Origin of the sequence: Bacillus sp. 220_BSPC (genome assembly GCF_001054655.1) — a bacterium.
Classification (GTDB): domain Bacteria; phylum Bacillota; class Bacilli; order Bacillales; family DSM-1321; genus Peribacillus; species Peribacillus frigoritolerans.
The window spans coordinates 1-56552 of the sequence record NZ_JVPL01000005.1 but is presented as its reverse complement, the minus strand read 5'-3'; the positions used below and the strand labels follow the sequence as shown (position 1 = coordinate 56552).

69 protein-coding genes, 1 pseudogene and 2 other annotated features (1 of these 72 running past the window's edge) are annotated in these 56552 nt (G+C 41.5%); of the genes and pseudogenes, 1 reads left to right on the top strand and 69 read right to left on the bottom strand.

The features are described from left to right. Positions 1-420, bottom strand: the 5' portion of a protein-coding gene (locus ADA55_RS00530) for an ECF transporter S component (protein WP_048677925.1). The gene continues 111 nt to the left of window position 1, outside the view; the window shows 420 of its 531 coding nt (coding positions 1-420); its start codon is at positions 418-420; its stop codon lies beyond the left edge, outside the window. A 265-nt stretch (positions 421-685) separates the two neighbouring features. Beyond that, entirely contained in the window at positions 686-1234 is a 549-nt protein-coding gene (locus ADA55_RS00525) for a TetR/AcrR family transcriptional regulator (RefSeq protein ID WP_048677924.1), read from the bottom strand. A gap of 170 nt (positions 1235-1404) precedes the next feature. On the opposite strand from ADA55_RS00525, the gene ADA55_RS00520 reads away from it, so the two are divergent. After that, the gene (locus ADA55_RS00520; protein WP_048677923.1) at positions 1405-2853 is read left to right on the top strand and encodes a DHA2 family efflux MFS transporter permease subunit; all 1449 of its coding nucleotides are present in this window, start codon (positions 1405-1407) and stop codon (positions 2851-2853) included. Between the two features lie 127 nt (positions 2854-2980). On the opposite strand, the gene rpsI is transcribed toward ADA55_RS00520, so the two are convergent. The 67 genes and pseudogenes from rpsI to ADA55_RS00195 all read right to left on the bottom strand — a co-directional run bounded on the left by rpsI (position 2981) and on the right by ADA55_RS00195 (position 56165). Next, entirely contained in the window at positions 2981-3373 is a 393-nt protein-coding gene (gene rpsI / locus ADA55_RS00515) for a 30S ribosomal protein S9 (RefSeq protein WP_034304957.1), read from the bottom strand. A 20-nt stretch (positions 3374-3393) separates the two neighbouring features. Next, entirely contained in the window at positions 3394-3831 is a 438-nt protein-coding gene (rplM, locus tag ADA55_RS00510) for a 50S ribosomal protein L13 (protein ID WP_034304960.1), read from the bottom strand. A gap of 267 nt (positions 3832-4098) precedes the next feature. Beyond that, positions 4099-4839: a tRNA pseudouridine(38-40) synthase TruA gene (gene truA, locus ADA55_RS00505; protein WP_048677922.1), complete on the bottom strand. Its 741-nt coding sequence runs from the start codon at positions 4837-4839 to the stop codon at positions 4099-4101. Between the two features lie 14 nt (positions 4840-4853). After that, complete coding sequence (locus ADA55_RS00500; protein WP_048677921.1) at positions 4854-5651, bottom strand: energy-coupling factor transporter transmembrane component T family protein; 798 nt, start codon at positions 5649-5651, stop codon at positions 4854-4856. Further along, positions 5651-6517 carry an energy-coupling factor ABC transporter ATP-binding protein gene (locus ADA55_RS00495; RefSeq protein ID WP_048677920.1) on the bottom strand — a complete coding sequence of 289 codons (867 nt, stop codon included), beginning with the start codon at positions 6515-6517 and terminating at the stop codon, positions 5651-5653. The genes ADA55_RS00500 and ADA55_RS00495 overlap by 1 nt, the downstream gene beginning before the upstream one ends. Next, entirely contained in the window at positions 6493-7332 is an 840-nt protein-coding gene (locus ADA55_RS00490; RefSeq protein WP_034304970.1) for an energy-coupling factor ABC transporter ATP-binding protein, read from the bottom strand. Before ADA55_RS00490 ends, ADA55_RS00495 begins: the two co-directional genes overlap by 25 nt. Positions 7333-7697: 365 nt before the next feature. Next, positions 7698-8060 (bottom strand): 50S ribosomal protein L17, encoded by a 363-nt coding sequence (rplQ, locus tag ADA55_RS00485; RefSeq protein WP_034304973.1) that lies wholly within the window; start codon positions 8058-8060, stop codon positions 7698-7700. A gap of 83 nt (positions 8061-8143) precedes the next feature. Next, complete coding sequence (locus ADA55_RS00480) at positions 8144-9088, bottom strand: DNA-directed RNA polymerase subunit alpha (protein WP_034304976.1); 945 nt, start codon at positions 9086-9088, stop codon at positions 8144-8146. A 177-nt stretch (positions 9089-9265) separates the two neighbouring features. Further along, positions 9266-9655, bottom strand: coding sequence for a 30S ribosomal protein S11 (gene rpsK, locus ADA55_RS00475; protein ID WP_028390438.1), 390 nt, complete (start codon positions 9653-9655; stop codon positions 9266-9268). A 22-nt stretch (positions 9656-9677) separates the two neighbouring features. Beyond that, complete coding sequence (gene rpsM / locus ADA55_RS00470) at positions 9678-10043, bottom strand: 30S ribosomal protein S13 (protein ID WP_034304978.1); 366 nt, start codon at positions 10041-10043, stop codon at positions 9678-9680. 22 nt (positions 10044-10065) lie between these two features. Next, a complete protein-coding gene (gene rpmJ, locus ADA55_RS00465; protein WP_003156543.1) occupies positions 10066-10179 on the bottom strand; it encodes a 50S ribosomal protein L36 in 114 nt (37 codons plus the stop codon). 40 nt (positions 10180-10219) lie between these two features. Then, positions 10220-10438, bottom strand: a complete 219-nt coding sequence (gene infA / locus ADA55_RS00460) for a translation initiation factor IF-1 (protein WP_028390440.1) — start codon at positions 10436-10438, stop codon at positions 10220-10222. A gap of 42 nt (positions 10439-10480) precedes the next feature. Continuing rightward, a pseudogene (locus tag ADA55_RS30195) lies at positions 10481-10932 on the bottom strand (M24 family metallopeptidase); the annotation flags it as partial. A 71-nt stretch (positions 10933-11003) separates the two neighbouring features. After that, positions 11004-11657, bottom strand: a complete 654-nt coding sequence (locus tag ADA55_RS00455) for an adenylate kinase (RefSeq protein WP_048677894.1) — start codon at positions 11655-11657, stop codon at positions 11004-11006. 58 nt (positions 11658-11715) lie between these two features. Beyond that, complete coding sequence (secY, locus tag ADA55_RS00450) at positions 11716-13011, bottom strand: preprotein translocase subunit SecY (protein ID WP_034304981.1); 1296 nt, start codon at positions 13009-13011, stop codon at positions 11716-11718. After that, on the bottom strand, positions 13011-13451 hold the full coding sequence (rplO, locus tag ADA55_RS00445; RefSeq protein ID WP_034304982.1) for a 50S ribosomal protein L15: 441 nt from the start codon (positions 13449-13451) through the stop codon (positions 13011-13013). The genes secY and rplO overlap by 1 nt, the downstream gene beginning before the upstream one ends. A 32-nt stretch (positions 13452-13483) precedes the next feature. Continuing rightward, entirely contained in the window at positions 13484-13666 is a 183-nt protein-coding gene (gene rpmD, locus ADA55_RS00440) for a 50S ribosomal protein L30 (RefSeq protein ID WP_034304984.1), read from the bottom strand. A gap of 16 nt (positions 13667-13682) precedes the next feature. Beyond that, complete coding sequence (gene rpsE, locus ADA55_RS00435; protein WP_034304987.1) at positions 13683-14183, bottom strand: 30S ribosomal protein S5; 501 nt, start codon at positions 14181-14183, stop codon at positions 13683-13685. A gap of 22 nt (positions 14184-14205) precedes the next feature. Continuing rightward, complete coding sequence (rplR, locus tag ADA55_RS00430) at positions 14206-14568, bottom strand: 50S ribosomal protein L18 (RefSeq protein WP_034304989.1); 363 nt, start codon at positions 14566-14568, stop codon at positions 14206-14208. 32 nt (positions 14569-14600) lie between these two features. Then, positions 14601-15137, bottom strand: coding sequence for a 50S ribosomal protein L6 (gene rplF / locus ADA55_RS00425; protein WP_048677892.1), 537 nt, complete (start codon positions 15135-15137; stop codon positions 14601-14603). A 30-nt stretch (positions 15138-15167) separates the two neighbouring features. Continuing rightward, complete coding sequence (gene rpsH, locus ADA55_RS00420) at positions 15168-15566, bottom strand: 30S ribosomal protein S8 (protein ID WP_034304995.1); 399 nt, start codon at positions 15564-15566, stop codon at positions 15168-15170. Positions 15567-15596: 30 nt separating this feature from the next. Beyond that, positions 15597-15782 (bottom strand): type Z 30S ribosomal protein S14, encoded by a 186-nt coding sequence (locus tag ADA55_RS00415; RefSeq protein ID WP_034304998.1) that lies wholly within the window; start codon positions 15780-15782, stop codon positions 15597-15599. 25 nt (positions 15783-15807) lie between these two features. Then, a complete protein-coding gene (gene rplE, locus ADA55_RS00410; protein WP_048677889.1) occupies positions 15808-16347 on the bottom strand; it encodes a 50S ribosomal protein L5 in 540 nt (179 codons plus the stop codon). Between the two features lie 29 nt (positions 16348-16376). Then, entirely contained in the window at positions 16377-16688 is a 312-nt protein-coding gene (gene rplX / locus ADA55_RS00405; RefSeq protein ID WP_034305002.1) for a 50S ribosomal protein L24, read from the bottom strand. A gap of 43 nt (positions 16689-16731) precedes the next feature. Further along, positions 16732-17100, bottom strand: coding sequence for a 50S ribosomal protein L14 (rplN, locus tag ADA55_RS00400; RefSeq protein ID WP_034305005.1), 369 nt, complete (start codon positions 17098-17100; stop codon positions 16732-16734). 41 nt (positions 17101-17141) lie between these two features. Further along, entirely contained in the window at positions 17142-17405 is a 264-nt protein-coding gene (rpsQ, locus tag ADA55_RS00395) for a 30S ribosomal protein S17 (RefSeq protein ID WP_048677887.1), read from the bottom strand. 18 nt (positions 17406-17423) lie between these two features. Then, entirely contained in the window at positions 17424-17627 is a 204-nt protein-coding gene (rpmC, locus tag ADA55_RS00390) for a 50S ribosomal protein L29 (RefSeq protein ID WP_034305010.1), read from the bottom strand. Then, positions 17617-18051: a 50S ribosomal protein L16 gene (gene rplP, locus ADA55_RS00385; protein ID WP_034305012.1), complete on the bottom strand. Its 435-nt coding sequence runs from the start codon at positions 18049-18051 to the stop codon at positions 17617-17619. Before rplP ends, rpmC begins: the two co-directional genes overlap by 11 nt. 1 nt (position 18052) lies before the next feature. After that, entirely contained in the window at positions 18053-18709 is a 657-nt protein-coding gene (gene rpsC, locus ADA55_RS00380; RefSeq protein ID WP_034305014.1) for a 30S ribosomal protein S3, read from the bottom strand. A gap of 3 nt (positions 18710-18712) precedes the next feature. Next, complete coding sequence (gene rplV, locus ADA55_RS00375; RefSeq protein ID WP_034305017.1) at positions 18713-19054, bottom strand: 50S ribosomal protein L22; 342 nt, start codon at positions 19052-19054, stop codon at positions 18713-18715. A 17-nt stretch (positions 19055-19071) separates the two neighbouring features. Continuing rightward, positions 19072-19350, bottom strand: a complete 279-nt coding sequence (rpsS, locus tag ADA55_RS00370) for a 30S ribosomal protein S19 (RefSeq protein ID WP_034305018.1) — start codon at positions 19348-19350, stop codon at positions 19072-19074. Between the two features lie 60 nt (positions 19351-19410). Continuing rightward, positions 19411-20241 carry a 50S ribosomal protein L2 gene (gene rplB, locus ADA55_RS00365; protein WP_034305021.1) on the bottom strand — a complete coding sequence of 277 codons (831 nt, stop codon included), beginning with the start codon at positions 20239-20241 and terminating at the stop codon, positions 19411-19413. Positions 20242-20267: 26 nt separating this feature from the next. After that, positions 20268-20555: a 50S ribosomal protein L23 gene (rplW, locus tag ADA55_RS00360; RefSeq protein WP_170946989.1), complete on the bottom strand. Its 288-nt coding sequence runs from the start codon at positions 20553-20555 to the stop codon at positions 20268-20270. Then, the gene (gene rplD, locus ADA55_RS00355; RefSeq protein WP_034305025.1) at positions 20552-21175 is read right to left on the bottom strand and encodes a 50S ribosomal protein L4; all 624 of its coding nucleotides are present in this window, start codon (positions 21173-21175) and stop codon (positions 20552-20554) included. Before rplD ends, rplW begins: the two co-directional genes overlap by 4 nt. A gap of 25 nt (positions 21176-21200) precedes the next feature. Then, positions 21201-21830, bottom strand: a complete 630-nt coding sequence (gene rplC, locus ADA55_RS00350) for a 50S ribosomal protein L3 (protein ID WP_048677885.1) — start codon at positions 21828-21830, stop codon at positions 21201-21203. Positions 21831-21870: 40 nt separating this feature from the next. Continuing rightward, entirely contained in the window at positions 21871-22179 is a 309-nt protein-coding gene (rpsJ, locus tag ADA55_RS00345) for a 30S ribosomal protein S10 (protein ID WP_019244375.1), read from the bottom strand. Positions 22180-22588: 409 nt separating this feature from the next. Then, positions 22589-23776, bottom strand: a complete 1188-nt coding sequence (gene tuf / locus ADA55_RS00340) for an elongation factor Tu (protein ID WP_048677883.1) — start codon at positions 23774-23776, stop codon at positions 22589-22591. Positions 23777-23897: 121 nt separating this feature from the next. Continuing rightward, the gene (gene fusA, locus ADA55_RS00335) at positions 23898-25976 is read right to left on the bottom strand and encodes an elongation factor G (protein ID WP_048677880.1); all 2079 of its coding nucleotides are present in this window, start codon (positions 25974-25976) and stop codon (positions 23898-23900) included. Positions 25977-26020: 44 nt separating this feature from the next. Beyond that, complete coding sequence (rpsG, locus tag ADA55_RS00330) at positions 26021-26491, bottom strand: 30S ribosomal protein S7 (protein WP_048677878.1); 471 nt, start codon at positions 26489-26491, stop codon at positions 26021-26023. A gap of 41 nt (positions 26492-26532) precedes the next feature. Then, the gene (gene rpsL / locus ADA55_RS00325) at positions 26533-26955 is read right to left on the bottom strand and encodes a 30S ribosomal protein S12 (RefSeq protein WP_034305038.1); all 423 of its coding nucleotides are present in this window, start codon (positions 26953-26955) and stop codon (positions 26533-26535) included. A gap of 104 nt (positions 26956-27059) precedes the next feature. Next, the gene (locus tag ADA55_RS00320; RefSeq protein WP_034305040.1) at positions 27060-27308 is read right to left on the bottom strand and encodes a 50S ribosomal protein L7ae-like protein; all 249 of its coding nucleotides are present in this window, start codon (positions 27306-27308) and stop codon (positions 27060-27062) included. A 295-nt stretch (positions 27309-27603) separates the two neighbouring features. Further along, on the bottom strand, positions 27604-31200 hold the full coding sequence (gene rpoC, locus ADA55_RS00315) for a DNA-directed RNA polymerase subunit beta' (protein WP_048677876.1): 3597 nt from the start codon (positions 31198-31200) through the stop codon (positions 27604-27606). Positions 31201-31385: 185 nt separating this feature from the next. Continuing rightward, positions 31386-34955, bottom strand: coding sequence for a DNA-directed RNA polymerase subunit beta (rpoB, locus tag ADA55_RS00310; protein WP_048677874.1), 3570 nt, complete (start codon positions 34953-34955; stop codon positions 31386-31388). Between the two features lie 238 nt (positions 34956-35193). Continuing rightward, entirely contained in the window at positions 35194-35799 is a 606-nt protein-coding gene (locus tag ADA55_RS00305) for a class I SAM-dependent methyltransferase (RefSeq protein WP_048677932.1), read from the bottom strand. Positions 35800-35994: 195 nt separating this feature from the next. Further along, complete coding sequence (gene rplL, locus ADA55_RS00300) at positions 35995-36354, bottom strand: 50S ribosomal protein L7/L12 (protein WP_048677872.1); 360 nt, start codon at positions 36352-36354, stop codon at positions 35995-35997. Positions 36355-36416: 62 nt separating this feature from the next. Then, positions 36417-36917 (bottom strand): 50S ribosomal protein L10, encoded by a 501-nt coding sequence (rplJ, locus tag ADA55_RS00295; protein ID WP_048677870.1) that lies wholly within the window; start codon positions 36915-36917, stop codon positions 36417-36419. A 39-nt stretch (positions 36918-36956) separates the two neighbouring features. Further along, positions 36957-37107: a sequence feature (ribosomal protein L10 leader region), on the bottom strand. Between the two features lie 50 nt (positions 37108-37157). Continuing rightward, complete coding sequence (gene rplA / locus ADA55_RS00290; protein WP_048677868.1) at positions 37158-37850, bottom strand: 50S ribosomal protein L1; 693 nt, start codon at positions 37848-37850, stop codon at positions 37158-37160. Between the two features lie 104 nt (positions 37851-37954). Next, positions 37955-38380, bottom strand: a complete 426-nt coding sequence (gene rplK / locus ADA55_RS00285) for a 50S ribosomal protein L11 (RefSeq protein ID WP_034305057.1) — start codon at positions 38378-38380, stop codon at positions 37955-37957. A gap of 174 nt (positions 38381-38554) precedes the next feature. Then, on the bottom strand, positions 38555-39088 hold the full coding sequence (gene nusG, locus ADA55_RS00280; protein ID WP_048677866.1) for a transcription termination/antitermination protein NusG: 534 nt from the start codon (positions 39086-39088) through the stop codon (positions 38555-38557). 258 nt (positions 39089-39346) lie between these two features. After that, positions 39347-39529, bottom strand: coding sequence for a preprotein translocase subunit SecE (secE, locus tag ADA55_RS00275; RefSeq protein WP_034305062.1), 183 nt, complete (start codon positions 39527-39529; stop codon positions 39347-39349). 50 nt (positions 39530-39579) lie between these two features. Next, positions 39580-39729, bottom strand: coding sequence for a 50S ribosomal protein L33 (gene rpmG, locus ADA55_RS28085; protein WP_072273931.1), 150 nt, complete (start codon positions 39727-39729; stop codon positions 39580-39582). Positions 39730-39923: 194 nt separating this feature from the next. Beyond that, positions 39924-40556 (bottom strand): RNA polymerase sporulation sigma factor SigH, encoded by a 633-nt coding sequence (gene sigH, locus ADA55_RS00270; protein ID WP_094246690.1) that lies wholly within the window; start codon positions 40554-40556, stop codon positions 39924-39926. Between the two features lie 85 nt (positions 40557-40641). Continuing rightward, positions 40642-41151 (bottom strand): NYN domain-containing protein, encoded by a 510-nt coding sequence (locus ADA55_RS00265; protein ID WP_048677863.1) that lies wholly within the window; start codon positions 41149-41151, stop codon positions 40642-40644. A 4-nt stretch (positions 41152-41155) separates the two neighbouring features. Next, entirely contained in the window at positions 41156-41899 is a 744-nt protein-coding gene (gene rlmB, locus ADA55_RS00260) for a 23S rRNA (guanosine(2251)-2'-O)-methyltransferase RlmB (RefSeq protein ID WP_034305069.1), read from the bottom strand. Further along, a complete protein-coding gene (locus ADA55_RS00255; RefSeq protein WP_034305071.1) occupies positions 41896-42318 on the bottom strand; it encodes a Mini-ribonuclease 3 in 423 nt (140 codons plus the stop codon). Before ADA55_RS00255 ends, rlmB begins: the two co-directional genes overlap by 4 nt. A gap of 3 nt (positions 42319-42321) precedes the next feature. After that, positions 42322-43719: a cysteine--tRNA ligase gene (gene cysS, locus ADA55_RS00250; protein WP_048677861.1), complete on the bottom strand. Its 1398-nt coding sequence runs from the start codon at positions 43717-43719 to the stop codon at positions 42322-42324. A 1-nt stretch (position 43720) separates the two neighbouring features. Next, positions 43721-44362, bottom strand: a complete 642-nt coding sequence (cysE, locus tag ADA55_RS00245) for a serine O-acetyltransferase (RefSeq protein WP_194719511.1) — start codon at positions 44360-44362, stop codon at positions 43721-43723. Between the two features lie 94 nt (positions 44363-44456). Beyond that, positions 44457-44705, bottom strand: a binding site (T-box leader). Between the two features lie 42 nt (positions 44706-44747). Beyond that, positions 44748-46205, bottom strand: a complete 1458-nt coding sequence (gene gltX / locus ADA55_RS00240) for a glutamate--tRNA ligase (RefSeq protein WP_048677859.1) — start codon at positions 46203-46205, stop codon at positions 44748-44750. Between the two features lie 89 nt (positions 46206-46294). Then, entirely contained in the window at positions 46295-46774 is a 480-nt protein-coding gene (gene ispF / locus ADA55_RS00235; RefSeq protein ID WP_048677857.1) for a 2-C-methyl-D-erythritol 2,4-cyclodiphosphate synthase, read from the bottom strand. A gap of 14 nt (positions 46775-46788) precedes the next feature. Further along, positions 46789-47478 (bottom strand): 2-C-methyl-D-erythritol 4-phosphate cytidylyltransferase, encoded by a 690-nt coding sequence (gene ispD / locus ADA55_RS00230; protein ID WP_048677855.1) that lies wholly within the window; start codon positions 47476-47478, stop codon positions 46789-46791. A gap of 21 nt (positions 47479-47499) precedes the next feature. Beyond that, complete coding sequence (locus tag ADA55_RS00225; protein ID WP_048677852.1) at positions 47500-48597, bottom strand: PIN/TRAM domain-containing protein; 1098 nt, start codon at positions 48595-48597, stop codon at positions 47500-47502. A 226-nt stretch (positions 48598-48823) separates the two neighbouring features. Next, the gene (gene disA / locus ADA55_RS00220) at positions 48824-49897 is read right to left on the bottom strand and encodes a DNA integrity scanning diadenylate cyclase DisA (protein WP_048677850.1); all 1074 of its coding nucleotides are present in this window, start codon (positions 49895-49897) and stop codon (positions 48824-48826) included. A gap of 2 nt (positions 49898-49899) precedes the next feature. Next, positions 49900-51288 carry a DNA repair protein RadA gene (radA, locus tag ADA55_RS00215; protein ID WP_048677848.1) on the bottom strand — a complete coding sequence of 463 codons (1389 nt, stop codon included), beginning with the start codon at positions 51286-51288 and terminating at the stop codon, positions 49900-49902. Between the two features lie 198 nt (positions 51289-51486). Then, a complete protein-coding gene (gene clpC / locus ADA55_RS00210) occupies positions 51487-53928 on the bottom strand; it encodes an ATP-dependent protease ATP-binding subunit ClpC (RefSeq protein WP_034305090.1) in 2442 nt (813 codons plus the stop codon). A gap of 129 nt (positions 53929-54057) precedes the next feature. Further along, a complete protein-coding gene (locus ADA55_RS00205; RefSeq protein ID WP_048677846.1) occupies positions 54058-55134 on the bottom strand; it encodes a protein arginine kinase in 1077 nt (358 codons plus the stop codon). Next, complete coding sequence (locus tag ADA55_RS00200) at positions 55131-55682, bottom strand: UvrB/UvrC motif-containing protein (RefSeq protein ID WP_048677844.1); 552 nt, start codon at positions 55680-55682, stop codon at positions 55131-55133. The genes ADA55_RS00205 and ADA55_RS00200 overlap by 4 nt, the downstream gene beginning before the upstream one ends. Positions 55683-55703: 21 nt before the next feature. Further along, positions 55704-56165, bottom strand: coding sequence for a CtsR family transcriptional regulator (locus ADA55_RS00195; RefSeq protein WP_048677843.1), 462 nt, complete (start codon positions 56163-56165; stop codon positions 55704-55706). Between the last annotated feature and the right edge of the window lie 387 nt (positions 56166-56552).

Sequence of the window (56552 nt, the reverse complement as noted above, 5' to 3'; positions counted from 1 at the left end):
GTTACCGTAAAGGATAACTTCAGTAAAATAATAGCCCACGATTTTTATGATCAATGCAACGGCAACGGCCAAAGTGTATACAAGTTCTCTTTTGCCCGGTACCTTTTCAGATATAAGGCCGGCTAGAAAGCCCATTGCTCCGACGATGACGAATGTAAACGGTGCCCATGCTGCCCAGCCGGAGAAAAGATCGAAGAAGGCCATACCGAAGGCACCTGCTATCGCCCCTGTTTTTTTTCCATATACCAATGCCGCTATAAAAAGGGGGACGTTGCCCAGGTGGATCAGGCCGCCGTTACCCATTATCGGGAGCTTGATGTTGATGAACATTGTCGCTACAAGGGTTAATGCAATGAATAGCGCATTGATGACCAAAGCTTTTGTTTTAGTTGTTTCAATCGGTGAGTATGTTGAATTCATATGAAGTCCTCTTTCTTTTTTTAAGTATTATCATACTCCTAAACAGAGACTTAATAAATATCGATTTTACAAATAATTCTGTATTCCACAAATAAACTCATGTGTAATAAATGGGACCTATCATCCCCAACATCCGAAGCACCCTCCCTACGGCGTTAAATCGCATTGTGGCTGGGGACTGGGAAGGATTTATATCATGACGCAGAAGGGTTCATGGAGCATGATGTGGCCAATGAAATTCAAATTCATTCTAACGGTTTAAGAATCATTGCACTCTGTACATTAAATAAATTTGATTGGCAATATAATCCGAACTAAAATAAAGCCCCTTTCTTAACCACCATATAATAATGCCTACCAACGAGGCTGTTTTAATGTCAATGTCAACATAGTCAGCAGGTAGATCCTTTTCAGTATTCTTCCTTCTAATTTCCACCAATTGCTTTAACAATGAAAACAACTGGTCCTCAAACTGATTCGTTTTAAATAAAATATGTAAATAATTCCGATGGATATATAAATAATCAAGCAATTGTGTTAGCTGTTGTTTTTCCGATAAGTCTTTTGCATGTATTAAAGCAAATATTTTCTCAGATAGCTCATTTAGAATCTCATCGGTGATTTGCGTTAATAAATCTTGAATATCCTGATAATGCAGGTAAAATGTTGTCCGATTCAGCCCTGCTTTGGCTGCTATTTCCCGAACCGTTAAATTTGAAATAATGGGGTCCTCGCATAAGAGTGCAATGACAGCATTTTTAAACATTTCCCTTGAACGAATTGTACGAGGATCTTCTTTTTTAAGTATAGACATTTCATTCTCCTTTATAGATATTCTTTAACTTTCTCAACAGCATAAATTTCTATGTCGATTAGTGAACACTTTCAAGAAAACTGTTCATGGTAAGTAACATATATTTTTGTTACCATCGATTTTATCGACACGGTGTTGATAATACAAGTCAAAAATGAAGGAGTTTACGAATGGACATTACTGAAAGAAATAAAAAAGTTTTATTAATTGTACTGATTGCCGGTTGTTTTTTATCAACATTAAATCAGACTTTATTAAATGTTGCATTGAGTGGTTTAATGGAAGTATTTGATGTAACGGCTGCAACTGTACAATGGTTATCTACAGGGTTTATGCTAGTGAACGGTGTTTTAGTGCCAATCACTGCCTTTTTAATGCAACGGTTTACAACAAGGCAGCTATTTATTAGCTCGATGTTCTTTTTGCTCATCGGCTCTGTACTTTGCGCATGTGCGGGGAATTTTGGCGTGCTGTTAACGGGCAGAATGATACAAGCAATCGGTGCCGGGATTATTATACCTCTAATGATGACGGTTATTTTATATTTATATCCTAGCGAAAAGCGCGGAAGCATCATGGGGACAATCGGCTTTGCGATAATTTTTGCCCCTGCCATAGCCCCGACCTTATCTGGTTTTATCATTGAATATGTTTCATGGAGATGGCTATTCATTGGGTTAATCCCATTCTTACTAATCGTCATCGTTCTAGCGTTCAAATATTTAATGAATGTTGCAGAGACAACAAAAGCAAAATTGGATATCACAAGTGTCATTTTATCAACGATTGGTTTCGGCTGTATATTATTTGGGTTTAGTAGCGCAGGAAGCAAGGGATGGGATGATCCCGGTGTCATCACTGCAATAATCGTCGGAATGATCGTGTCGACTCTATTCTGTTTACGTCAAATGAAATCGAGCGACCCACTATTAAATTTAACTGTATTCAAGTATAAAGTTTTCACGCTTACATCCTTCATCAATGTACTAATTACGATGATCATGTATGCGGATTTAATCCTTTTGCCAATCTACTTGCAGAATGGACGAGGTTTTACAGCATTTGAAGCAGGTTTACTGCTATTACCCGGAGCTGTGATTAATGCCTTCTTATCCCCTGTCACAGGTAAAATGTTTGATAAATATGGTGCTAAACCACTCTTTATTACAGGTTTGGTATTCATCATTGTTTCGATGTGGGGAGTCATAGATATAAGCGATTCAACGACGTATATCTATATCATGGTTCGTACCATAATATTACGAATTGGTTTGAGCTTCATTACCATGCCATTAAATACAGCAGGGTTGAATGCTTTACCAAGAGAATTGGGTTCCCATGGTTCAGCTGTAAATAATACCATTCGCCAATTGTCAGGTGCCATCGGAACAGCAGTTGTCATCACAGTATATACAATGCAGGCAACTTCACATGCCTCTGAGCTAACAATGGAAAATGAAAACATTACGGCTATAGAACCAGAGGCATTAGCTTCCATCCTTGGCTCAAGTGATGCCTATGTTTTCATGCTAGCCTTATCTTTTGTGGCGTTAATAATAGCATGCTTCATGCCGAAAAAAGCCGCAATCAATAAAGGTGAAGGTGAATCTCAAAACTAAGATTGTTAACTGAAGTATTTAAAATAAAGCATATCCGGGAGATCACGGATATGCTTTATTATTATTTCCGGTCAAAAAAAAAGACCCCCAACCATATGGTTGAGAGCCTTTCGAAACGGTAATAGAATTAACGTTTTGAGAACTGAGGTGCACGACGTGCGCCTTTAAGACCGTATTTTTTACGTTCTTTCATACGTGGGTCACGAGTTAGTAAACCAGCAGTTTTAAGAGATGGACGGTATTCTGGATCAACTTGTAGCAATGCACGAGCGATACCGTGACGGATTGCTCCAGCTTGACCAGTATATCCACCACCGCTAACGTTTACTAGAACGTCGTAATTTCCAGTAGTTTCTGTTGCAACTAGTGGTTGGTTAACAACTTCACGTAATGCTGCAAAAGGAATATATTCATTGATGTCACGACCGTTAATAACGATGCGACCTTCGCCTGGTACTAAACGTACACGAGCTACTGAGCTCTTACGGCGACCAGTACCATAATATTGAACTTGTGCCAAGATAGTAACCTCCTTAGTAATTATCCGCGTAATTCGTATACTTCTGGTTGTTGAGCAGCGTGTGGGTGCTCAGCTCCAGCGTATACGTGTAATTTTTTGTAGATTTGACGACCAAGAGAATTCTTTGGAAGCATACCTTTGATAGCAAGTTCAAGCATTCTCTCAGGGTAGTTTGTACGCATTTCAAGAGCAGTTCTAGTTTTAAGACCGCCTGGATGCATAGTGTGACGGTAATAAATTTTGTCAGTCAATTTTTTACCAGTCAAATGGATTTTTTCAACATTGATAAGAATTACATGATCACCAGTGTCAATGTTCGGTGTAAAAGTTGGTTTATGTTTACCACGTAAGATGGATGCTACTTCAGTAGAAAGGCGACCCAAAGTTTTGCCTTCAGCGTCAATCACATACCATTTACGTTCTACTTCATTAGCTTTCGCCATAAATGTCGTACGCATGGTTAACCTCCTAAAAAACTTTTTAATTTTTTATATTTATTTTCAATCACAATAAACTTCCGGGGCTTATCGTGGGATTAAAATACATACCATATTATATTAACTTCTCCCAGATTCATTGTCAAGGGAATGTTACACTAGGATAAGTTGTCTATAAAACACTCTCTGCAACTCCATGAAAAGCTCAGTATAGCATCAAACCGCTCCATTACTGATTTCAGCCCATTACCCATTTGTAAAAAAACTGGTATCACTTTGAAAATATTTTTATTTGTAAAATACTTTCCATAAATACAAGCCTTGGGCAGGTGCTGTTTTCCCTGCAAAGCTGCGGTCCTTCTTGTCCAAAATTCCGCTCATATCATGGGGTGACATCTTGCCGCTGCCGACATCCAGGAGCGTCCCAACCAAGATACGCACCATATTATATAAAAAGCCTTCGCCAACGAAGCGGAAAACCATGAAATCATCGCTCTCTTCAAAATCCATTTCTTTTATGGTTCGAACTTTATCGACCACTTCCGTTTTTGCCGAACAAAAACTTGTAAAGTCATGTGTCCCTATCAAATAGGAGATTGCTTCCCTCATCGCCTCCACATTTAACGGGTATGGATAATGATAGGCGTAATTCCGCTTAAACGGATCCCGCAGTTTCGAACGGGCTACGATATAACGGTACTCTTTCCCAGTAGTATGGAACCTCGCATGAAAATCGTCAGGCACGATATCGACTTCCAGAACGATGATATCGGTCGGAAGAAGCGCGCTGAACGCCTTTATCCAATTTTCAGTAGGGAATGTAAGGGGGGACTCAAAGTGAAGTACCTGCCCCTTTGCATGGACCCCTGAGTCTGTCCTGCCTGAAGCAGTCACTTTTATAATTGTGCCTTTATGCATTTGGGCCAAGACTGCCTCGAATTCACTTTGTATGGTGCGTTTCTCAGGCTGCACCTGATAGCCAGCAAAATCCGTGCCGTCATAAGCGATCACACATTTATATTTTGGCATAGTTCTCTTCCTTATTATGAACGTAATAAAAATAACATGACCGTTAGAACACCTATTGAGACCATCAAAAGACTATCACTCGTCTTCCAGTTCAATTGGCGATATTTCGTGCGGCCTTCCCCGCCACGGTATCCTCTTGATTCCATGGCAGTTGCCAATTCCTCCGCCCGTTTGAACGAACTAACAAATAAAGGAACCAGCAGAGGTACAATCGATTTAACCCTGTCCTTTATCGGGCCAGATGAAAAGTCAACGCCCCTTGCAGTTTGGGCCTTCATGATTTTTTCCGTTTCCTCCATTAGCGTTGGGATGAATCGAAGGGCAATGGACATCATCAATGCCAGTTCATGTACAGGCATCTTCCACTTTTTCAAAGGTCCCAACAGCTCTTCCATCCCATCTGTAATGGATATCGGGGATGTCGTCAAAGTTAAAAGTGACGTTACAAGGATTAGTAAAGTAAATCTAATGGATATGAAAAAACCTTGAATCAAACCGCCTTCATAGATTTCAAACCAACCGTATTCAAAAAGCAATTCCCCTTCCTTCGTAAACAATATATGGAGAAGGAATGTAAATACGATCAAGAAAAAGATTGGCTTCAACCCATTATAAAGATAGCGAAGCGGTATTTTGGAAAGACTGATCAAAAGGATGGTGAATACAGCAAGCAAACCGTAAGAAACGACATTATTCGCCAAAAAGACGACACAAACAAACAGGAACACGAGGAGCAGTTTAGCCCTTGGGTCCATCTTGTGCATCAATGAATTTGCAGGGACATAACGCCCGATAATCATTTTATCCAGCATCAGCGGTTCCCCCGTTTCATGGCTTTATCTATTTCTATCGCTAAATCACCGATATTAAGACATGGATGATCAAAGCGAACACCAAGTTCCTTCTGGAGCTTTAGCTGAAAGCGGACCGTATCAGGAACATCCAGGCCTAGCTCCATTAATTGTTCCGGCTCTGAGAAAATTTCCTGGGGGGTTCCTTTTTTGAACACCGTACCCTTATGCATGATAATGATGTCATCCGCGTACTTGGCTGCATCCTCCATGCTATGGGTCACCAGAATCGTTGAAATGCCCCTTGCTTTATGCAGATCATAAAACATATCCATGATTTCTTTGCGTCCTCGCGGATCCAGTCCCGCTGTAGGCTCATCAAGGACCAATACTTCCGGTTCCATGGCAAGTACCCCAGCGATGGCCACCCGTCGCATTTGTCCGCCGGATAAGTCGAATGGAGATTTTTCAAGAACTTCCTCATTCAATCCGACTTGCGCGAGGGCTTTCCTGGCCAGTTTCTTTGCATCGATTTCAGAAACGCCAAAATTCATAGGACCGAAACATATATCCTTTTCAACCGTTTCATCAAATAACTGATGTTCCGGGAACTGAAAAACAATTCCGACCTTTTGTCTTATTGGCCGCAAAGCCTTTTCTTTTCTTCCGGCTTCAATCGTCCGATCCCCAATGAAAACCCGACCCTTCGTCGGTTTTAAAAGAGCATTCAAATGCTGCAGTAGCGTGGATTTCCCGGACCCTGTATGCCCGATGATTGCGGTATAGGTTCCCGGCTCCATTGAAATATTGACATCATGAAGGGCTAGATGTTCAAAAGGAGTATTCACCTGATAGCGGTATTCTACATCATCGAGTGTAATTCGCATAAATCCTTCACCAACTCTTCCTCTGTCAAATGCCCATCAACTACACGAACACCATTTTTTTGTAACTCCTTGGTTAGTTTCACTGAAAAGGGAATATCCAGTCCAAGAGCAATCAATTCTTCCTCTAACTCAAAAATATCCTGAGGCGATCCTTCACGATATAACCGACCTTGGTTCATGACTATCATTCGATCGGCTTTCGCAGCTTCCTCAAGATCATGGGTGATTGATATGACAGTGATCTCGTTTTCCTGTTTTAATTCCCTAACTGTTTCAAGCACTTCTTCACGGCCTCTTGGGTCAAGCATGGAGGTTGCTTCATCTAAGATGATTATGTCTGGCTGCAAGGCTATTACACCTGCAATGGCCACTCTTTGCTTTTGACCGCCGGATAGATGGTGCGGCTCTTGATTAAGAAAGGCATTCATCTTAACCTTATTTAACGCACCATGAACACGCTCCACCATAACCTGCTGAGAAACACCGGCGTTTTCTAAACCAAAAGCCACATCATCCTGAACTGTAGTGCCTACAAATTGATTATCTGGGTTTTGAAAAACCATGCCAATTTTCTGGCGTACATCCCAAACGGATTCTTCTGTCAAAAGTTGATCATTAATGGTAATGGTACCTGAGTTAGCGAACTGAAGGCCATTCAATAACTTCGCTAATGTCGACTTGCCAGAACCATTATGTCCGACAATCGCTAGCCACTCCCCTTGATGAATATCAAAAGAAACATCATCCAAGGCGTTTCGAGACTGACCCTCATATTTAAAAACAATATTATTTAAAGAAACCAGCTTCTTCACCATGTGGCCCTCCTCATCTCGACTGCACTCGCCTAAACTAAGCTCTGCTCACTCAATATAAATATAGTAGTTTTTCCTTCTGAAAATATAAAAAAACGCTGCACCCCTTCCACCGAAAGAATTTTCGGTAAATTAAGAGCAGCTAACAGCGGGCCTGTTACGAAAAACAGGTTATCTTATAATCGCTTTTCAAAAGCGGGAAGGGATGCTTGAGCTAGACGTGAAGGCTCCCTGCATGATACAGGTTCCGCCAGCCATCGTAACACTCAATGCGAATTTCTAAAGTACAGAATTTCTATTTAAAAAAAGAAAAAGGGCATAGAACAAGTGAGTATATTCATTTGTCCCGCCCTTTTTCATCGTTGTTATTAAACTAATTCAATAACCACGACTGGTGCACCGTCACCGCGGCGTGGACCAACTTTCATGATACGAGTGTATCCACCTTGACGTTCTTCATAACGTGGAGCCACGTCACTGAATAATTTTTGAAGGGCATCTGTGCCATTCTCAGCGTCAGCGATTTCGTTACGGATGAAAGATGCAGCTTGACGGCGTGCATGCAAGTCACCACGTTTACCAAGAGTGATCATTTTATCTACTACAGAACGTAATTCTTTTGCACGTGCTTCAGTAGTTTCAATGCGCTCATGGATAATAAGATCCGTAGCTAAATCACGAAGTAATGCTTTACGTTGTGCGCTAGTGCGTCCTAACTTTCTGTAACCCATTAGAGATTCCCTCCTTTGTTGAAGTTCTATATTGTGTGTCAATAACAAGGCTCACAACATAATGGATTGATTCCGCCATGTTATCAGTCGTCTTTACGAAGACCTAAGCCTAATTCTTCTAGTTTCGCTTTCACTTCTTCAAGTGATTTACGACCTAGATTACGTACTTTCATCATATCTTCTTCCGTTTTATGAGCTAGCTCTTGAACGGTATTGATTCCAGCACGTTTCAAGCAGTTGTAAGAACGAACAGAAAGGTCTAATTCTTCGATCGTCATCTCAAGAACTTTTTCTTTTTGATCTTCTTCTTTTTCAACCATGATTTCAGCATTTTGAGCTTCATCGGTTAAACCAACAAAGATATTTAAATGCTCTGTTAAAATCTTAGCTCCAAGTGCTACCGCTTCTTGCGGACCAGTACTGCCATCAGTCCAAACATCAAACGTTAACTTGTCAAAGTTAGACAACTGTCCAACACGTGTATTTTCAACTTGGAAAGATACGCGTGAAACCGGAGTGTAAAGAGCATCGATTGGAATTACACCAATTGGCTGGTCTTCTCTCTTGTTTTGAACAGCAGGAGTGTAGCCGCGGCCGCGACGTGCAGATAAACGCATACGCATATGACCGTTTTTACCAATTGTAGCAATATATAAATCCGGATTAAGAATTTCTACATCACTATCATGAGTGATATCAGCAGCCGTGATGACTCCGTCACCCTGAACGTCAATTTCCAGCGTCTTCTCTTCATCAGAGTAAATCTTAAGAGCTAGTTTTTTCACATTAAGAATGATAGATGTTACATCTTCCACGACGCCTTCAATTGTTGAGAACTCATGTAGCACTCCATCAATTTGTATAGCTGTGACAGCAGCACCTGGGAGTGAGGATAAAAGAATACGACGTAAGGAGTTACCCAATGTAGTACCATACCCACGCTCTAGTGGCTCTACGACGAATTTACCGTACTTGGTATCGTCGTTGATTTCAACCGTTTCGATTTTTGGTTTTTCTATTTCGATCATCAATAAACCCTCCTTCAAAACGTCAAAACCCCGGCAAGTAAACGAAGTCACTTAAACCGAAATTCCCCATGTATACGTTCCCGCTGTGCGCAACAACTGAAAATTAATCCTCTGTAAGAACGCAAACTCAGTATTATATCCCATTATTGACAGGAATACAAAATCTATACAGAAAAATTAAACACGGCGACGTTTTGGTGGACGGCATCCGTTATGTGGAACTGGAGTTACATCTTTAATTGCAGTTACTTCTAGGCCAGCAGCTTGAAGTGCACGAATGGCAGCCTCACGTCCAGCACCAGGTCCTTTAACTGTAACTTCAAGAGTTTTCATACCATGTTCAATTGATGTTTTAGCAGCTGTTTCAGCAGCCATTTGTGCAGCAAATGGAGTGGATTTACGAGATCCACGGAATCCTAGAGCTCCAGCACTTGACCAAGAAATAGCATTACCATGAGAGTCAGTGATCGTAACGATAGTGTTATTGAATGTTGAACGAATATGTGCAATACCAGTTTCTATATTCTTTTTCACACGACGTTTACGTGTATTAGTTTTACGTGCCATGAAAAGTAACCTCCTTTACTAATTATTTTTTCTTGTTAGCTACAGTACGACGAGGTCCTTTACGCGTACGAGCATTGTTTTTTGTATTTTGACCGCGAACAGGAAGACCACGACGGTGACGTAAACCACGGTAAGAACCGATTTCCATTAAACGTTTGATGTTTAGGGAGATTTCACGACGAAGGTCGCCTTCTACTTTAAGCTTGTCAATGATATCACGAATTTTGTTCAATTCGTCTTCCGTTAAGTCACGAACGCGAGTTTCTTCAGAAACGCCTGCTTCTGCAAGAATCTTGATCGCTGTTTGTTTTCCAATACCATATATATATGTTAATGAGATAACAATACGTTTGTCACGGGGAATATCTACTCCAGCAATACGTGCCATGCTTGAGTGCACCTCCTTCTATTTAGCCTTGTTTTTGTTTATGTTTAGGGTTTTCGCAAATAACCATTACTTTACCTTTTCTGCGGATAACTTTACACTTTTCGCAGATTGGTTTGACTGATGGTCTGACTTTCATTGCTATCTAACCTCCTTATACAGATCGGAGCGTAACCGGATTATTTGAACCGGTATGTGATTCTGCCGCGAGTTAGATCATACGGGGAAAGCTCAACCGTAACTTTATCTCCAGGCAAAATGCGAATAAAGTGCATACGAATTTTACCGGATACATGAGCTAAAACAGTATGACCATTTTCTAATTCTACCTTAAACATTGCATTTGGCAAAGTCTCTTGTACTGTGCCTTCTACTTCAATTACATCATCTTTCGCCATTAAAGTGATTCTCCCTTCTCTATGCGTGAACCTATTAAAGGTGCACATCTTTCCGTCAACATTACTACAGTCCAATTATCCTCATAAGTCTTACAATTCTGCATCAAGTATTCACCATTTTGTAGAACCAGGCTTTAACTGAGGACCTTTATCAGTTGGACCGAAATGAGGATTTTATGGGTCCTCATGTAAGTCTTGACCGATTCCGTGACCGACATACTCTCGAAATAGAGAAGCAATTAGTCTCGACATAGGTTTGAATAGCATGGGAGATGTTTGAAAGGCGCACGCCTGACATAGCTTCTTTCAACCCTCTATATCACGACTCTTTAGGAATCCCAATAGAGTCACTGCATTTCTTCATCAATTTTGCCGACCGGATATGTCCATGAAGATCACTTAAAAAGTAATCGCCCAATTCAGGGAATACCAAGTACAAGAACCTGATTAATAAATGTGCGAATGCTCTCGCGAAATCCATTATACCCTTTGTATTATAGGAATGCACCAAGTTTAACTAGTAAGTTATAAAAATGGTATGAATTTCATAAATCAATACATATGATTAATTTTGTAAAGCACCAAGCAACACATCAATATCTTCAAATACCTTATTAATATCTTGCTGTCCGTTAATGTTGACCAAGTAACCTTTGTCTCCGTAGAAATCAAGAAGTGGCTTTGTTTGTTTCAAATTCACATCTAAGCGATTTTGAACCGTTTCAGCATTATCGTCGGCACGTTGATATAATTCTCCGCCGCAGCGGTCGCATACATCATCTTTAGCAGGAGGATTGAATACAAGATGGTATGTCGCACCACATGATTTGCAAATACGACGCCCTGTCAATCTTTCCATTAAGATGCTTTTATCAACATCGATATTAATGACAAAATTCATATTGCGATCTAAATCAGTTAGAATGCTTTCAAGTGCCTCTGCCTGTGCCACAGTACGTGGAAATCCATCAAGCAAAAATCCTCTTAGGCAGTCTTCCTTGCTTAAACGCTCACGTACGATGCCAATGGTAACTTCATCAGGTACCAATTCGCCTTTGTCCATGAATGATTTCGCCTTTAGACCTAAGTCTGTTCCATCTTTGATAGCTGTTCGGAACATATCTCCAGTAGAGATATGAGGGATATTATATTTTTCTACGATTTGTTCAGCTTGAGTGCCTTTACCAGCACCCGGCAGACCCATTAACACTAGATTCAATTTTCTTCCCCCTCAAACTCTATAATGGGTAAAGGGAACAAGCCGTTCCCAAAACTCATTACTTTATAAAGCCTTTATAGTGTCTCTTCACAAGTTGTGATTCCAGCTGCTTCATCGTATCAAGGGCAACCCCGACTACGATCAGCAAACTGGTACCACCAATCTGTGCAGATTGAGGTAGATCAGCAAGCTTAATGAAAAATACCGGTAAAACGGCAATGATGGCCAAGAATATCGAGCCTACAAACGTCAAACGGTATAAAACACGTGTTAAATATTCTTGTGTACTCTTACCTGGACGAATCCCCGGCACATAGCCACCTTGCTTTTTCAAATTCTCAGCCATTTGTTCAGGATTAACCTGAATGAAAGCATAAAAATACGCAAAAGCAATGATAAGAGCAACATATATGATCATACCAATTGGTTTGGTGTAATCAAGATTTGTTGATATCCAGCTAGTCACGCTGTTCTTTCCAAAGAAAGAAGCGATTGTAGTGGGAGTAATAATAAATGCCATTGCAAAGATTACCGGAATAACCCCCGCAGCATTTACTTTCAATGGTAAATGAGTAGACTGGCCACCCATTTGCGTACGACCTACCGCAGCACGTTTCGCATACTGAATAGGAATTTTACGTAATGCCTGCTGAATGAAGATAACAGCAACCACGATTGCTAATACTGCTAAAACTATGAGGATAATCGTTATGATTCGTAAGAATAATTGATCACCGGCATTCTCAAATTGCTGTGCGTAAATCTGATTTGCCGTAGTAGGCAAACTAGCTACGATACCAGCAAAGATAATGATGGAAATCCCATTACCCACACCCTTAGCAGTGATCAGCTCCCCTAACCACAAAAGAAAAGCTGTTCCTGCCGTTAAGACAGTCGCAATAAGCAAGTATGTTGCAATTCCAGGATTTTCAATCAACTGTCCACCTGACATATTATTGAACCCATAGGACATTCCAACTGCTTGGATAAACCCTAGGATAATAGTGAAGTAACGAGTGAATTGCGCTAATTTACGGCGCCCTGCTTCCCCTTGTTTAGACCATTCAGTGAACTTAGGAACAACATCCATCTGTAGCAGCTGAACGATGATGGATGCCGTGATGTACGGCATGATACCCATCGCTAAAATGGAAAAATTTTGCAGCGCCCCGCCGCCAAAGGTATTTAAAAGCCCGATGACGCTCAGCTGGTCCTGTTCAGCGAGAAAATCGGCATTCACATGCGGTACAGGTATAAATGTACCGATGCGATAGACGATTAACATTAGAAGGGTAAAAATAATCTTATTCCTTATTTCACCCACGCGCATAAAATTGGAGATCGTGCGAAACATTAGATCACCTCTGTATTACCGCCAGCAGCTTCGATAGCTTCTTTAGCAGTAGACGAGAATTTGTGAGCTTTAACAGTAAGCTTTTTCTCAATGCTTCCTTTGGCAAGAATCTTGATTCCTGCTTTTTCTTTACTTACAACGCCAGTCTCAAGTAGAAGAGCTGGTGTTACTTCAGTACCGTCTTCGAAAAGATTTAACGTATCAAGGTTCACGATAGCATAGTCTTTACGGTTGATGTTGGTAAATCCACGTTTAGGTAAACGTCTGAATAGAGGAGTTTGACCCCCTTCAAATCCAAGACGCACACCGCCGCCGGAGCGAGCGTTTTGTCCTTTGTGTCCTTTACCTGCTGTTTTACCGTTACCAGATCCAATACCGCGACCTTTACGTTTACGTTCTTTACGAGAACCTTCTGCAGCTTTTAACTCATGAAGTTTCATGTTGGCACCTCCTTGTTAAGTTAAAAATTATTTTATTGTTCTTTTACAGTAACAAGATGAGCAACTTTGGTAATCATACCGCGAATCGCAGGGTTATCTTCTTGAACAACCGTTTGATGCATTTTGCGTAAACCCAAAGTGTTAACTGTAACACGTTGATCTTCAGGACGACCAATCAAGCTGCGAGTGAGGGTGATTTCTAATTTATTAGCCATAATTCGATTTCCCTCCTTATCCTAACAGTTCTTGTACTGATTTTCCACGTAACTTAGCTACGTCTTCAGCACGTTTCAATTGCTTCAATCCTTCAATTGTTGCGCGAACCATATTAATAGGTGTATTAGTACCTAGTGATTTAGACAAGATATCGCTAACTCCGCCTAATTCAAGTACCGCACGAACAGGACCACCAGCAATTACTCCTGTACCTTCAGAAGCTGGTTTCAATAGAATGTGACCTGCGCCATAGCGACCGTTCACAAGGTGAGGAATAGTAGTACCAACCATCGGTACAGTAATTAGATTTTTCTTAGCATCCTCAATAGCTTTACGGATAGCATCCGGAACTTCTTGAGCTTTACCAGTACCAAATCCAACATGACCATTTTTATCACCAACAACAACTAGTGCAGTGAAACGGAAACGACGTCCGCCTTTAACAACTTTAGCTACACGATTTACTGTAACTACGCGTTCTTCAAGTTCTAATTTATTAGGATCAATGCTACGCATCTGTTATGTCCCTCCTTATCCATTAAAATTCTAAGCCGTTTTCACGAGCAGCGTCAGCCAATGCTTTAACACGACCATGGAAGAGGTAACCACCGCGGTCAAAAACCACAGCTTTGAAACCTTTTTCAACAGCACGTTTCGCAATAAGTTCGCCAACTTTTTGAGCTGCTTCAGCATTGCTACCTGCTTCGATACCGATCTCTTTATCAAGAGTTGAAGCACTTGCCAATGTTACGCCTTTTGCATCGTCAATTAATTGTGCGTAAATGTGTTTGTTTGAACGAAACACATTTAAACGAGGACGAGCTTCTGTTCCAGAAAGCTTAGCACGTACACGCGCATGTCTTTTCTGACGAGTAGCATTTTTATCAAGCTTCGTAATCATTTACGTCACTCCTTTCGTTTACTTATGCGGCATTACTTACCTGTTTTACCTTCTTTACGACGAACGAATTCGCCTTCGTAACGGATACCTTTACCTTTATACGGTTCAGGCGGGCGAACATCACGGATATTAGCTGCTAGAGCTCCTACACGTTCTTTGCTTGCACCTTTTACGATTACTTTTGTATTAGAAGGAACTTCGACTTCAACGCCAGCTTCTGGCTCTATTTCTACAGGGTGGGAATATCCTACGTTAAGGATAAGCTTGTTACCTTGCTTTTGTGCACGGTACCCAACCCCAATAAGTTCAAGTGATTTTACGAAACCTGTTGATACACCTTCGATCATGTTAGAGATAAGCGCGCGAGTAGTACCGTGTAAAGAACGGTGAGTCTTCTCGTCAGACGGGCGTGTTACAGTTAACACGTTCTCTTCAACAACGATTGAAAGGTCAGGACTGAATGATCTAGATAATTCACCTTTAGGTCCTTTAACAGTTACTTCACTTCCAGTAACAGTAACTGTTACGCCTGCAGGGATTTCAATAGGTTTTTTACCTATACGAGACATAATGTGCACCTCCATTCTTGTGAAAATGTATTACCAAACGTATGCTAAAACTTCTCCGCCAACTTGTTTAGAGCGAGCTTCTTTGTCTGTTAAAACTCCGTGAGAAGTAGAAACAATTGCGATACCTAAACCGTTAAGAACGCGTGGTACCTCTCCAGTTTTTGCATATACACGCAAACCAGGTTTGCTGATACGTTTTAGACCAGTGATAACACGTTCGTTGTTTGCACCGTATTTTAAGAAGATACGGATGATACCTTGTTTGTTGTCTTCGATTAATTCAAAGTCACGTACGAAGCCTTCACTTTTTAAGATCTCAGCAATTTCCTTTTTGATCTTTGAAGCAGGAACTTCCAGTTTTTCGTGACGAACCATATTCGCATTACGGATGCGAGTAAGCATATCTGCAATAGGATCTGTCATGACCATTATATTTTACCTCCTTCCCAAACTCGGGTTTTACCAGCTAGCTTTTTTAACGCCAGGAATTTGTCCTTTATATGCAAGTTCGCGGAAACAAATACGACAAAGTTTAAATTTACGTAATACAGAATGTGGACGTCCGCAACGTTCGCAACGTGTATATTCTTGTACTTTAAACTTCTGTTCGCGTTTTTGCTTTACGATCATAGACTTTTTAGCCACGATTTCGCCTCCCTTTATTTAGAGATTACTTTTGGAACGGCATTCCAACTTGAGTAAGTAGTTCACGAGCTTCTTCGTCAGTGTTGGCAGTCGTTACGATAACGATGTCCATACCACGAACTTTGCTCACTTTATCGTAATCAATCTCAGGGAAGATAAGTTGTTCTTTAACGCCTAATGTATAATTTCCACGTCCGTCAAAGGATTTCTTTGAAACGCCGCGGAAATCACGTACACGCGGTAAAGATACAGATACTAGCTTATCGAGGAATTGATACATACGCTCACCACGTAGTGTAACTTTCGCTCCGATAGGCATACCTTCACGCAAACGGAAGCCTGCGATTGATTTTTTTGCTTTTGTTATAACTGGTTTTTGACCAGTGATCAATGTAAGTTCTTCAACAGCTGTATCTAAAGCTTTCGAGTTAGAAACTGCGTCACCCACACCCATGTTAATAACGATTTTCTCAATGTTTGGTACTTGCATTACTGATTGATAGTTGAATTTACCCATCAATGACGGTGTAATTTCACTTTTGAATTTTTCTTTAAGGCGGCTCATTGCTTAGTGTACCTCCCTTCATTTATGACTTATTTATCTAAAGATTCACCTGATATTTTAGCTACGCGTACTTTTTTACCATTTTCGATCTTATATCCAACACGAGTCGGTTTACCTGATTTAGGATCAAGTGGCATTACATTGGATACGTGAATAGCAGCTTCTTTACTGATAATTCCACCTTGTGGATTAAGTTGAGATGGCTTTGAATGCTTTTTCACGATGTTAATTCCTTCAACAAGTACACGATTTTGTTTCGGATATGCAGAAAGAATTGTTCCTTGTTTGCCTTTGTCCTTACCAGAGATGACTACGACTTTGTCACCTTTTTTAACATGCATTAGCTTGGCACCTCCTTGAAAGGCTTTATACAAATTTTACATATTATAGAACTTCTGGAGCAAGAGAAACGATCTTCATGAAACTATTGTCACGTAATTCACGAGCAACAGGTCCAAAAATACGTGTTCCACGTGGGCTCTTATCGTCACGGATAATTACACATGCGTTTTCATCGAAACGAATGTAAGAACCGTCAGGACGACGCATACCACGTTTTGTACGGACAACAACAGCCTTAACGACTTCACCTTTTTTAACAACGCCTCCTGGTGTTGCCTGTTTAACTGTACAAACGATGATATCACCGATGTTTGCAGTTTTACGGCCTGAACCACCTAGGACTTTAATTGTTAGCACTTCACGAGCACCTGAATTGTCAGCGACTTTTAAACGAGATTCTTGTTGAATCATGTACGGTACCTCCCTTCGGAATTAGCTTAATCCGAACTAGATTAAATGATTACTGCTTTTTCTACTACTTCTACAAGACGGAAGCGTTTTGTAGCTGAAAGTGGACGAGTTTCCATGATACGTACTACGTCGCCTGCTTTAGCTTCGTTTAGCTCGTCATGAGCTTTAAACTTTTTAGAGTATTTCACGCGTTTACCGTATAAAGAATGCTTTTTATAGGTCTCTACAACAACTGTAACTGTTTTATCCATTTTGTCGGATACTACGCGTCCAGTGTAGATTTTGCGTTGGTTGCGTTCGCTCATTCTGCAAACCTCCATTCATTATCGATTAGTGACACCGATTTCTCTTTGACGAACAACTGTTTTCATACGAGCAATCGATTTGCGAACTTCACGGATGCGAGCTGTATTTTCAAGTTGTCCAGTAGCTAACTGGAAACGAAGATTAAATAGTTCTTCTTTAAGAGATTTTAGTTTTTGTTCAATTTCAGCAGTGGTTAGATCTTTGATTTCATTAGCTTTCATTTGTTTCACCACCAATTTCCTCTCTTTTTACAAACTTGCATTTGATTGGAAGTTTGTGTGCTGCAAGGCGCAATGCTTCTCTTGCCACCTCTTCAGATACACCAGAGATTTCAAACATAACTTTGCCCGGTTTAACAACTGCTACCCAACCTTCAGGAGCACCTTTACCGGAACCCATCCGTACTTCAAGCGGCTTAGCTGTGTAAGGTTTGCTTGGGAAGATTTTGATCCAAACTTTCCCTCCACGTTTCATATAACGAGTCATCGCAATACGAGCTGCTTCGATTTGACGGTTCGTGATCCAGGAAGCTTCTTGAGCTTGAAGTCCAAATTCTCCGAAGTGAACTTCAGTGCCGCCCTTAGCCATCCCTCTCATCTTACCGCGGTGTTCACGACGGTATTTTACGCGTTTTGGCAATAACATATTATTTTCCTCCTTCCTCAGATTTCTTCTTAGTAGGAAGAACTTCTCCACGGTAGATCCAAACTTTCACGCCTAGCTTACCGTAAGTAGTATCTGCTTCAGCATGAGCATAGTCTATGTCTGCACGAAGTGTGTGAAGTGGAACTGTTCCTTCGCTGTAATGTTCAGCACGAGCAATATCAGCACCGCCAAGACGACCAGAAACTTGAGTTTTGATTCCTTTTGCTCCAGAACGCATAGTACGTTGGATAGCTTGCTTTTGAGCACGACGGAATGAAACACGGTTTTCTAATTGACGAGCGATGTTTTCAGCAACCAATTTTGCGTCAAGATCTGCTCTTTTAATTTCGATGATATTGATATGAACTCTTTTGCCAGTCAACTGGTTCAAAGCTTTACGAAGTGCTTCGACCTCAGTACCGCCTTTACCGATAACCATTCCTGGTTTAGCAGTGTGGACAGATACATTGATACGGTTAGCTGCACGCTCGATTTCAACTTTTGAAACAGAAGCATCATTTAGACGTTTCGCGATATATTCACGAACTTTGATGTCTTCATGCAAAAGAACTGCGTAGTCTTTATCAGCGTACCATTTGGATTCCCAGTCACGGATTATCCCGATACGCATACCGATTGGATTTACCTTTTGACCCACAGATTACCCCTCCTTCTTTTCTGATACAACGATTGTAATATGACTAGTACGTTTGTTAATTGCACTCGCACGACCTTGAGCGCGAGGACGGAAACGTTTTAATGTTGGTCCTTCATTAACGTATGCTTCTGAAACGACTAGGTTATTAATATCCATTTCGTAGTTATGTTCTGCATTTGCGATAGCAGATTTCAGAATTTTTTCTACGACTGGAGAAGCAGATTTTGGTGTTAAGCGAAGAATCGCTACTGCTTCACCTACTTGTTTTCCTCGAATTAAATCTGCGACTAAACGCACTTTACGAGGAGCAATACGAACTGTTTTAGCGACAGCTTTAGCTTGCATGAGATGCCCTCCTCTCATTAACGTCTTGTTTTCTTGTCATCACTTGCGTGACCTTTATAAGTGCGTGTAGGCGCGAATTCGCCTAGTTTGTGACCTACCATATCTTCTGTTACATAAACCGGCACGTGCTTACGACCGTCATAAACGGCGATTGTGTGTCCGATGAATTGCGGGAAGATTGTTGAGCGACGAGACCAAGTTTTTACTACCTGTTTCTTGTCAGCTTCATTTAATTTTTCAACTTTTACCAATAAATGATCATCAACAAAAGGCCCTTTTTTTAAGCTACGACCCATGCGAGTACCTCCCTTCGTGACTGTTCTACGGTTCTATATATGAACCGTAGCTCAATCCCGTTATTTTTTACGACGACGTACGATAAATTTATCGGATTTATTTTTCTTCTTACGAGTTTTGAATCCAAGAGTAGGTTTACCCCATGGAGACATTGGTGATTTACGTCCGATTGGCGCTTTACCTTCACCACCACCGTGTGGGTGATCATTCGGGTTCATTACAGATCCACGAACTGTTGGGCGTTTACCTAACCAACGGTTACGGCCAGCTTTACCAATGTTGATAAGTTCATGTTGTTCATTACCGACTTGACCGATTGAAGCACGGCAAGTAGCAAGAATCATACGAACCTCACCTGAGTTTAAACGTACAAGTACATAACGGCCTTCTTTACCAAGTACTTGAGCAGATGTACCTGCTGAACGGACTAATTGTCCACCTTTTCCTGGTTTAAGCTCGATGTTATGAATTACTGTACCAACTGGGATGTTAATAAGAGGAAGTGCGTTACCCACTTTGATGTCAGCTTCTGGACCTGACATAACTTCCAAACCTACTTCTAGGTTTTTCGGAGCTAGGATATAACGTTTTTCTCCATCAACGTAATTAATTAATGCAATGTTTGCAGAACGATTTGGATCGTACTCAATAGTAGCAACGCGTCCTGGTATACCATCTTTATTCCGTTTGAAATCGATGATACGGTATTGACGCTTGTGGCCGCCACCTTGATGACGAACTGTTAACTTACCTTGGTTATTACGGCCGCCTTTGCTGTGTAAAGGAGCAAGTAATGATTTTTCCGGTTTGTCTGTAGTGATCTCAGCAAAATCGGAAGTTGTCATATTACGTCGACCGTTAGAGGTAGGTTTATACTTCTTAATCGCCATTTGTATTTCCCTCCTTCTCTAATGAATTAAGCCTCGAATAGCTCGATTTCTTTGCTGTCAGCAGTTAATTTAACAATAGCTTTACGGCGCTTGTTAGTATAGCCTGCATGTTTGCCCATGCGTTTGAATTTACCTTTGTAGTTCATGATGTTTACTTTCTCAACTTTAACGCCGAAAATTTCTTGAACAGCATCTTTAACTTGAGTTTTATTAGCTCTAACATCAACTTCAAAAGTATATTTCTTTTCAGCCATTATGTCTGAAGAGCGTTCAGTGATTACGGGGCGCTTAATGATATCGCGTGCATCCATTATGCAAGCACCTCCTCTACTTTTTCGACAGCTGATTTAGTCAAGATCAATTTGTTGTGTGAAACAACATCAAGAACATTAAGACCATCAGCTTCAACTACAGTAACACCAGGGATGTTACGTGCAGAAAGAGCAACTTTCTCATCTAAACCGTCAGTAACGACTAACGTTTTAGTATCTACAGAAAGGTTTTTAAGTACCGCTACAAACTCTTTTGTTTTTGGAGCTTCGAAAGACAAGCTTTCAAGTACCAAAATGTTCTCTTCCAATGCCTTTGCAGACAATGCAGATTTAATAGCTAAACGACGTACCTTTTTAGGTAGCTTGTAAGCGTAAGATCTTGGAGTTGGTCCAAAAACAACGCCACCGCCACGCCATTGTGGAGAACGGATAGAACCTTGACGCGCACGTCCAGTTCCTTTTTGTTTCCAAGGTTTACGTCCACCGCCTGCAACTTCAGAACGGTTTTTAACTTTATGAGTTCCTTGACGTAAGGAAGCTCGTTGCATGATGATTGCTTCAAATAATACGTGATTATTAGGTTCGATACCAAAGATGGATTCATTTAGTTCGATGTCGCCAACTTGTGAACCTGTTTGGTTGAACAATGTAACTTTTGGCATTCTATTGCTCCTCCTTTCTCAGAAATTACTTTGCTTTAACAGCAGATTTAACTTTGATCAATGCTTTTCTAGCACCAGGTACATTACCTTTGATCAATAGTAGGTTACGTTCAACATCAACTTTAACGATAGCTAAGTTTTGAACAGTGATTTGATCTCCACCCATACGTCCTGGTAAAAGTTTACCTTTGAATACGCGGTTTGGAGCTACAGGACCCATTGAACCTGGGCGACGGTGGTAACGAGAACCATGAGACATAGGTCCGCGAGATTGTCCATGACGCTTGATAGAGCCTTGGAAACCTTTACCTTTTGAAATTCCTGATACATCTACTAAATCGCCTTCAGCGAAAATACTAACATTGACTTCTTGACCGATCTCATATTCAGTAAGATCCGTTCCGCGGAATTCGCGAATGAAGCGCTTAGGAGTAGTATTTGCTTTTTCAACATGGCCCTTTTCAGGTTTGTTAGAAAGCTTTTCACGTTTGTTTTCAAAACCAACTTGAACTGCTTCATAGCCATCAGTTTCAACAGTTTTCTTTTGAAGAACCACGTTATTAGCAGCTTCGATAACTGTTACCGGAATAAGTTCACCATTTTCAGCAAAAACTTGAGTCATACCGATTTTTCTTCCTAAGATTCCTTTGGTCATAAGTCACACCTCCTAGAGTAATTGTTCATATTTATATGAATTATAATTTGATTTCAATGTCAACGCCTGATGGTAGATCTAAACGCATCAATGAATCAACTGTTTGTGGAGTTGGGTTAACGATGTCGATTAGACGTTTATGCGTACGCATTTCGAATTGTTCACGAGAATCTTTGTATTTATGAACCGCACGTAGGATCGTGTATACCGATCTTTCAGTAGGTAATGGAATCGGACCAGATACAGCCGCACCAGAACGTTTTGCAGTTTCAACAATTTTCTCAGCAGATTGATCAAGGATTCTGTGATCATATGCTTTTAAACGGATACGAATTTTTTGTTTTGCCATAATTTTCCCTCCTTTTCGCCTATTTTAAAATAGACCTTCTCAATGGAAATTTCCCACACACTCGCCATGGCAAAGCGGCCGGGTGTGTCAGCAACCTTCCATATCATCGCAGTCAAAGACCAACATTGTCTATTATACATATAACACAAGTGAAATGCAAGTCAAACTTAGATTTTTCTTGTGCAACACACTTTTATTATTATACATACTATCACAAGTATTTACAAGTACATTCTACGTGGTCTTTCATATCCATTTTCTTCATTTGGAATTATCGAGAAACCCATTAAATAAACTCCAGTTATAATAGAAGAAAGAATGAATATTCTTTACAAATAGAAAAGAAGCAGATGGCGTCCCATCTGCTTCTTCCGGAAGGCGTCCCTTCCAATATTGTTTTATCAATCAATTATTCTTGGATTGTAGCAACTACGCCAGCGCCTACAGTACGTCCACCCTCACGGATAGAGAATTTAGTACCTTCTTCGATAGCGATTGGAGCGATAAGTTCTACAGTCATTTCGATGTTGTCTCCAGGCATAACCATTTCTACGCCTTCAGGAAGGTTACAAATACCAGTTACGTCAGTTGTACGGAAGTAGAACTGAGGACGGTAGTTTGTAAAGAATGGAGTGTGACGTCCACCTTCTTCTTTAGAAAGAACATAAACTTCAGCTTTGAACTTTGTGTGTGGAGTGATAGTGCTTGGTTTAGCAAGAACTTGTCCACGTTGGATATCTTCACGGGATACACCACGAAGAAGTGCACCGATGTTGTCACCAGCTTCAGCATAGTCAAGAAGTTTACGGAACATTTCAACACCAGTTACAGTTGTTGGTTTAGACTCTTCGTTGAAACCGATGATGTCAACAACGTCACCGACTTTAACTTGTCCACGCTCAACACGGCCAGTTGCAACTGTTCCACGACCAGTGATTGAGAATACATCCTCAACTGGCATCATGAATGGCTTGTCAGTGTCACGAGTTGGTTCTGGGATGTACTCGTCAACAGCTGTCATTAATTCATGGATTTTTTCTTCCCAAGCAGCGTCTCCTTGAAGAGCTTTTAGGGCAGATCCTTTGATAACTGGAATGTCATCGCCAGGGAATTCGTATTCAGATAGAAGATCACGGATTTCCATTTCTACTAATTCAAGAAGTTCTTCGTCATCTACCATGTCGCATTTGTTCATGAATACTACTAGGTATGGTACACCTACTTGACGAGAAAGAAGGATGTGCTCACGAGTTTGTGGCATTGGGCCATCAGCAGCAGATACTACTAGGATTCCGCCGTCCATTTGTGCAGCACCTGTGATCATGTTTTTAACATAGTCAGCATGTCCTGGGCAGTCAACGTGTGCATAGTGACGAGTAGCTGTTTCGTACTCAACGTGTGCAGTAGAGATTGTGATACCACGTTCTCTTTCTTCTGGAGCACCATCGATTTGGTCATAAGCGCGAGCTTCTGCTCCACCAGATTTAGCAAGTACAGTTGTGATTGCAGCAGTTAGAGTTGTTTTACCATGGTCAACGTGACCAATTGTTCCAACGTTAACGTGCGGTTTTGAACGATCAAATTTAGCTTTTCCCATTAGGAATTCCTCCTTAAAATTATAAATAAAAAATTAAGTATATAGGGGCTGTGAAAGAAGACTAATTCTTCCATCACAGCTTACATAAGATAGTTATACTTTAATAAGAGATGAAAATCAATTATTCACCTTTATTTTTTTTGATGATTTCTTCAGAAATGCTCTTAGGTACTTCTTCATAATGATCGAAGTGCATAGAGAATGTTCCGCGTCCTTGAGTGTTAGAACGTAAAGATGTAGCATATCCGAACATTTCAGATAGTGGTACCATCGCTTTAACCATTTGCGTGTTACCGCGAGCTTCCATACCTTCTACACGACCACGACGAGATGTGATATCTCCCATGATGTCGCCTAGGTAATCTTCTGGAATAACTACTTCCACTTTCATGATCGGTTCAAGGATGACAGGACTACATTTAGATGCTGCATTTTTAAGAGCCATAGATGCAGCAATTTTAAATGCCATTTCGTTGGAGTCAACGTCATGGTAAGATCCGTCGAATAATTTAGCTTTGATGTCGACTAGCGGGTAACCAGCAAGTACACCACGGTCAAGTGAATCAACTAATCCAGCTTGTACAGCAGGGATATATTCACGTGGTACTACACCACCGACGATAGCATTTTCAAATTCGAATCCTTTACCTTCTTCGTTTGGACCAAATTCGATCCATACGTGTCCGAATTGTCCACGACCACCAGATTGGCGAACGAATTTACCTTCAACTTTAGCTGAACCACGGAAAGTTTCACGGTATGCTACTTGAGGAGCACCAACGTTTGCTTCCACTTTGAATTCGCGACGCATACGGTCAACAAGGATGTCCAAGTGAAGTTCTCCCATACCAGCGATGATCGTTTGACCAGTTTCTTGGTCAGTATGCGCACGGAATGTTGGATCTTCATCTTGAAGCTTTTGTAAAGCTTGAGACATTTTGTCTTGGTCTGCTTTTGATTTCGGTTCAACGGATAGAGAGATAACTGGCTCTGGGAATACCATGGACTCAAGAATTACTTGGTTCTTGTCATCACATAGAGTATCTCCAGTTGTAGTATCTTTCAAACCAACGGCTGCTGCGATATCTCCTGCATATACAGTAGAAATTTCTTCACGGCTGTTTGCGTGCATTTGAAGGATACGTCCAATACGCTCACGTTTTCCTTTAGTTGAGTTGATTACATATGATCCAGATTCTAGTGTACCAGAGTACACACGGAAGAATGTAAGTTTACCAACGTAAGGGTCAGTCATAACTTTAAACGCTAAAGCAGAGAACGGTTCAGAATCATCTGAATGACGTTCAACTTCATCTTCTGAATCCGGTAATGTACCTTTGATAGCAGGTACATCCAATGGAGAAGGAAGGAAGTCGATAACGTTATCAAGCATTAATTGAACACCTTTGTTTTTGAAAGCCGATCCGCAGATAACTGGGAAGAATTCAACATTAACGGTTGCTGTACGGATAGCTGCTTTCAATTCAGCAATGCTGATTTCTTCGCCGCCAAGGTATTTTTCCATTAAGTCTTCATTAACTTCTGCTACTGCTTCAATTAACTTTTCACGGTATTCTTCAGCTAATTCCCGATGTTCTTCAGGAATTTCACCGATAGTGATATCAGTTCCTAGGTCATTACCGTAGAAATGAGTTTTCATTTCAATAAGGTCAATGATTGCAGAGAATTGATCTTCTGCACCAATTGGTAACTGAACTGGGTGAGCGTTAGCTTGTAAACGATCGTGGATAGTTCCAACTGAATACAAGAAGTCTGCACCGATTTTGTCCATTTTATTTACGAATACGACACGTGGTACACCGTAAGTTGTAGCTTGGCGCCAAACCGTTTCAGTTTGAGGCTCAACACCTGATTGGGCATCAAGTACAGCTACAGCTCCATCAAGTACGCGCAAAGAACGTTCAACTTCAACTGTGAAGTCTACGTGTCCCGGTGTATCGATGATGTTTACACGGTGACCTTTCCACTGCGCAGTTGTTGCAGCGGAAGTGATCGTGATTCCGCGTTCTTGTTCCTGTTCCATCCAGTCCATTTGTGAAGCACCTTCGTGCGTTTCACCGATTTTGTGGATTTTACCAGTATAATATAGAACACGTTCTGTTGTTGTCGTTTTACCAGCATCGATGTGAGCCATGATACCGATATTACGAGTGTTTGCTAAGGAGAACTCTCTTGCCATTTGTCTTTCTCCTTCCTTCTATAAGGATTTTATAGTGATTAATCTTACCAGCGATAATGTGCGAAAGCTTTGTTGGCTTCAGCCATTTTGTGTGTATCTTCACGTTTCTTAACTGCTGCTCCAGTATTGTTGGCAGCATCCATGATTTCATAAGCTAAACGCTCTTCCATCGTTTTTTCTCCACGAAGGCGAGAGTAGTTTACTAACCAACGAAGTCCTAGAGTCGATTTACGGTCTGGACGCACCTCAACTGGTACTTGGTAGTTAGCTCCACCCACACGGCGTGCTTTTACTTCTAGTACAGGCATGATGTTTTTAAGTGCTTGATCGAAAACTTCGATCGGCTCATTGCCAGTACGTTCTTTGATTAAATCAAATGCAGAGTAAAGAATTTTTTGTGATTTACCTCTTTGTCCATCAACCATTAATTTGTTGATTAAGCGAGTCACAAGTTTTGAATTATATATTGGATCTGGTAATACGTCTCTTTTCGTTACAGGTCCTTTACGAGGCATTATATTTCCTCCTTTCAAGAAAGTTCAATTTTGGTTTTAGTTTATTTTTTTGCTGCTTTCGGACGCTTAGTACCGTATTTAGAACGGCCTTGCATACGATTGTTAACTCCAGCTGTATCAAGAGCACCACGTACGATATGGTAACGTACCCCTGGTAAATCTTTTACACGTCCGCCACGGATAAGAACCACGCTGTGTTCTTGTAGGTTGTGACCGATACCTGGGATATAAGCTGTTACCTCGATACCGTTTGTTAGACGTACACGCGCATATTTACGTAACGCGGAGTTTGGTTTTTTCGGTGTCATAGTACCCACACGAGTGCAAACACCACGTTTTTGCGGAGATGATACGTTAGTTTGTGCTTTTTTAAAGCTGTTGTAGCCTTTGTTAAGTGCTGGAGATTTTGAATTAACCTCTTTAGACTCGCGTCCTTTACGCACTAATTGATTAATAGTAGGCATTACATTTTTCCTCCCTTCACGTTTTCATTTCTAGTACCACACATCCAGGTGGTTCATAAATGGGTAAAAACAAAGTCTTTGCAAATATTATTGCAAAAACATTTTTACTTTTTAATGGCAACAGTTGCTGCTCCGACATCAATACCACATGCTTTGCCAAGCATTCTCATCGAATCAACATATGTGATAGGAACATCCAATTCTTTGGCGGTCTCAACGACACGCCCAGTCAAGTATATATCTGCATCATCAGCGATGATAACTTCTTGAATTAAATTGTTTTTAAGAGCTCTAACTGCTTGCTTCGTCCCTATAATCACTGACTTTGCCTGTATTACTTTTTCATAAGACATGGTCCATATCCTCCAAAGTTACAGGGTAACATAGGAGCACCTTTGCTATAGTATCATTATAAGTCGGATACTGTCAACTTCTTTCAAAAAAATAATTCAAGCAAAAGGTTTTCCTTACATAATTCTATTAAGATTTTCAATTTGCCCAAACGGAAATTATCAAATTCTCATAGGCTTTACAGCCGGCCATGAGTAATAAGAGAGACCAGCTCAATAAATTCTGATCCTTCATCTCCTCCAATAGGAAACGGGAGTGTGGTTTTCAGTTTAAATTATTGAGCTGGTCCTTTTTCCATTAATCCACTGTTACTGTATCGGCATTTTCGTCAACAACGACAGGGTTTGCTTTTCTGTATCTAAGCATTCCTGTTCCTGCAGGGACAAGTTTACCGATGATGACATTTTCCTTAAGCCCCAGCAATTCATCACGTTTTCCTTTTATTGCTGCATCAGTCAAGACCCTAGTTGTTTCTTGGAATGACGCGGCGGACAAGAAGGAATCCGTTTCAAGAGATGCTTTTGTGATACCTAGCAATACAGGACGGCCTGTAGCAGGTAATTTGTTGGTCAGCAATGCATCAGTGTTTGCAGTGGTGAACTGGTTGACATCCAATAATGTTCCTGGAAGCACTTCAGTTTCGCCTGCATCAAGCACACGGACTTTACGCATCATTTGTCTAACCATTACCTCGATGTGCTTATCACCGATTTCAACACCTTGCATCCGGTATACTTTTTGAACTTCATGAAGCAGGTATTCCTGAACAGTAAGCACGTCTGTAACCTTCAGCAATTCTTTCGGATCGATGGAACCCTCTGTCAACTCTTCACCACGACGGACAGGTGTATCAACAGTTACTCTTAAACGTGCTGTGTACGGCGCAGTATATGTGCGTGATTCAACAGCACCTTGAACAACGATTTCCTGTTGTTTATCCCGAATTTCATTGATGGAAACAATCGTTCCTTCAATTTCGGAAATGACAGCTTGACCTTTAGGGTTTCTTGCTTCAAATATTTCTTGGATACGAGGAAGACCTTGAGTGATATCGTCCCCAGCAACCCCACCTGTATGGAATGTACGCATCGTCAACTGTGTACCAGGTTCTCCGATTGATTGAGCGGCAATGATACCGACTGCTTCGCCCACTTCAACTTCTTGACCGGTAGCCAAGTTGCGTCCATAACATTTTTTACATACACCATGGCTGGTGTTACATGTAAAGGCAGAACGGATCCATGCTGTTTCGATTCCAAGTGATTCAATATAGTTAGCAAGATCTTCAGTAATAAGATCATTTTCAGCCACGATTACTTCATTTGTTTCTGGATGTCTGATCGCTTTTCTTGCATAACGGCCAACTAGGCGCTCTTCAAGATGCTCAATTATTTCAGTACCCTCTCTCAAGGCTGAAATTTTCAAGCCGCGGTCCGTTCCACAATCGTCATCACGGATGATGACATCTTGGGCAACGTCAACAAGTCGACGGGTAAGGTAACCGGAATCGGCCGTTTTAAGCGCTGTATCGGCAAGACCTTTACGCGCACCATGTGTAGAGATGAAGTACTCCAATACGGTTAAACCTTCACGGAAACTTGATTTGATCGGTAATTCAATGATACGTCCAGCCGGGTTGGCCATCAAACCACGCATACCAGCAAGCTGCGTAAAGTTGGAAGCATTACCACGGGCACCGGAATCACTCATCATGAAGATCGGGTTGCGTCGGTCCAGGGAGTCCATAAGTTTGGACTGAATGGTATCCTTGGCAGCACTCCAAATTGAAATGACGCGATCATAACGCTCATCCTCAGTAATAAGACCGCGTCTGAATTGTTTCAAGACGTTATCCACTTTGGTTTGAGCCTCAGTAATGATTTCTTGTTTTTCTTTTAAAACGACAATATCAGCCACACCAACGGTAATACCAGCTTTTGTCGAATATTTGAATCCAAGATCTTTCATCCGGTCAAGCATTTTGGATGTTTCGGTAATTTTAAAGCGTTTAAAGACTTCCGCGATGATATTTCCAAGAATTTTTTTCTTGAAAGGATCGATAGCAGGTTGGGACTTAATCAATTCAGGGATATTAGCGCCCTTTTCCACAAAATATTTCTCTGGAGTTTTGGTTTCCAGATTATAACGTGTCGGTTCGTTAATATACGGGAATGATTTAGGTAAAATTTCATTGAAGATCAATTTCCCAACAGTCGTAATTAGAAGTTGGCCGTTTTGTTCTTCAGTGAATGTTTCATTATTTAGTGACGATGCATGTACGGCACAACGGGAATGTAAGTGTACATATCCGTTTTGGTATGCAAGTAACGCTTCACTTGTATCTTTAAAGATCATACCCTCACCGATAGCGCCTTCTCTTTCCAATGTTAAGTAATAGTTACCTAATACCATATCTTGAGAAGGTGTAACGACAGGTTTACCATCTTTAGGGTTCAAAATGTTCTGTGCTGCAAGCATAAGCATGCGTGCTTCGGCTTGTGCTTCAGAAGATAGAGGAACGTGGACCGCCATTTGGTCACCGTCAAAGTCAGCGTTGTAAGCTGTACATACGAGCGGATGCAAACGAATTGCACGACCTTCAACCAACGTTGGTTCAAATGCTTGGATCCCAAGTCTATGAAGTGTCGGTGCACGGTTCAATAGTACTGGGTGTTCTCTAATAACTTCTTCTAGGACATCCCATATTTCAGGAGATAAACGTTCAATTTTGCGCTTAGCGGATTTGATGTTATGCGCTAGACCCCTCTGAACAAGCTCCTTCATTACGAATGGTTTGAATAATTCAATCGCCATTTCTTTCGGAAGACCACATTGGTACATCTTTAAGTTTGGTCCGACTACGATAACGGAACGGCCAGAGTAATCAACACGTTTACCAAGAAGGTTTTGACGGAAACGGCCTTGTTTACCTTTTAACATGTGAGATAAAGATTTTAACGGACGGTTACCTGGTCCAGTTACCGGACGGCCACGACGGCCATTATCGATAAGAGCATCGACAGCTTCTTGCAGCATACGCTTCTCATTTTGAACGATAATGCTTGGTGCTCCAAGGTCCAGTAATCTTTTCAACCGATTATTACGGTTGATAACACGACGATATAAATCATTTAAATCAGATGTGGCAAAACGTCCTCCATCAAGTTGAACCATAGGACGAAGCTCCGGTGGAATGACCGGAAGCACGTCAAGGATCATCCATGAAGGCTCATTTCCGGAGTTACGGAATGCTTCAAGCACTTCCAAGCGTTTGATTGCACGGGTTCTGCGTTGTCCTTGAGCTGTTTTAAGCTCCTCTTTCAACGACTCTACTTCCTTTTCCGTATCAATATCTTGTAAAAGTTTTTTAATAGCTTCCGCACCCATGGCAGCTTGGAATTTCTTACCGTATTTTTCACGGTATGTACGATATTCCTTTTCAGAAAGAAGCTGTTTCTTTTCTAAAGTTGTATCGCCCGTTTCAGTTACTACGTAAGATGCAAAGTAAATAACTTCTTCCAAAGCCCGTGGAGACATATCAAGAACAAGTCCCATACGGCTAGGAATTCCTTTAAAATACCATATGTGTGAAACTGGTGCTGCCAGCTCAATATGACCCATACGCTCACGACGCACCTTAGCACGGGTGACTTCAACGCCACAACGGTCACAGACTACGCCTTTATAACGAACACGTTTATATTTTCCGCAATGACATTCCCAGTCCTTTTGAGGTCCAAAAATTCTCTCACAGAATAAACCGTCTTTTTCTGGCTTTAACGTACGATAGTTGATTGTTTCTGGTTTTTTAACTTCTCCATGGGACCAAGAACGAATCTTGTCTGGTGAAGCAAGACCAATTTTCATATACTCAAAATTATTAACGTCTAACAAGGGGCCTACCTCCCTTTTAATCTCCAGGTTTAACCCTTGATTGCCGTCACGTTATGAGGCAATCTTACACCGGATGATGGTTGATTGAATCAATAAGGCTCTAACAAGGCAGCATGATTTTCTAATGAACATCTCGCTGCCAGTCAGAGCAGGTAATATATTACTGGATATGTTTATATTTAATTTTATTCTTTGACAGGTGCCCCTACTTCGGAAGCAACCATATCTTTAGTTTCTGAATCAAGGCTTAATTTGTCTGCTTGGTTGGCTTCATCTTCATCTTCCAAATCACGCATTTCGATTTCACGATCTTCGGCATTGAGGATTTTAACATCCAATCCCAAACTTTGAAGCTCCTTAATCAATACTTTGAATGACTCAGGAACACCTGGTTCAGGGACATTTTCACCTTTGACAATCGCTTCGTACGTTTTAACACGACCCACGACATCATCTGATTTAACGGTTAGGATTTCTTGTAATGTATAAGCGGCACCATAAGCTTCAAGTGCCCATACTTCCATCTCACCGAAACGCTGTCCACCAAATTGCGCTTTACCACCAAGTGGTTGCTGCGTAACAAGGGAGTAAGGTCCAGTTGAACGTGCATGAAGTTTATCATCGACCATATGCGCCAGTTTGATCATGTACATGACACCAACTGATACACGGTTATCGAATGCTTCACCTGAACGGCCATCATAAAGGACAGTTTTTGCATCACGGGACATCCCAGCTTCTTCAATTGTACCCCAAACGTCTTCCTCAGTGGCACCATCGAATACAGGAGATGCTACATGAATGCCAAGTGCGCGTGCAGCCATACCTAAGTGTAGCTCCAACACCTGACCGATGTTCATACGTGAAGGTACACCCAATGGGTTTAACATGATGTCGACTGGAGTGCCGTCCGGTAAATAAGGCATATCTTCTTCAGGAAGAATCCTGGAGATTACCCCTTTGTTACCATGTCGTCCGGCCATTTTATCGCCTTCATGGATTTTACGTTTTTGAACGATATATACACGTGCGAGTTGATTTACACCAGGAGGTAGTTCATCGCCGTCTTCTCTGTTAAATACTTTAACATCAAGAACGATCCCTCCGCCGCCGTGAGGTACACGAAGTGATGTATCCCTTACTTCACGTGCTTTTTCACCGAAGATTGCATGTAATAGACGTTCCTCAGCAGTCAGCTCCGTTACACCTTTAGGCGTGACTTTACCAACGAGAAGGTCTCCGTCTTTCACTTCAGCACCCACACGGATAATTCCGCGCTCATCAAGATTACGAAGCGCATCTTCCCCTACGTTAGGGATATCACGGGTGATTTCTTCAGGCCCTAATTTTGTATCGCGTGATTCAGATTCATATTCTTCAATATGAATGGAAGTGTACACATCATCTTTAACCAATCGTTCACTCATGATGATGGCATCTTCATAGTTATATCCATCCCATGTCATGAAGGCTACCAATACGTTACGTCCAAGTGCCAACTCACCTTTTTCCATTGAAGGACCATCAGCAAGAATTTCACCTTTTACGACGTTGTCGCCAACACTTACGATAGGGCGTTGATTATAGCACGTTCCTTGGTTGGAACGAATGAATTTTAATAGACGATATTTATCAAGATTTCCTTTTACTTGCTGCCCATCTACTTCACTTACCCTACGTACCCATACTTCACGTGATTCAACGTGCTCTACGATACCAGGGTGTTTACAGATTACTGCAGCACCGGAGTCTTTCGCTGAAACATACTCCATACCCGTTCCTACTCGAGGGGCTTCCGGTTGAAGCAAAGGAACTGCTTGACGTTGCATGTTCGCTCCCATAAGGGCACGGTTGGAGTCATCGTTTTCCAAGAAAGGAATACATGCAGTCGCGGCAGATACAACCTGTTTAGGAGATACATCCATGTAATCTACGCGGTCACGCGGAACAACGGTATTTTCACCGCGGAAACGTGCAACAACATCATTATCAAGGAATGAGCCGTCATCCGACAGTCGTACATTCGCTTGGGCAACTACATAGTTATCTTCCTCATCAGCTGTTAAGTAATCGATTTGGCTTGTAATTTTACCTGTTTCAGGGTCCACACGGCGGTATGGTGTTTCAATGAAGCCATATGGGTTAACCTTTGCAAAACTGGATAACGAGTTAATCAAACCAATATTCGGTCCCTCAGGCGTTTCAATCGGACACATGCGGCCATAGTGGGAATAATGAACGTCACGTACTTCAAAGCCAGCACGCTCACGTGTCAGACCACCAGGTCCCAATGCAGATAGACGACGTTTATGCGTCAATTCAGCCAACGGGTTCGTTTGATCCATGAACTGGGAAAGCTGGGAGCTTCCAAAGAACTCTTTAATGGACGCAATGACCGGGCGAATGTTGATTAGTTGCTGTGGAGTGATTGTGTTCGTATCCTGAATGGACATTCTTTCACGGACAACACGCTCCATACGGGATAAACCAATTCTGAATTGGTTTTGCAGCAATTCACCAACGGAACGCAGACGACGGTTACCTAAATGGTCAATGTCATCCGTGATTCCCACACCATGTAATAAATTAAAGAAATAACTGATGGAAGAAATGATATCAGCCGGTGTAATGTTTTTGACCTGGTCGGTCACATAAGCATTACCGATGATATTGATCACTTTTTCGCCTTCAGCATCGTTTGGTGCAAACACTTTAATAGGTTGAAGAAGAGTTTCTTCCTCTACTACACCACCTGATGGATGGAATGTTTTGAATCCTATTCCACCTTCGATATGAGGCAGAATCCTATCAAGAGTCCGACGATCAAGCATTGTACCTTTTTCAACAATGATTTCTCCCGTTTCAGGATCAATCAAAGTCTCTGCAATACGTTGTCCGAATAAACGGTTCTTAATATGCAGTTTTTTGTTTATTTTATAACGGCCTACATTAGCTAAATCATAACGTTTCGGATCAAAGAAGCGTGATACTAAAAGACTTTTCGCGTTTTCGACAGTAGGCGGTTCACCTGGGCGTAGACGCTCATAGATTTCTAGTAATGCTTTTTCCACACTCTCGGTGTTATCCTTTTCAAGAGTGTTGCGAAGGTATTCGTTGTCACCGATCAAATCGATGATTTCTTGATCTGTTCCGAATCCAAGGGCACGCATCAATACCGTGATCGGTAATTTCCTGGTGCGGTCGATTCGAACATACACAACATCCTTGGCGTCTGTTTCGTATTCGAGCCATGCGCCACGGTTAGGAATAACGGTCGCAGAGAACCCAAGCTTACCGTTTTTATCCATTTTCCCATTGTAGTAAACACTCGGTGAGCGCACTAATTGGGATACAATTACCCGTTCGGCACCATTGATGACAAATGTACCTGTTTCAGTCATCAGCGGGAAGTCGCCCATGAATACATCCTGGTCTTTTACTTCCCCTGTTTCTTTGTTAACAAGGCGCACTTTCACACGAAGTGGTGCAGAATACGTAACATCGCGTTCTTTTGTTTCTTCCACAGAATACTTCGGCTCAGCTAAGCTGTAATCGATGAATTCTAACGATAAATTACCTGTAAAATCCTCAATAGGAGAAATGTCCTGGAACATTTCCTTTAAACCTACATCTAGAAACCATTGATAAGAAGCTGTTTGAATTTCAATCAGATTCGGAAGGTCCAAAACCTCACTGATTCTTGCATAACTTCTACGTTGGCGGTGTCGTCCATACTGAACAAGTTGACCTGTCAACTGATTCACCCCTTAAATCAAGCGTTATAAGGATCCATTTGCCTCGGAAAAGGAATCATTTCCATAGACAAAAAGAAAATGGTTTTTATTTTAAAAACCACTATTTCTCATAAAACGAACTATTATTTATATATTTTTCCCATATTATCCATTGATTATACACCAATGGTATAAAAATTGCATAGTTACGGAATTATATATATGCATTTTATAATACTAACATAGCGAAAATTTAGAGTCAAACCTTTTTGGATAATAGTATATAGTAACCTTTTTTCTTAACGGGCACTTCAATATTTCCAAATAATTGCTCCATTTTATCCATTGCGGAGGGAGCCCCTTGTTTTTTTTGAATGACAACCCATAATTCTCCACCAGCTACCAAACTGCGATAGCTTTCTTCTAAAATTTCGTGGACTACACTTTTACCTGCGCGAATGGGAGGGTTCGTAAGAATCGCTGCGAATTGATTGGAGGCAACTTTGTCAAAACGATCGCTTTCGTAAATATTCACATTTGCGATCCCATTAGAAGCAGCATTCTCTTTTGACAATTCAACTGCCCGGCTATTTATATCAATCATTTCTATCGTTCTATCGGGATAAGCTGCCGCAATCGATATTCCGATCGGTCCATATCCGCAACCAACATCGAGAATATTTCCTTCCACAGCTTCATTAAGGTTAAAACTCTCAACCAAAAGACGCGATCCGAAATCAACTTCCTTTTTCGAAAAAACACCATTATCACTTTTGAAGCGAAATGTACGTCCCTTTAATGTGAAATCCCAAAATTTCGGATTGCTTACGACATCCGGTTTATGTGAGTAGTAATGCTCTGTCAGAGTCATCTCCCCCTATCAGAAAGGAATATTGAAGATTTAATGAGAGAAGAGAATTGAAGAATGGATGCTTGCACGCCGGAATGTTCCAGTAACGATATCCTCGTTACCAAACCATTAACGGCCAGTTCCCGTCATTTCTTTAAAAATGAAGAAAAAAAGCCCGCCAATGATAGCGAGCTTTTTGTTTATGCAAGATTACTTAACTTCAACGCCAGCTCCAACTTCTTCAAGTTTAGCTTTGATTTCTTCAGCTTCTTCTTTAGAAGCGCCTTCTTTGATTGCTTTTGGAGTGTTGTCAACAAGTTCTTTTGCTTCTTTAAGTCCAAGACCTGTAACTTCACGTACAGCTTTGATAACTTTGATTTTTTGATCTCCAGCAGATGTAAGAACTACATCAAACTCAGTTTTTTCTTCAGCAGCAGCGCCACCAGCAGCAGCTACAGCTACAGGTGCAGCAGCAGTTACGCCAAATTCTTCTTCGATTGCTTTTACAAGGTCGTTTAATTCTAAAACAGTCATGTTTTTAACTGCTTCAATGATTTGATCTTTAGTCATTTTTATTTCCTCCTCGAAATGGTTGGTTTTTTTTGAATCAGCAGGCTAAATAAGCGGTTAGCTTACGCGCCTTGTTCTTCTTTTTGCTCTGCAACAGCTTTTGTAGCAAGAGCAAGTCCGCGCATAGGTGCTTGTAGCACGCTGAGTAGCATTGAAAGTAGGCCTTCGCGTGAAGGTAGTTCTGCAAGAGCTTTAATTTCTTCAGCAGTTGCAACATTTCCTTCGATAACTCCAGCTTTGATTTCTAACGCTTCATGTTTTTTCGCAAAATCGTTAAGGATTTTTGCTGGCGCAATAACATCTTCTGTTGAGAATGCAATTGCGTTTGGACCTGTTAATGATTCGTTCAAAGCGCTAAGCTCAGCACTTTCAGCAGCACGGCGAGTCATAGAGTTTTTGTAAACTTTAAACTCAACGCCAGCTTCACGAAGTTGCTTACGAAGTTCTGTTACTTCAGCAACAGTCAATCCACGGTAGTCAACAACTACTGTTGATTGGCTTGAAGTTAACTTTTCAGAAATCTCAGCAACGATTTTTTGCTTTTGTTCAATAATTGCGTTCATCCTTACACCTCCTGTAGATTTGCTTGAAAACATTTATACCGTTTCAAAGAAAAAGCCTTCATCTCTATTGCAGACATGAAGGCAGTAATTTCAAAAGTCATAGTCCAGGACTATTATTATCGAATTACCTCGGCAGGGAATTAAGCTCGTAATGAGCACCTACTGTCTACGGTACAAATAGTATTCATTTATTCACAACAAAACTTATTATAACAATAATAGTTTTGGTATGTCAATTATTTATTTGAAAGAAGAAGGATCAACTTTCACGCCAGGGCCCATTGTAGTTGTTACAGAAACGTTTTTCATGTAAGTTCCTTTAGCAGCCGCAGGTTTAACTTTCAATAATGTATCATAGATAGTAGTGAAGTTTTCCACTAGTTTAGCATCTTCGAAAGATACTTTACCGATTGGAGCATGGATGTTACCAGCTTTATCTACGCGGTATTCAACTTTACCAGCTTTGATTTCATTAACAGCTTTCGTTACATCGAAAGTTACTGTGCCAGTTTTAGGGTTAGGCATTAAACCTTTAGGTCCTAACACACGGCCAAGTTTACCAACTTCACCCATCATGTCTGGAGTCGCAACGATTACATCGAATTCGAACCATCCTTGTTGGATTTTGTTGATGTAGTCAGATTCGCCAACGTAGTCAGCACCAGCAGCTTCCGCTTCTTTTGCTTTTTCGCCTTTAGCGAATACTAATACGCGTTGAGTTTTACCAGTACCATTCGGAAGAACAACAGCTCCACGAATTTGTTGGTCAGCTTTCTTAGGGTCTACGCCTAAACGGAAAGCAACTTCAACAGTCGCATCGAATTTTGCGAAGTTTGCTTTTTTAGCAACTTCGATTGCTTCAGTTACAGCATAAGCCTTAGAAACTTCTACAAGCTTAGCTGCTTCAAGATACTTTTTACCTTTTTTCGCCATGATATAAATCCTCCTAAATTGTGGTTTTAACGGAATGACCTCCCACGAATAAAGGTTGCGAGTATCAATCGCAACCCCGTAGAAACAAATAGCAATTACATGGATTAGTCTTCGATGACAATACCCATGCTGCGAGCAGTACCTTCAACCATACGCATTGCAGCTTCAACGCTTGCAGCGTTTAGGTCAGGCATTTTAGTTTCAGCAATCTCGCGCACTTGATCACGCTTGACTGTAGCAACTTTATTACGGTTAGGTTCACCAGAACCAGACTCGATACCAGCTACTTTCTTGAGCAATACTGCAGCCGGTGGAGTTTTTGTAATGAATGTAAATGAACGGTCTTCAAATACCGTGATTTCAACAGGAATAATTAGACCAGCTTGATCTGCTGTACGAGCGTTGAACTCCTTACAGAATCCCATGATGTTTACACCAGCTTGACCTAATGCAGGACCGACTGGCGGTGCCGGATTCGCTTTACCAGCAGGAATTTGCAATTTAACCATTTTAATTACTTTTTTAGCCACGAGACACACCTCCTTATAAGTCCGTGATGTGGTAATAGGGTAATACCCTCCCACTCATCTTGAATTCTTTATCTATTAATAAAGAATGCTTGTATCGTTGAGGCCTAAAAATTGAAACATACTGACCTTTGAAATTTTACCACTTTCAAAAGGCAATTTCAAGTTTTTTTCCGTTTATAATTTTTCCACTTGATTAAAATCAAGTTCTACCGGTGTATCACGGCCGAACATATTGACTAGGACCCTTACTTTCCCTTTGTCTTTATCAAGTTCTTCAATCGGTCCTGCAAAAGTTGCAAATGGGCCTTCTTTAACTTGAACCGTATCACCGATTTCAAAATCAACTTCGATTTTGCTTTCATCTACGCCCATTCGTTTAAGAACGACTTCAATTTCTTCCGGAAGCAATGCAGTCGGTTTTGACCCCGCTCCAGACGAACCCACGAAACCTGTTACCCCTGGCGTATTCCGGACAACATACCATGAATCATCCGTCATGATGATCTCAACCAACACATAACCTGGAAACACTTTCTTTTTGGTCACTTTCTTTTTGCCATCTTTCACTTCTGTTTCTTCTTCTTCTGGAACTACAACGCGAAAGATCTTGTCTTCCATCCCCATAGTTTCAACACGTTTTTCCAAGTTAGCTTTAACCTTGTTCTCATAACCTGAATAGGTGTGAACTACATACCAATTCTTTTCCATGTGTTAGGACTTTAACGTCCTTCCCTCCCTGCAATCGATCATTTTCTTTATTAATCTTTATCTTTGAACGTTTTAGCCAAAAAACCATACAGGCGTCATCCCGAACTTAACTAGAATATATTGTGATGATTCATATTACAGCAGCACTCGTTTTTGAACTTCTTCACTTATTAAAAAAGACAAATTAAAAAACCCGTTTCCGGGCTTTTCTGCTGACACATATTATTCTATCACTATTATACCTTATTTTCGAATCTCTTATTCAATAACTAAGCGAATTAATTCGGAAATACCCAAATCGACCACTGTAAAGAATAAAGCCATAAATACTACAGTCGTTACCACCACGATTGTATATTTGGTAAGCTCCTTGCGTTTCGGCCAGCTTACTTTTTGCATTTCGCGAGCGACTCCGCTGAAAAATTCGGTAAAACGTTTCATGAATGTACCTCCAAGCATTAGAAGCTTCTGTCAATCTATTTATAAAACGGTTATTTCGTTTCTTTATGAATCGAGTGTGAGTTGCAAGTACTGCAAAATTTCTTGATTTCCAGCCGTTCGCCGCTTGTCGATTGTTTGCTCTCATAACTATAATTTCTTGAACCGCAATCGTTGCAGGCAAGAACTATTTTTTTTCGCATTAGATACACCTATCCTATCTACTATATCCATAAAACCTTATCACGACTGTTTTTTATTGTCAATATCAAAGCGGGTTCCACCCATTATGGACAACGTAAATCAAAACATCGGCTTGCATCTAAAAATCTTAGTGAATAAAAAAACTTCCATGTGGAGAAGGGACAGATGAAATTAAGCGGAAAAAGCGGAGGGATTATAAACTGATTTCCCTTACTTCCAGATAGCGCTCGAGCTTTCTTTTCACCCGCTGAAGGGCGTTGTCGATTGACTTAACATGCCGGTTCAACTCTTCCGAAATTTCTTGGTAGGTTTGTCCATCCAGGTAAAGAGCTAACACTTTTCTCTCAAGATCACTCAGGAGCTCGGCCATCTTTAATTCGATATCGTCAAACTCTTCTTGGTTGATGATCAGTTCTTCCGGGTCCAAAACCTTCGTACCCGATATGATATCCATTAGAGTTCGGTCCGATTCCTCATCATAAATTGGCTTGTCCAGGGAAACATAGGAATTGAGCGGAATATGTTTTTGACGTGTTGCTGTTTTGATAGCTGTAATGATCTGCCTCGTAATGCATAGTTCTGCAAATGCTTTAAAAGAAGATAACTTATCCCCTTTAAAATCACGGACGGCTTTATATAAACCAATCATACCTTCTTGCACGATGTCTTCCTTATCGGCACCAATCAAGAAATAAGTCCTTGCCTTCGCTCTTACAAAATTACGATACTTTTGGATCAAATAATCAAGCGCTTCACTGTCTCCAGTGTGCACCAACCCTATCAATTCATCATCCTCAAACTGAAGATACTTTTCGTTCAGCTTCATTCCGAATTTGAGACCCACATTATATCCCCCTGACCTGACTCAGATAGAAATATTATACAGCAGGTAAATTTTACCCGTCAATGGTTCAAATTTTACCCCGGCGCCATTTTTCGAAAATTTCTGCCACTTCTTCACTTAAAGGAATTTTAGCAACGGGTCTTATCGTTGTTGTTTTTCTTACATCTTTCTTGATTTCGCCTTGAATTTCTTGCATTTCAATTAGCAGTTCACGAGCGGATTTCCTTAGGGCCCCTTGGCCAAAGATCACCCACTGTTCCGTGAAGTCAGAGGTTGCCACTTGAATTTGCGTTTTGACATTATTCAGTTCGATGGCCATCTTTTCTATTCTTTCATCCGCAGTTTCATTTTCTTTTGTAAAAATTACGTCAACTTTGTGATTTTTGAATATGCGGGCAATTCCCTGAACATATTGAGCATCAAATACGACAATTACACGGTATCCGGTAAATGCTTGATATTCCGCCATCATTTCTATCAATCGGTCCCTTGCAGCTGCAAGATCCCGTTCTTTTAATTCTCTCAGTTCCGGCCAAGCTCCAATAATGTTATAACCGTCCACCAACAGAATATTCATTTCGTCATTGCCCTAGGGGATTTCTTTTTCTATAAACCTCATACATCAATAAACCGGCTGCTACCGATGCATTTAACGAAGTTACTTTTCCTGCCATTGGAAGACGGATGAGAAAATCGCATTTCTCCTTCATTAACCGGGCCATGCCTTTTCCTTCGCTGCCGATAACAAGTCCAATAGGCATCTTTCCGTCCATGTTACGGTAATCATCGCTGCCTTTCGCATCGGTACCGACTATCCATACCCCTCGCTCTTTCAATTCTTCCACCGCTCTTGCCAAATTTGTAACGCGAGCTACAGGAATATATTCGATTGCACCAGTCGAAGCTTTAGCCACTGTTGCCGTCAAGCCCACTGCTCTTCTTTTCGGAATGATGATTCCATGGGCCCCGACTGCATCGGCCGTCCTCATGATCGAACCTAAATTATGCGGATCTTCAACCTCATCAAGAATCATGAAAAAAGGTGCTTCGTCCCGTTCAGCCGCTTTTGCGAATAAGTCATCCAGCTCCACATATTCATATGCAGCCACTTGTGCGATAACGCCTTGATGGATGCCTTCTACCATTTGGTCAATTTTTTTCTTCGGTACGATTTGCACGAGCACCTTCTTTTCCTTCGCGAGACCGATAAGTGGTTGCATCGAGCCTTTTTGCGAGCCCTCGGCTATCCAAATTTTATTAACTTCCCGTTCGGAGCGAAGTGCTTCCAATACGGGGTTTCTGCCAATGATATATTCTTCGCTCATGGGTTACTCCCCTTTTCTTCTTCAATGTATTCAATGGATTTTTTGATGAGTTCTTCCATTCTTTCTATTCGACCGGATAAATACAAAAATCCCATAAGAGCCTCGAAGGCTGTACTGTAGCGATACGTTTGCACATCTGTATTCTTCGGTACCGTACCGGATTTCGCATTTCGGCCGCGCCGAACGACAGCGGATTCCTCTTCCGATAGCCAATCTGACTCCAGAAAGAAGTGGATGATTTTATTTTGCGCTTTAGCAGCTACAAAAGATGTAGCTTTTTTGTGAAGTAGATTGGGCTTGACCGCCCCTTTTTGAATGAGGTGATGCCGTATATACGTTTCGTATACAGCATCACCTATATATGCTAAAGCAAGACTGTTCAGCATTTTTGCATCTACCTTACTATCGTAATGAAGCATTGATTACCCTCTTTTCCATCTTGTACCTTGAGGGGTATCCTCTAATATGATATTCATGTTTTTCAAGCGATCGCGAATTTCATCAGATAATCCAAAATTGCGGTCTTTCCGCGCTTGAATCCTTTGCTGTATCAACCCTTCAATTTCCTCATCCAGAAGCCCCTCTTCTTCAAGGGACAAACCGAGGACAGAAAATAAGGTGTTGAATTTATCAAGGAAAGCATTGATCACTTCCGTGTCTGTGTTTTTCTCCATCAAGTAATAATTTGCCTGTTTGGAAAGTTCAAAAAGCATGGATATTGCATTAGCTGTGTTGAAATCATCGTCCATTTCCTTAATGAATTGTTCATGTAAATCATTCAGCTTCTCCAACCAAACATCATTATTCTCAGTCAATCCGTCACTTACTTGAAGGCGATGCTTTAAATTTTGATATGATGTCCTTAAGCGTTCAAGGGACGCTTTTACATTTTCAAGCACTTCTTCACTATAATTGATCGGATGACGGTAATGTACTGATAACATAAAGAAGCGTAACACTTGTGGATCATGCTTCTGAATGATGTCATGCACAAGGACGAAATTGCCTAAGGACTTAGACATTTTTTCATTCTCAATATTTATATACCCATTATGCATCCAATAATTCGCAAAGGTCTTACCCGTCAATGCTTCGGATTGTGCAATTTCATTTTCATGATGCGGGAATGCCAGATCTTGACCTCCTGCATGAATATCGATGGTATCCCCCAAATACTTTTTGACCATTGCGGAGCATTCGATATGCCAGCCAGGACGCCCCTTACCCCATGGGCTCTCCCATGATATTTCATCATCCTTGGCCGCTTTCCAAAGGGCAAAATCAAGGGCATCTTGTTTTTTCTCCCCTATTTCAATACGTGCCCCCACTCGAAGCTCATCGATGGACTGATGTGAAAGCTTGCCATATCCCTCAAACTTACGAGTGCGGTAGTACACATCCCCTTCCGATTCATAAGCGAATCCTTTCTCGATTAACGCCGAGATGAATTCAATGATTGCATCCATATTCTCCATTACGGTCGGGTGAGCATCCGCTTTTTTGCAGCCCAATGCCGACACGTCTTCAAAATACGCCTTGATGAAACGCTCAGATATGGTCGGGACATCTTCCCCCAATTCTTTTGCCGCACGAATCAGCTTATCATCCACATCCGTGAAGTTCGAAACGAATTGCACATCATATCCACGGTAATCCAAATACCTACGAACGGTATCGAATACGATTGCCGGTCTTGCATTGCCAATATGAATGTAATTATAGACAGTGGGTCCGCATACATACATCTTCACCTTTCCCTCTTCAATCGGGACGAAGGTTTCCTTTTTTCTTGTTGCTGTGTTATATATTTTAATCGCCATATTATAGACTCCTTTCTTCCTGCTTCTGTTCGGCCAACCTCGCCCTTAAGGCCCTGATTTCACTATCCAATTCCTTAAAGCGATCAGCGATTGGATCAGGAAGATCACAATGATTTAGGTCTTTATTGATTTTGATGCCATCTTGAATGACCACTTTACCTGGAATGCCCACCACTGTAGAATTAGGTGGCACTTCCTTTAAAACGACCGATCCCGCACCGATTTTCGAGTTTTCCCCAACAGTGATGGAACCCAGCACTTTTGCTCCTGTAGCTATCAAAACATTATCCTTTATCGTAGGATGACGTTTTCCCTTTTCCTTTCCGGTCCCCCCAAGGGTTACACCTTGAAAGACGGATACATTGTCGCCAATTTCACAAGTTTCGCCAATGACGATCCCCATTCCATGATCAATGAAGAAACGACGGCCAATCGTAGCCCCTGGATGAATTTCGATTCCGGTAAAAAACCGGCTGATTTGAGATATGCTTCTCGCCAGGAAAAAGAATTTCCTCTTAAATAGTGCGTGAGCCATCCTATGACTCCAAATCGCATGTAAACCCGCGTACGTCAATATGACTTCCAAATAGCTGCGCGCAGCAGGATCTTGATCAAAAACCACTTCGATATCTTCTTTAAACATCTTTAACAAAATGATTCCCCCCTATGTTCCGTCCTTTTTCAACATCCCCTTTTGAAGCTTTTAAAGCATATAAAAAAGCGTCTCTGTCCAAATAGACAGAGACGCTTGAAGCGCGGTTCCACTCTGTTTGGAATGTACGAACCAGGTAAAGCTTTTTCCTGTTTTTTCATCCCCAACTTTAATCCCTGTAACGGAGGACATTCCGCCTGTGCCTACTATAGGTTAGTTCAGCAAAGGACTCAAGGGTGCATTTCAGAAAACGAGAGGCCTGAACCACTTTCAGCAGGTTATGGTTCTCTCTAAAAAGCTTCGTTTACTTACTTCTCCCCATCTACGCGTTCTTTTGTAAGATTATTAAATACTATATTACATTTTCGACAAATTGTTAATATAAAATACTCTGAATACGCTGTTTAATTTTTTCTTTGCCAAGTAATGAAATTGCCTTAGGCAAGTCAGGACCATGTGTTTGACCCGTGACGGCAGCCCTTATCGGCATGAATAATTTTTTCCCTTTATGCCCTGTGCTTTTTTGTACGGCTTTAATCGACTTCTTGATTTCATCCGCATTAAATTCTTCAAGCCCTTCGATCTCCTGAAGGAAAGCTTTCATGACTTCCGGTACCTGTTCTTCAGCCAGCACTTCCTTAGCTTCTTGCTCGAACTCGACCTCATCCTTGAAAAACAGTTCAGAAAGCTCGACTATTTCCGCTCCATAGCTCATCTGCTCTTGAAAAAGTGAAACAATCCCATGTACCCACTCTTCTTCTTCGGCGGTCAGTGTCTCTGAAACCTTCCCGGCTTTAATTAAGTGAGGCAATGACAATTCCACTGCACGATTGACGTCCAATTGCTTCACATATTGATTATTCATCCATGTAAGCTTTTGCTTATCGAAAAGTGCAGGTGATTTAGACAGACGGTCAGCATCGAAAAGATTAATGAATTCTTCTTTTGTGAAAATCTCTTCCTCCCCGACCGGAGACCATCCTAGTAATGTAATGAAATTGAATAATGCTTCAGGTACATAGCCAAGCTCTTCATATTGCTCAATGAATTGAATGATCGACTCATCACGTTTACTCAGTTTCTTCCTGCTTTCGTTTACAATCAGCGTCATATGTCCGAATACCGGCGGTTCCCAGCCGAAAGCTTCATAAATCATCAATTGTTTTGGAGTATTGGAGATATGATCATCACCGCGAAGGACATGGGAAATCTTCATCAAGTGATCATCGACGGCCACTGCAAAGTTATAAGTTGGAATGCCATCTTTTTTAACGATAACAAAATCACCAAAGCCATCCGTTTCAAATGAAACCTCATCCTTGACCATATCTTTGAAAGTAAGGACCTTCCCAGCTGGAACGGCAAAGCGAATGCTCGGTTTTCTTCCTTGTGCCACTAGTTCCGCTTGCTCTTCCTCAGTTAAATGCTTGCACTTCCCAGAATATTTTGGCGTTTCATTGCGTTCGACCTGCCCTTCACGCTCTGCTTCCAGCTCTTCTTCCGTACAATAGCATTTATATGCTAACCCCTTATCCAAAAGCTCTTGATACAATTCCTGATAAAGGTCGTTCCTTTCGGATTGACGATATGGACCGTATTCACCGCCTACATCAACACCTTCATCCCAATCCATGCCAAGCCATTTCAAATATTTAAGCTGACTTTCCTCTCCGCCTTCAATATTTCTCTTTTGGTCGGTATCTTCAATACGGATGATGAATTTCCCGCCTTTATTTCGTGCGTATAAATAATTAAATAAAGCAGTCCGTGCATTACCAATATGTAAATGTCCAGTCGGACTCGGTGCATAGCGAACTCGAATATCGCTGCTCATGATATATATAGACCTCCCAGTCGTTCTATTCTATTGTTTATATTATCATTTAAATACATTGGGATAAAGGCATCCACTCTAAAAACGATTTAGTTTGATTTGACCAATAAGACAACAGCCTGTGCCGCGATTCCTTCGCCCCTGCCTGTAAATCCAAGTTTCTCCGTGGTGGTCGCCTTTACATTAATCCTGTCAATCGAGGCATCTAAAAGTTCTGCAATTCTGCCTCGCATTTCCTCGATATACGGTGCCATTTTCGGGCTTTGTGCAATGATTGTACAATCCGCATTGCCTAGGGAATATCCTTCTTTTTTTACGATCGCCCAAATATACTGCAGCAGTTTTGCAGAATCGGCATCTTTAAATTCAGGGTCGGTATCCGGAAAATGCTTACCGATATCCCCTGCACCAATTGCCCCCAAGCAGGCATCGGCAACAGTATGCAGAAGGACATCCGCATCCGAATGACCCAGCAGTCCTTTCTCATACGGAATCGTAATCCCGCCAATTATCAAAGGCCTGCCTTCCACAAGCTGATGAACGTCATATCCTTGTCCTATTCTATACATATCATTCTCCCCAATCATCTTTTTCCATGTTGTTGTTTATGTAAAATCGCTTCTGCAAAATAAAGGTCTTCCTGAGTCGTAATCTTAATATTATCATAATTGCCCTCAATAATAACTACCTGTTCATTGATCCGCTCTAGTAAACTTGCATCGTCCGTCCCTAAAAATCCTTCAGCTTCTGCCTGTTCATACGCACTTTTTAATATGGATACACGAAAAGCTTGTGGAGTTTGCACCGCCCACAAGCTTGATCGTTCCACTGTTTCCAATACCTTTTTGTTTGCCGCTTTTTTAATCGTATCCTTAACGGGCACTGCAATTACGGCACCTCCATTAAGGGAGGCGGCAGTAGTCAATTCACTGATTTGCCCTAGGGTAATAAAAGGGCGGGCACCGTCATGGACCAGGACGATGTCTTCTTCTGCATGTTGCAGTCCATTATAAACGCTTTGTTGGCGCTCCTTGCCACCCATGACCAGTTTCTTGACCTTTTTAAGCCCATTCGCTGCTATCAATTGATTGAAATAATCCTTTTCTGCCGGGTTTATCGAAAGGATAATCCCCCGACAGTCAGGATCTTCTTCAAAGACACGCAGTGTATAAACAATGATCGGGACACCCGATAGTTCAATAAAAAGTTTATTCTTGCCCGCTTTCATTCTTTTGCCTTGTCCAGCTGCAGGTATCACTACTTCATAAAACATAACGATTTCTCCTACTCTTCTTTATAATGCTTTTTCTAATAGTTTCGGTTTAGCGAATATCATCCGGCCTGCAGAGGTTTGCAATACACTTGTGACAAGTACATCGATCCGTTTCCCTATATGGTCACGGCCACCCTCGACAACGATCATGGTGCCATCGTCCAAATAAGCGATGCCCTGGTTCTGCTCTTTCCCATCCTTTATGACCTGAACGTTCATCTCTTCCCCAGGAAGTACAACAGGTTTTACGGCATTGGCCAGGTCATTGATATTAAGTACCGCCACATTTTGAAACTCGCATACTTTGTTTAAATTGAAATCATTGGTAACGACCATTCCGCCCGATATTTTGGCAAGCTTCACCAGTTTACTGTCGACTTCCTGAATGTCTTCAAAATCCCCCTCGTACATCTCCACTTTAATCGGTAGGTCTTTTTGAATCCGATTCAAGATATCCAAACCGCGCCTTCCACGATTCCTTTTCAATGCATCAGATGAATCGGCAATGTGCTGCAATTCGTTTAATACGAATTGAGGAATGACTATGGTACCTTCCAGAAAGCCTGTCTGACAAATATCCGCAATTCTGCCATCTATGATGACGCTTGTATCAAGAATCTTCAGGCGCTTGCTATACCCCTCTTCATCCTCTTCGCTTGCTTCATCATCCGTGTTCTTTTTCTTATTGCTTTTCGTGAATAAACTCAATAGCTCATCACGTTTTTTAAAGCCCACCTGAAAACCAAGATATCCAAATAAAAGCGTAAGGATGATAGGAACCACTGTATTCAAAATGGGAACCTTGATGGCACTGAATGCGGATCCAACCAAGAACGCTGCAAGCAGTCCAACTAAAAGACCTACGCTGCCAAAGATTATATCCGTAATCGGTATCTTTACAAGCTGTTCCTCCAGCCATTTCATAAAGTAGATCACATGATCTACTGCCCAAAAAGTTATAAGATAAAAGATAATGGCACCCAACAGTACACTTACATAAGGATTGTTTAATAAAGCAATATCGTCTGCATGTAAAACAATTAATAATTCCGGAATAAGCAACATACCAAGTGTTCCGCCGACTATTAAGAAGCATGCTTGTATAATGCGTTTTAACATCCCTTTCACCTCCTTCTACTCATTATTGACCAATAATATAAAATGAAACCTTCGAAAATTCGTTTTCACTATATACGTTAAATTCACTTAAGGATTTAGTGGATTTACAAATATGAATTCTTCTCTTTTTCGTAATATTAGCCTAGCACCCTGAGTTTTGAGTGTCAAAAATAAACACCAATCAATTTCAAGCCCGTTCAGGAGTTTTTTAAAAGCCGGCTGCACCTTACATCCTTCTATTTGTGACCAGCTGATTTTTCAAAATTCGGAGTCCTTCTTTAATTTTATTGGCCCGGACTTCACCTATACCCTCCACATCGTCAAGGTTTTCAACCGTAGCTTTATTGACTTCACTAAAGCTTCCGAACTGTTTCACTAAATTTTCGATGATTAAACCCGGCAAGCGTGGGATTTTATGAAGAATACGGTAACCACGGGGATGTACTGACTCATCAAGATGTATATATCCATGATAGCCCAGCACCTTAAGAAGAATGCTTTCATCCAGTTTTTCCTGCATGGCCAACTCTTGAAGCCTAAAAATGATTTCCTCGGGATTTTCATCATTACTGGAGGTATAATCCTTGATAAGCCATTTCCCTTCCGTTTCAATATCTGCCAGGATTTCATTCATTTGCAAACGGATCAGCCTTCCTTCCGTACCAAGTTCATTAAGGTACGTTAGCAGCTCCGCCTTGATCCTGAGCACCATCACATAACGGTGAAATACCTGCAAAAGATCGGCATAGGTCACGATTTCCTCAAACTCGAGCGCTCCTAAAACCGATATGCTCTGCTGCAGGACCACCTTGTATTTTTCCAAGGTCTGGATGGCTAAATTAGCCTTGGCAAGAATGACTCCTATATCTTTAAGGGCATACCGGAAATTGCCCTGATATAAAGTGATGACATTCCGGCGTTGTGAGATTGCGATGACCAACGACTTGGTCTCCCTTGCCACCCGTTCCGCTGTTCTATGCCTCATTCCCGTTTCAGTGGAAGGTGTACTGTTATCAGGCACTAATTGGGCATTTGCGAAAATGATCTTATCGGCGGTTTCATTTAAAATGATGGCCCCGTCCATCTTCGCCAACTCATATAATGTGCTGGGGGTACAGCTGCAGTTGATTTCGAAGCCGCCATCCACGATCATTCGCACCTTCTCGTTATATCCGACCACTATCAAACCGCCCGTGTTCGCCCTCAGGACATTTTCAATACCCTCCCGAAGCGGGGTACCTGGTGCTACGATTTGCAGAATTTCCAATTTTGTTTTCTCATACCCTTTTTTATCTGTCATGCTTAACCCCCTAACGATTGTTTAAGAGCCTCCGAAACCGATGAAACACCAATGATCTTAATACCTTTCGGCGCGGTCCACCCTCCTATATTATTAGCCGGTATGATAACCCGCTCAAACCCTAATTTCGCTGCTTCCTGCACCCTTTGTTCAATTCGTGACACCCTTCTCACTTCCCCAGTCAGCCCCACTTCACCAATGATGCAATCGGCAGGGTTTGTTGGTTTATCACGGAAGCTTGATGCAATGCTTATTGCAACAGCGAGGTCAATTGCCGGTTCATCCAGCTTGACACCGCCAGCAACCTTTAAATACGCATCTTGGTTTTGGAGCAGCAAGCCCACTCTCTTTTCCAGGACAGCCATTAAAAGCGAAACTCGATTGTGGTCAATTCCCGTGGCCATCCGCCTAGGATTCCCAAAACTCGTAGGAGAAATCAATGCTTGAATTTCAACAAGCACCGGCCTTGTGCCCTCCATGGATGCGACGACTGTGGACCCCGAAGCTCCTTGCGACCGTTCTTCAAGGAAAATTTCCGATGGATTCGCCACCTCTTCCAATCCATGTTCTTTCATTTCAAAAATACCCATCTCATTCGTCGAACCAAAGCGATTTTTAACCGCACGTATAATTCGATATGTATGGTGTCTTTCACCTTCAAAATATAATACGGTGTCAACCATGTGCTCAAGCAGCCGTGGTCCCGCAATGGCCCCTTCTTTTGTAACGTGACCGACGATAAAAATCGCGATTCCGTTCGTTTTAGCAATGCGCATGAGTGAGGCTGTGCATTCCCTCACTTGTGAAACGCTTCCCGGGGCAGATGTAACCTCCGAATGATAAACCGTTTGAATCGAGTCAATAATGACCAAATCCGGTTTTACATCTGTAATTGCCTGTTGGATATAGTCCATATCGGTTTCAGAATAAACGAATAGATTTTCCGACATGGTCCCAAGCCGGTCCGCTCTCAATTTGGTCTGCTTGACTGATTCTTCACCTGATATATAAAGCACTTTTTTCTGTTTATGCGCCAATTGGGATGATACCTGTAAAAGCAGGGTGGACTTACCGATACCCGGGTCCCCTCCGATCAATACAAGTGATCCCTGAACGATCCCGCCCCCAAGAGCACGATTCAATTCCATTAAATCCGTCTTAATGCGTGGTTCTTTTTCTGATTGAATGGTCGTTATGGGTGCTGCCTTCTCCCGTTCCCCGGAACCTCTCACCTCTGAATGGGTAAAAGCGCCCTTTCTAGCAGGTTTAACGATTTCGGTTTCCTCGACCATTTTATTCCATTCACCGCAGCCTGGGCATTTCCCCATCCATTTCGCGGACTCATACCCACAAGACTGACAGATAAATTTAGTTTTCTTTTTTACAGCCATAAATTACTCCTCTTCCTTTGGAAAAAATATCTATATTAAGGATATTATATCTCTGTTTTATTTAAACCTTCTTAAGGCTAAGTTTTTTTAAAAAAATATTCACTTTGCTTGTCCCGTTTATACTCACATCTACCTATAGATAAAAAACAGAGGTACACTGCAAAAGAATCTGCGTGTACCTCGAAGTTTAGGATCAGGTTATTCACTTACATTAACAGGCTCGCCTTGTCGGATTGCAAACTCATTATTCACGACATCCATTACGACCGTTTGCCCTTTTTTCACGTTGCCTTTAAGCAACTCTTCGGATAGATAATCCTCTACATGCTTCTGAAGCGCCCTGCGGATTGGCCTTGCCCCATATTCCGGATCAAAACCTTCCGTGGCAATTTTTTCTCTAGCCGCATCTGTCAGCTCCAAGTATATCTCCTGTTCTTTCAAACGGGTAGTAAGCTGATTTGACATTAATGTAACGATTTGTTTCAAATGATCCTTCTCTAATGAGTGGAACACGATAGTTTCATCAATACGATTCAGGAATTCCGGACGGAATGCACGTTTGAGTTCTTCCATCACTTTCCCTTTCATATTTTTATAGTCCTGACCAGTATCCTGGATGTTAAAGCCGACATACTTATCAGTTTTCAAGGCAGACGCCCCTACATTCGATGTCATGATCAAAATGGTATTCCTGAAATCGACAGTACGCCCCTTTGAATCTGTCAGTCTTCCGTCTTCCAACACTTGAAGAAGAATATTGAAGACATCCGGATGCGCCTTTTCTATTTCATCAAGCAGAACGACGGAGTATGGTTTCCTCCGCACTTTTTCCGTTAACTGACCGCCTTCTTCGTACCCAACATATCCTGGAGGCGATCCAACAAGACGTGAAGTCGAATGTTTCTCCATATATTCGGACATATCGATGCGGATCATGGCATCTTCATCACCAAAAATGGATTCAGCCAAAGCTCGGGCTAGCTCGGTTTTACCGACCCCTGTAGGCCCCAAGAAGATGAATGAACCAATTGGACGCTTAGGATCTTTCAATCCTGCCCTTGCACGTCGTACTGCTTTAGAAACCGCAATGACGGCCTCTTCCTGCCCAATTACACGATCATGGAGGATTGACTCCATATTAAGCAGTTTGTCTGACTCCGTTTGCGCCAATTTAGTGACCGGCACTCCCGTCCAGCTGGATACGACATGTGCAATGTCATCCACAGTCACTTCACTGTTTTCCTGCCCTTGTTTTTCTTTCCAAGTTTTTTTCGTTTCTTCCAATTGTTCTCTTAAGCGTTGTTCTGTATCGCGAAGCGAAGCAGCTTTTTCAAATTCCTGACTCTGAACGGAAGCATCCTTTTCCTTGCGAACATCATCTAGTTTCACTTCAAGTTCCTTTAGGTTGGGTGGCGTTGTGTATGAGCGCAGCCTAACTTTGGAACCAGCTTCATCAATCAAGTCAATCGCTTTATCAGGTAAAAAGCGATCGGAAATATAACGGTCTGATAATTTGACTGCAGCATCAATCGCTTCGTCAGTGATCGATACGCGGTGATGTGCCTCATAACGGTCACGAAGACCTTTGAGAATTTGGATGGATTCCTCAATTGTCGGCTCATCGACTTGGATTGGCTGGAAGCGACGTTCAAGGGCAGCATCCTTTTCAATATACTTGCGGTACTCATCCAAAGTTGTAGCACCGATACATTGTAATTCACCACGGGCCAATGATGGTTTAAGGATATTGGAGGCATCGATGGCACCTTCTGCACCACCTGCACCAATCAATGTATGCAATTCGTCGATGAATAGGATGATATTACCCGCCTGGCGTATTTCATCCATGACTTTCTTCAACCGGTCCTCAAATTCACCCCGGTATTTAGTGCCAGCCACAACAGTACCCATATCAAGTGTCATGACGCGTTTATCACGTAAAATCTCAGGTACCTCATTATTGATAATCTGTTGGGCAAGCCCTTCAGCAATGGCTGTTTTACCAACGCCGGGTTCACCGATCAATACTGGGTTATTTTTTGTACGACGGCTTAATACCTCAATGACACGCTGTATTTCCTTACTTCTTCCGATAACCGGATCCAAGCTTCCTTCCCTGGCAATCGCCGTTAAATCACGGGCAAGGCCATCCAGTGTCGGCGTGCTTGCATTTGCAGCGGCTGAACCTTGATGACCACCTGATTCATTGCTGCCCAAAAGTTGTAATACTTGTTGTCGAGCTTTATTTAAACTTACTCCCAGATTATTCAATACGCGGGCAGCGACACCTTCCCCTTCTCGTATAAGACCTAGAAGGACATGCTCTGTCCCAACATATGAGTGACCTAATTTTCTTGCTTCATCCATGGAAAGCTCAATGACCTTCTTGGCTCTTGGGGTATAATGTATCGTTTGAGCCGTATCCTGTCCACGGCCAATTAAATTTTCCACTTCTTTCTGAATCTTCTCCGGACCCAATCCAAGAGCATATAACGCTTTGGCTGCAATACCATCACCCTCTCGGACCAGGCCCAGTAAAATATGTTCCGTGCCAATATTATTATGACCTAAACGGATTGCCTCTTCTTGGGCTAATGCTAATACTTTCTGGGCTCTTTCAGTAAAACGACCAAACATCATAGGGAATTCCTCCTTAAGAATTTTCGTTTTGAATAAAATTGCTGGCAATTCTCTAAGTAATGGCAGAAGCTTATTCTTGCTCCATATCTATTAATGAAATTTAATTCTCCCTAAAGAGGTCAATAACCTCTATGAGGAGGAAGATTCCGTGAAATTCAAGCGTTCCCGGATGAGTGCTGCTCTACGGATATCCCTTTCATGGGGTCTTAAAGGGCCGCCTGCGTACTTTTGTAAAAATCCCGACTGCGTCAAAATCATCAATTCATTTAGAATGCTTTTGGAAATATTCTTTATATACCCAAGATCTATCCCTAACCTAACATCGGAGATACATGTAGCTGCTTCCTTGGTCTCGATGATTCGAGCATTGGACAAAACCCCATATGAACGGAAAATTCTATCTTCTAATTGTATGTGGGAAGTCCTCGCTAATGCATCCCTCGCTGACCGTTCCTGGGCTATGATTTGTTGCACTACACTTGTTAGATCTTCAACGATATCCCTTTCCGATTTTCCAAGGGTGATTTGATTGGAAATTTGAAAAATATTCCCCAACGCTTGACTGCCCTCTCCATAAATCCCTCGAACCACCAACCCCAATTGGTTGATAGCCGGTATGATATTATTCATCTGCTGTGTAAGGACCAGGCCCGGCAGATGCATCATGACTGAAGCCCTTAACCCTGTTCCCACATTAGTCGGACAACTAGTCAGGTATCCTCTTTCTTCATCATATGCATAGTCTATGGATTCTTCAATCCAATCGTCAAGAACATTTGCAATCTTTAAGGTTTCCTTTAGCTGCAACCCCGACATTAAACATTGAATACGGAGATGGTCCTCTTCGTTTATCATGATACTTATTTCTTCATTTTCCGAAAGGAGACATGCGCTTTTCGCTGAATCTTCAACTAAATGAGGACTGATTAAATGTTTTTCAACCAGAACGCGCTTTTCCAGTGGCTGCAATTGGTCAATCTCTAATAGCTCCAATTTTCCAATCTCCGGGGTTACTTCCTCTTCGATTCTTTTTTTGACCAATTCAATGATTTTATTAGCTTCTTCGTTCGAAAAGGAGGTTGGGAAGGTAAAGTCTTTGAAATTCCTGGCCAGCCGAATCCGCGAACTCATTACAATATCGATTTCCGGCCCTTCGGCACTCATCCAGGAACTCAAGGCGTTTTCTACAAACTTTTCCAAGCTCATAAGTCCTCGCCTCCCTCTTGTGCTTCAAACCTTTTTTCAAGGGAACGAACCTTATCTCTTACTTCTGCCGCTTTCTCAAACTCCTCTTGATCAATGTGGACCTTTAAAACTTCTTTCAAATCCAAAATTTGTTTTCGAAGATATATGGCGCCGCCAATCCTTTTTGGAATTTTCCCTATGTGTGCTGTATTGCCGCTATGAACCCTCTTTAAAATGGGATTTAACTGTTCATTGAACGTTTTATAACATTCGGCACAGCCAAACTTGCCAATATGGACAAATTCTTTATAAGATCGATGACAATGCGGGCAACGCCTCTCTTCCGTTTTCGGAAATGCATTTGCCTTTGTCTGTTGAATATTCGACTCCATATTCAACAATCCTGCTAATAAATTATTTATTGAAAAACCAGGTCCACCTGCCTCCATGAACATTTCACCTTTTTCCTGAGCACATTTCTCACAAATCATGACTTCAGTCTTTTTTCCATTGATGATTTTGGTGAAGTGCAGGGTAGCAGGCCTTTGATGACATTCTTGGCAAATCAACGTTCATCACCTCTGCCAGTTTCATTTATATTTTAAAGTCGTAAGCATCGCAGTTAAAATTCTTGCCCTAAGCTCATCGCGGTCAGGCAGGTCGATATAAATCACCGATCTATCTATGACGCTCATCATAATCTTTGCTTCTCTTTCATTAATGACGTCTTCATTCATCAGTCGTGAAATTACTCCTTCAGCCATCGATTGAGTTACCCTGGAACCAATAAGCGATAATAATTGGTTGATAAGTTGCACGGAATCCTGTGATTCCACTTTCATGATGCGTATATAACCGCCGCCTCCACGCTTACTCTCTACAACATAACCTCTCTCGATGGTAAACCTGGTATTGATTACGTAATTGATTTGAGAAGGAACACACTGAAATTTATCTGCTATTTCACTTCTTTTAATCTCCAAGATATCTTTTTGACTTATTTCAAGTACTTGCTTCAAATAAGTTTCGATAACATCAGATATGTTTCTCACTCAGCCTCCTCCATTCTGACTTTGACTATATTTGACTATTATTATACAAGGAATAATGCATTTTGCAACTTAAACGCACTTTCTTTCTGTAATATCCATTTTCTCCAAATTATATGTAGTTACATACCCCATTGAACATAAAAGATGAAATATCTTACATAAATACCCTATATAAATGGATGTAAAACCTGAAATTTTTCTTCTGCTTAAGGTTTCATCACTTAAATTCTGCCCCATTTCCCCAGCTCATCCATTCCTCCTCATGATATGGCAACCAATTCAAATAAGGCCAGCCCGTGCTGTCCCTGAAAACGGAAAAATTTTTTATTACAAACACAAAAAAGACCAGCCGGATGGCTGATCTTTTTAAATGGCTTGGCGGCGTCC

Bases quoted from the DNA above. Each gene is read 5' to 3' on its own strand.
- ADA55_RS00525 (WP_048677924.1), bottom strand. From the start codon at position 1,234: ATGTCTATACTTAAAAAAGAAGATCCTCGTACAATTCGTTCAAGGGAA.
- ADA55_RS00520 (WP_048677923.1), top strand. From the start codon at position 1,405: ATGGACATTACTGAAAGAAATAAAAAAGTTTTATTAATTGTACTGATT.
- rplM (WP_034304960.1), bottom strand. From the start codon at position 3,831: ATGCGTACGACATTTATGGCGAAAGCTAATGAAGTAGAACGTAAATGG.
- truA (WP_048677922.1), bottom strand. From the start codon at position 4,839: ATGCCAAAATATAAATGTGTGATCGCTTATGACGGCACGGATTTTGCT.
- ADA55_RS00500 (WP_048677921.1), bottom strand. From the start codon at position 5,651: ATGCTGGATAAAATGATTATCGGGCGTTATGTCCCTGCAAATTCATTG.
- ADA55_RS00495 (WP_048677920.1), bottom strand. From the start codon at position 6,517: ATGCGAATTACACTCGATGATGTAGAATACCGCTATCAGGTGAATACT.
- ADA55_RS00490 (WP_034304970.1), bottom strand. From the start codon at position 7,332: ATGGTGAAGAAGCTGGTTTCTTTAAATAATATTGTTTTTAAATATGAG.
- rplQ (WP_034304973.1), bottom strand. From the start codon at position 8,060: ATGGGTTACAGAAAGTTAGGACGCACTAGCGCACAACGTAAAGCATTA.
- ADA55_RS00480 (WP_034304976.1), bottom strand. From the start codon at position 9,088: ATGATCGAAATAGAAAAACCAAAAATCGAAACGGTTGAAATCAACGAC.
- rpsK (WP_028390438.1), bottom strand. From the start codon at position 9,655: ATGGCACGTAAAACTAATACACGTAAACGTCGTGTGAAAAAGAATATA.
- rpsM (WP_034304978.1), bottom strand. From the start codon at position 10,043: ATGGCACGTATTGCTGGAGTAGATATTCCCCGTGACAAACGTATTGTT.
- rpmJ (WP_003156543.1), bottom strand. From the start codon at position 10,179: ATGAAAGTCAGACCATCAGTCAAACCAATCTGCGAAAAGTGTAAAGTT.
- infA (WP_028390440.1), bottom strand. From the start codon at position 10,438: ATGGCGAAAGATGATGTAATTGAAGTAGAAGGCACAGTACAAGAGACT.
- secY (WP_034304981.1), bottom strand. From the start codon at position 13,011: ATGTTTCGCACGATCTCCAATTTTATGCGCGTGGGTGAAATAAGGAAT.
- rplO (WP_034304982.1), bottom strand. From the start codon at position 13,451: ATGAAACTTCATGAGTTAAAAGCTGCAGAAGGTTCTCGTAAAGAACGT.
- rpmD (WP_034304984.1), bottom strand. From the start codon at position 13,666: ATGGCTAATAAATTAGAAATCACCCTCACTCGCAGCTTGATTGGTCGT.
- rpsE (WP_034304987.1), bottom strand. From the start codon at position 14,183: ATGCGTAGCATTGATCCTAATAAATTAGAACTTGAAGAACGCGTAGTT.
- rplR (WP_034304989.1), bottom strand. From the start codon at position 14,568: ATGATTACGAAGCTTGATAAAAATGCTACTCGTCAGAAAAGACATGCG.
- rplF (WP_048677892.1), bottom strand. From the start codon at position 15,137: ATGTCTCGTATAGGTAAAAAACCTATTGAAATCCCTGCAGGCGTAACA.
- rpsH (WP_034304995.1), bottom strand. From the start codon at position 15,566: ATGGTCATGACAGATCCTATTGCAGATATGCTTACTCGCATCCGTAAT.
- rplE (WP_048677889.1), bottom strand. From the start codon at position 16,347: ATGAGCCGCCTTAAAGAAAAATTCAAAAGTGAAATTACACCGTCATTG.
- rplX (WP_034305002.1), bottom strand. From the start codon at position 16,688: ATGCATGTTAAAAAAGGTGACAAAGTCGTAGTCATCTCTGGTAAGGAC.
- rplN (WP_034305005.1), bottom strand. From the start codon at position 17,100: ATGATTCAACAAGAATCTCGTTTAAAAGTCGCTGACAATTCAGGTGCT.
- rpsQ (WP_048677887.1), bottom strand. From the start codon at position 17,405: ATGAGCGAACGCAACCAACGCAAAATCTACACTGGACGCGTAGTATCC.
- rpmC (WP_034305010.1), bottom strand. From the start codon at position 17,627: ATGAAAGCTAATGAAATCAAAGATCTAACCACTGCTGAAATTGAACAA.
- rplP (WP_034305012.1), bottom strand. From the start codon at position 18,051: ATGTTATTGCCAAAACGCGTAAAATACCGTCGTGAACACCGCGGTAAG.
- rplV (WP_034305017.1), bottom strand. From the start codon at position 19,054: ATGCAAGCTAAAGCTGTCGCTAAAACAGTTCGTATTGCTCCTCGTAAA.
- rpsS (WP_034305018.1), bottom strand. From the start codon at position 19,350: ATGGGTCGTAGCTTAAAAAAAGGGCCTTTTGTTGATGATCATTTATTG.
- rplB (WP_034305021.1), bottom strand. From the start codon at position 20,241: ATGGCGATTAAGAAGTATAAACCTACCTCTAACGGTCGACGTAATATG.
- rplD (WP_034305025.1), bottom strand. From the start codon at position 21,175: ATGCCAAAAGTTACATTGTTCAACCAAACAGGTTCACAAGTTGGCGAC.
- rplC (WP_048677885.1), bottom strand. From the start codon at position 21,830: ATGACCAAAGGAATCTTAGGAAGAAAAATCGGTATGACTCAAGTTTTT.
- rpsJ (WP_019244375.1), bottom strand. From the start codon at position 22,179: ATGGCAAAACAAAAAATTCGTATCCGTTTAAAAGCATATGATCACAGA.
- tuf (WP_048677883.1), bottom strand. From the start codon at position 23,776: ATGGGAAAAGCTAAATTTGATCGTTCAAAACCGCACGTTAACGTTGGA.
- fusA (WP_048677880.1), bottom strand. From the start codon at position 25,976: ATGGCAAGAGAGTTCTCCTTAGCAAACACTCGTAATATCGGTATCATG.
- rpsG (WP_048677878.1), bottom strand. From the start codon at position 26,491: ATGCCTCGTAAAGGACCTGTAACGAAAAGAGACGTATTACCAGATCCA.
- rpsL (WP_034305038.1), bottom strand. From the start codon at position 26,955: ATGCCTACTATTAATCAATTAGTGCGTAAAGGACGCGAGTCTAAAGAG.
- ADA55_RS00320 (WP_034305040.1), bottom strand. From the start codon at position 27,308: ATGTCTTATGAAAAAGTAATACAGGCAAAGTCAGTGATTATAGGGACG.
- rplL (WP_048677872.1), bottom strand. From the start codon at position 36,354: ATGACTAAAGATCAAATCATTGAAGCAGTTAAAAACATGACTGTTTTA.
- rplJ (WP_048677870.1), bottom strand. From the start codon at position 36,917: ATGAACGCAATTATTGAACAAAAGCAAAAAATCGTTGCTGAGATTTCT.
- rplA (WP_048677868.1), bottom strand. From the start codon at position 37,850: ATGGCGAAAAAAGGTAAAAAGTATCTTGAAGCAGCTAAGCTTGTAGAA.
- nusG (WP_048677866.1), bottom strand. From the start codon at position 39,088: ATGGAAAAGAATTGGTATGTAGTTCACACCTATTCAGGTTATGAGAAC.
- secE (WP_034305062.1), bottom strand. From the start codon at position 39,529: ATGAAACGTTTTACCGAATTTTTCAGCGGAGTCGCTCGCGAAATGCAA.
- rpmG (WP_072273931.1), bottom strand. From the start codon at position 39,729: ATGCGAAAAAAAATAGTTCTTGCCTGCAACGATTGCGGTTCAAGAAAT.
- sigH (WP_094246690.1), bottom strand. From the start codon at position 40,556: ATGAAGCTGAACGAAAAGTATCTTCAGTTTGAGGATGATGAATTGATA.
- ADA55_RS00265 (WP_048677863.1), bottom strand. From the start codon at position 41,151: ATGAATATTCTGTTGGTGGACGGTTATAACATTATTGGAGCTTGGCCG.
- rlmB (WP_034305069.1), bottom strand. From the start codon at position 41,899: ATGAGCGAAGAATATATCATTGGCAGAAACCCCGTATTGGAAGCACTT.
- ADA55_RS00255 (WP_034305071.1), bottom strand. From the start codon at position 42,318: ATGCTTCATTACGATAGTAAGGTAGATGCAAAAATGCTGAACAGTCTT.
- cysS (WP_048677861.1), bottom strand. From the start codon at position 43,719: ATGGCGATTAAAATATATAACACAGCAACAAGAAAAAAGGAAACCTTC.
- cysE (WP_194719511.1), bottom strand. From the start codon at position 44,362: ATGTTTAAAGAAGATATCGAAGTGGTTTTTGATCAAGATCCTGCTGCG.
- gltX (WP_048677859.1), bottom strand. From the start codon at position 46,205: ATGAGCAGCGATATTCGAGTTCGCTATGCACCGAGTCCGACTGGACAT.
- ispF (WP_048677857.1), bottom strand. From the start codon at position 46,774: ATGTATAGAATAGGACAAGGATATGACGTTCATCAGCTTGTGGAAGGC.
- ispD (WP_048677855.1), bottom strand. From the start codon at position 47,478: ATGTTTTATGAAGTAGTGATACCTGCAGCTGGACAAGGCAAAAGAATG.
- ADA55_RS00225 (WP_048677852.1), bottom strand. From the start codon at position 48,597: ATGTTAAAACGCATTATACAAGCATGCTTCTTAATAGTCGGCGGAACA.
- disA (WP_048677850.1), bottom strand. From the start codon at position 49,897: ATGACAGATAAAAAAGGGTATGAGAAAACAAAATTGGAAATTCTGCAA.
- radA (WP_048677848.1), bottom strand. From the start codon at position 51,288: ATGGCTGTAAAAAAGAAAACTAAATTTATCTGTCAGTCTTGTGGGTAT.
- clpC (WP_034305090.1), bottom strand. From the start codon at position 53,928: ATGATGTTTGGTCGTTTTACTGAAAGAGCCCAGAAAGTATTAGCATTA.
- ADA55_RS00205 (WP_048677846.1), bottom strand. From the start codon at position 55,134: ATGAGCTTGGAAAAGTTTGTAGAAAACGCCTTGAGTTCCTGGATGAGT.